The sequence below is a fragment of the Extensimonas vulgaris genome (genome assembly GCF_003337425.1).
Taxonomy (GTDB): Bacteria; Pseudomonadota; Gammaproteobacteria; order Burkholderiales; family Burkholderiaceae_C; genus Extensimonas; species Extensimonas vulgaris.
Genome location: NZ_QPJU01000003.1, coordinates 1 through 55,156 on the forward strand (window position 1 = coordinate 1; position 55,156 = coordinate 55,156).

At 65.4% G+C, this 55,156-nt stretch carries 52 protein-coding genes, 1 rRNA gene and 1 pseudogene (1 of these 54 cut by a window edge); 19 read left to right on the top strand and 35 right to left on the bottom strand.

Annotated elements, in window-relative coordinates; translation table 11 throughout:
• Positions 1-231 precede the first annotated feature (231 nt).
• Both rrf and DFR45_RS05560 read left to right on the top strand, forming a co-directional pair.
• Positions 232-344 (top strand): 5S ribosomal RNA (gene rrf / locus DFR45_RS05555).
• Between the two features lie 328 nt (positions 345-672).
• Positions 673-1,725: a CobW family GTP-binding protein gene (locus DFR45_RS05560; protein WP_114482725.1), complete on the top strand. Its 1,053-nt coding sequence runs from the start codon at positions 673-675 to the stop codon at positions 1,723-1,725.
• A gap of 69 nt (positions 1,726-1,794) precedes the next feature.
• On the opposite strand, the gene DFR45_RS05565 is transcribed toward DFR45_RS05560, so the two are convergent.
• On the bottom strand, positions 1,795-2,166 hold the full coding sequence (locus DFR45_RS05565) for a TraR/DksA family transcriptional regulator (RefSeq protein WP_114482726.1): 372 nt from the start codon (positions 2,164-2,166) through the stop codon (positions 1,795-1,797).
• Between the two features lie 443 nt (positions 2,167-2,609).
• Between DFR45_RS05565 and DFR45_RS05570 the strand changes: the two genes are divergently transcribed.
• Positions 2,610-3,104 carry a copper chaperone PCu(A)C gene (locus tag DFR45_RS05570; RefSeq protein ID WP_241659294.1) on the top strand — a complete coding sequence of 165 codons (495 nt, stop codon included), beginning with the start codon at positions 2,610-2,612 and terminating at the stop codon, positions 3,102-3,104.
• A 96-nt stretch (positions 3,105-3,200) separates the two neighbouring features.
• Positions 3,201-4,052 (top strand): PhaM family polyhydroxyalkanoate granule multifunctional regulatory protein, encoded by an 852-nt coding sequence (locus tag DFR45_RS05575; protein ID WP_144686962.1) that lies wholly within the window; start codon positions 3,201-3,203, stop codon positions 4,050-4,052.
• Between the two features lie 74 nt (positions 4,053-4,126).
• Here DFR45_RS05575 and DFR45_RS05580 read toward each other — a convergent pair whose 3' ends face one another.
• The 8 genes from DFR45_RS05580 to DFR45_RS05615 form a co-directional block, all read right to left on the bottom strand.
• Positions 4,127-5,125, bottom strand: a complete 999-nt coding sequence (locus DFR45_RS05580; RefSeq protein ID WP_114482729.1) for a tripartite tricarboxylate transporter substrate-binding protein — start codon at positions 5,123-5,125, stop codon at positions 4,127-4,129.
• 90 nt (positions 5,126-5,215) lie between these two features.
• Entirely contained in the window at positions 5,216-6,463 is a 1,248-nt protein-coding gene (locus DFR45_RS05585; RefSeq protein ID WP_114482730.1) for a phenylacetate--CoA ligase family protein, read from the bottom strand.
• 82 nt (positions 6,464-6,545) lie between these two features.
• Positions 6,546-7,355 carry an ABC transporter ATP-binding protein gene (locus DFR45_RS05590; RefSeq protein WP_114482731.1) on the bottom strand — a complete coding sequence of 270 codons (810 nt, stop codon included), beginning with the start codon at positions 7,353-7,355 and terminating at the stop codon, positions 6,546-6,548.
• Positions 7,356-7,511: 156 nt separating this feature from the next.
• Positions 7,512-8,852, bottom strand: a complete 1,341-nt coding sequence (locus tag DFR45_RS05595) for an ABC transporter substrate-binding protein (RefSeq protein WP_114483011.1) — start codon at positions 8,850-8,852, stop codon at positions 7,512-7,514.
• 140 nt (positions 8,853-8,992) lie between these two features.
• Positions 8,993-10,069: a branched-chain amino acid ABC transporter permease gene (locus DFR45_RS05600; RefSeq protein WP_114482732.1), complete on the bottom strand. Its 1,077-nt coding sequence runs from the start codon at positions 10,067-10,069 to the stop codon at positions 8,993-8,995.
• A gap of 100 nt (positions 10,070-10,169) precedes the next feature.
• On the bottom strand, positions 10,170-11,099 hold the full coding sequence (locus DFR45_RS05605; protein ID WP_114482733.1) for a branched-chain amino acid ABC transporter permease: 930 nt from the start codon (positions 11,097-11,099) through the stop codon (positions 10,170-10,172).
• Between the two features lie 15 nt (positions 11,100-11,114).
• A complete protein-coding gene (locus tag DFR45_RS05610; protein WP_114482734.1) occupies positions 11,115-11,900 on the bottom strand; it encodes an ABC transporter ATP-binding protein in 786 nt (261 codons plus the stop codon).
• 37 nt (positions 11,901-11,937) lie between these two features.
• A complete protein-coding gene (locus DFR45_RS05615) occupies positions 11,938-13,884 on the bottom strand; it encodes an AMP-dependent synthetase/ligase (RefSeq protein ID WP_114482735.1) in 1,947 nt (648 codons plus the stop codon).
• 175 nt (positions 13,885-14,059) lie between these two features.
• Here DFR45_RS05615 and DFR45_RS05620 point away from each other — a divergent pair, with 175 nt between their 5' ends.
• Complete coding sequence (locus DFR45_RS05620) at positions 14,060-14,788, top strand: Crp/Fnr family transcriptional regulator (protein WP_114482736.1); 729 nt, start codon at positions 14,060-14,062, stop codon at positions 14,786-14,788.
• A gap of 15 nt (positions 14,789-14,803) precedes the next feature.
• On the opposite strand, the gene DFR45_RS05625 is transcribed toward DFR45_RS05620, so the two are convergent.
• The gene (locus DFR45_RS05625; RefSeq protein WP_144686961.1) at positions 14,804-15,511 is read right to left on the bottom strand and encodes a hypothetical protein; all 708 of its coding nucleotides are present in this window, start codon (positions 15,509-15,511) and stop codon (positions 14,804-14,806) included.
• A 251-nt stretch (positions 15,512-15,762) separates the two neighbouring features.
• Between DFR45_RS05625 and DFR45_RS05630 the strand changes: the two genes are divergently transcribed.
• Positions 15,763-16,596 (top strand): pseudouridine synthase, encoded by an 834-nt coding sequence (locus DFR45_RS05630; protein ID WP_114482738.1) that lies wholly within the window; start codon positions 15,763-15,765, stop codon positions 16,594-16,596.
• Positions 16,597-16,742: 146 nt separating this feature from the next.
• On the opposite strand, the gene DFR45_RS05635 is transcribed toward DFR45_RS05630, so the two are convergent.
• The 4 genes from DFR45_RS05635 to DFR45_RS05650 form a co-directional block, all read right to left on the bottom strand.
• Positions 16,743-19,145 carry a glycoside hydrolase family 15 protein gene (locus DFR45_RS05635; protein WP_114482739.1) on the bottom strand — a complete coding sequence of 801 codons (2,403 nt, stop codon included), beginning with the start codon at positions 19,143-19,145 and terminating at the stop codon, positions 16,743-16,745.
• A 96-nt stretch (positions 19,146-19,241) separates the two neighbouring features.
• On the bottom strand, positions 19,242-20,003 hold the full coding sequence (locus tag DFR45_RS05640) for a sulfite exporter TauE/SafE family protein (RefSeq protein ID WP_114482740.1): 762 nt from the start codon (positions 20,001-20,003) through the stop codon (positions 19,242-19,244).
• A gap of 11 nt (positions 20,004-20,014) precedes the next feature.
• Positions 20,015-20,464 (bottom strand): rRNA maturation RNase YbeY, encoded by a 450-nt coding sequence (gene ybeY / locus DFR45_RS05645; protein ID WP_421781413.1) that lies wholly within the window; start codon positions 20,462-20,464, stop codon positions 20,015-20,017.
• Positions 20,465-20,549: 85 nt separating this feature from the next.
• Complete coding sequence (locus DFR45_RS05650; RefSeq protein ID WP_114482742.1) at positions 20,550-21,497, bottom strand: PhoH family protein; 948 nt, start codon at positions 21,495-21,497, stop codon at positions 20,550-20,552.
• 164 nt (positions 21,498-21,661) lie between these two features.
• Between DFR45_RS05650 and ruvA the strand changes: the two genes are divergently transcribed.
• The 3 genes from ruvA to ruvB all read left to right on the top strand — a co-directional run bounded on the left by ruvA (position 21,662) and on the right by ruvB (position 25,280).
• Positions 21,662-22,234, top strand: coding sequence for a Holliday junction branch migration protein RuvA (ruvA, locus tag DFR45_RS05655; RefSeq protein ID WP_114482743.1), 573 nt, complete (start codon positions 21,662-21,664; stop codon positions 22,232-22,234).
• Between the two features lie 129 nt (positions 22,235-22,363).
• Positions 22,364-23,971, top strand: coding sequence for a trypsin-like serine peptidase (locus DFR45_RS05660; RefSeq protein ID WP_158636963.1), 1,608 nt, complete (start codon positions 22,364-22,366; stop codon positions 23,969-23,971).
• Between the two features lie 232 nt (positions 23,972-24,203).
• Entirely contained in the window at positions 24,204-25,280 is a 1,077-nt protein-coding gene (gene ruvB, locus DFR45_RS05665; protein WP_114482745.1) for a Holliday junction branch migration DNA helicase RuvB, read from the top strand.
• A 254-nt stretch (positions 25,281-25,534) separates the two neighbouring features.
• Here the strand turns inward: ruvB and DFR45_RS05670 are convergent, their stop codons facing one another.
• Genes DFR45_RS05670 through DFR45_RS05700 form a run of 7 tightly spaced genes read right to left on the bottom strand, consistent with a single transcriptional unit; the run spans position 25,535 to position 30,176 of the window.
• A complete protein-coding gene (locus DFR45_RS05670) occupies positions 25,535-26,173 on the bottom strand; it encodes a histidine phosphatase family protein (RefSeq protein WP_114482746.1) in 639 nt (212 codons plus the stop codon).
• 29 nt (positions 26,174-26,202) lie between these two features.
• Entirely contained in the window at positions 26,203-26,808 is a 606-nt protein-coding gene (locus DFR45_RS05675; protein WP_114482747.1) for a DUF4136 domain-containing protein, read from the bottom strand.
• A gap of 21 nt (positions 26,809-26,829) precedes the next feature.
• Positions 26,830-27,864 carry a tRNA 2-thiocytidine(32) synthetase TtcA gene (gene ttcA, locus DFR45_RS05680; protein WP_114482748.1) on the bottom strand — a complete coding sequence of 345 codons (1,035 nt, stop codon included), beginning with the start codon at positions 27,862-27,864 and terminating at the stop codon, positions 26,830-26,832.
• Positions 27,865-27,868: 4 nt separating this feature from the next.
• Positions 27,869-28,237 (bottom strand): dihydroneopterin aldolase, encoded by a 369-nt coding sequence (locus DFR45_RS05685; RefSeq protein ID WP_114482749.1) that lies wholly within the window; start codon positions 28,235-28,237, stop codon positions 27,869-27,871.
• On the bottom strand, positions 28,234-28,632 hold the full coding sequence (locus tag DFR45_RS05690; protein ID WP_114482750.1) for a dihydroneopterin aldolase: 399 nt from the start codon (positions 28,630-28,632) through the stop codon (positions 28,234-28,236). Before DFR45_RS05690 ends, DFR45_RS05685 begins: the two co-directional genes overlap by 4 nt.
• Positions 28,625-29,425 carry an SDR family NAD(P)-dependent oxidoreductase gene (locus DFR45_RS05695; RefSeq protein ID WP_114482751.1) on the bottom strand — a complete coding sequence of 267 codons (801 nt, stop codon included), beginning with the start codon at positions 29,423-29,425 and terminating at the stop codon, positions 28,625-28,627. The genes DFR45_RS05690 and DFR45_RS05695 overlap by 8 nt, the downstream gene beginning before the upstream one ends.
• Positions 29,415-30,176 (bottom strand): hypothetical protein, encoded by a 762-nt coding sequence (locus DFR45_RS05700; RefSeq protein ID WP_114482752.1) that lies wholly within the window; start codon positions 30,174-30,176, stop codon positions 29,415-29,417. Before DFR45_RS05700 ends, DFR45_RS05695 begins: the two co-directional genes overlap by 11 nt.
• A 4-nt stretch (positions 30,177-30,180) precedes the next feature.
• Between DFR45_RS05700 and DFR45_RS05705 the strand changes: the two genes are divergently transcribed.
• Both DFR45_RS05705 and fba read left to right on the top strand, forming a co-directional pair.
• Complete coding sequence (locus tag DFR45_RS05705) at positions 30,181-31,296, top strand: class I SAM-dependent methyltransferase (RefSeq protein ID WP_114482753.1); 1,116 nt, start codon at positions 30,181-30,183, stop codon at positions 31,294-31,296.
• 106 nt (positions 31,297-31,402) lie between these two features.
• Positions 31,403-32,467: a class II fructose-bisphosphate aldolase gene (gene fba / locus DFR45_RS05710; protein WP_114482754.1), complete on the top strand. Its 1,065-nt coding sequence runs from the start codon at positions 31,403-31,405 to the stop codon at positions 32,465-32,467.
• Positions 32,468-32,883: 416 nt separating this feature from the next.
• Here the strand turns inward: fba and DFR45_RS05720 are convergent, their stop codons facing one another.
• Positions 32,884-34,245: a D-amino acid dehydrogenase gene (locus DFR45_RS05720; RefSeq protein ID WP_338324280.1), complete on the bottom strand. Its 1,362-nt coding sequence runs from the start codon at positions 34,243-34,245 to the stop codon at positions 32,884-32,886.
• Positions 34,246-34,362: 117 nt separating this feature from the next.
• Between DFR45_RS05720 and DFR45_RS05725 the strand changes: the two genes are divergently transcribed.
• The 6 genes from DFR45_RS05725 (at position 34,363) to DFR45_RS05750 (ending at position 40,408) form a co-directional block, all read left to right on the top strand.
• Positions 34,363-34,839, top strand: a complete 477-nt coding sequence (locus DFR45_RS05725) for a winged helix-turn-helix transcriptional regulator (RefSeq protein ID WP_114482757.1) — start codon at positions 34,363-34,365, stop codon at positions 34,837-34,839.
• Positions 34,840-34,926: 87 nt separating this feature from the next.
• Complete coding sequence (locus DFR45_RS05730) at positions 34,927-36,042, top strand: Re/Si-specific NAD(P)(+) transhydrogenase subunit alpha (protein ID WP_114482758.1); 1,116 nt, start codon at positions 34,927-34,929, stop codon at positions 36,040-36,042.
• 82 nt (positions 36,043-36,124) lie between these two features.
• Positions 36,125-36,442, top strand: a complete 318-nt coding sequence (locus tag DFR45_RS05735; protein ID WP_114482759.1) for a proton-translocating transhydrogenase family protein — start codon at positions 36,125-36,127, stop codon at positions 36,440-36,442.
• 33 nt (positions 36,443-36,475) lie between these two features.
• A complete protein-coding gene (locus tag DFR45_RS05740) occupies positions 36,476-37,903 on the top strand; it encodes an NAD(P)(+) transhydrogenase (Re/Si-specific) subunit beta (protein ID WP_114482760.1) in 1,428 nt (475 codons plus the stop codon).
• A 40-nt stretch (positions 37,904-37,943) separates the two neighbouring features.
• Positions 37,944-39,620 carry a long-chain-fatty-acid--CoA ligase gene (locus DFR45_RS05745; protein ID WP_114482761.1) on the top strand — a complete coding sequence of 559 codons (1,677 nt, stop codon included), beginning with the start codon at positions 37,944-37,946 and terminating at the stop codon, positions 39,618-39,620.
• 38 nt (positions 39,621-39,658) lie between these two features.
• A complete protein-coding gene (locus DFR45_RS05750; protein ID WP_114482762.1) occupies positions 39,659-40,408 on the top strand; it encodes a 5'-methylthioadenosine/adenosylhomocysteine nucleosidase in 750 nt (249 codons plus the stop codon).
• 47 nt (positions 40,409-40,455) lie between these two features.
• Here the strand turns inward: DFR45_RS05750 and DFR45_RS05755 are convergent, their stop codons facing one another.
• On the bottom strand, positions 40,456-41,445 hold the full coding sequence (locus DFR45_RS05755) for a magnesium and cobalt transport protein CorA (protein WP_114482763.1): 990 nt from the start codon (positions 41,443-41,445) through the stop codon (positions 40,456-40,458).
• 395 nt (positions 41,446-41,840) lie between these two features.
• Here DFR45_RS05755 and DFR45_RS05760 point away from each other — a divergent pair, with 395 nt between their 5' ends.
• Positions 41,841-42,212 (top strand): S-adenosylmethionine decarboxylase family protein, encoded by a 372-nt coding sequence (locus tag DFR45_RS05760; RefSeq protein WP_114482764.1) that lies wholly within the window; start codon positions 41,841-41,843, stop codon positions 42,210-42,212.
• Positions 42,213-42,217: 5 nt separating this feature from the next.
• Here the strand turns inward: DFR45_RS05760 and DFR45_RS05765 are convergent, their stop codons facing one another.
• The 8 genes and pseudogenes from DFR45_RS05765 to DFR45_RS05800 all read right to left on the bottom strand — a co-directional run bounded on the left by DFR45_RS05765 (position 42,218) and on the right by DFR45_RS05800 (position 50,033).
• A complete protein-coding gene (locus tag DFR45_RS05765) occupies positions 42,218-43,852 on the bottom strand; it encodes an FAD-dependent oxidoreductase (protein WP_114482765.1) in 1,635 nt (544 codons plus the stop codon).
• Positions 43,853-43,970: 118 nt separating this feature from the next.
• Positions 43,971-44,447 carry a type II toxin-antitoxin system VapC family toxin gene (locus DFR45_RS05770; protein ID WP_114482766.1) on the bottom strand — a complete coding sequence of 159 codons (477 nt, stop codon included), beginning with the start codon at positions 44,445-44,447 and terminating at the stop codon, positions 43,971-43,973.
• Positions 44,444-44,677 carry a hypothetical protein gene (locus DFR45_RS05775; protein WP_114482767.1) on the bottom strand — a complete coding sequence of 78 codons (234 nt, stop codon included), beginning with the start codon at positions 44,675-44,677 and terminating at the stop codon, positions 44,444-44,446. The genes DFR45_RS05770 and DFR45_RS05775 overlap by 4 nt, the downstream gene beginning before the upstream one ends.
• 57 nt (positions 44,678-44,734) lie before the next feature.
• Positions 44,735-46,297 carry a polyamine aminopropyltransferase gene (locus DFR45_RS05780; RefSeq protein WP_114482768.1) on the bottom strand — a complete coding sequence of 521 codons (1,563 nt, stop codon included), beginning with the start codon at positions 46,295-46,297 and terminating at the stop codon, positions 44,735-44,737.
• Positions 46,298-46,388: 91 nt separating this feature from the next.
• Positions 46,389-46,610, bottom strand: a complete 222-nt coding sequence (locus DFR45_RS05785) for a DUF350 domain-containing protein (protein WP_114482769.1) — start codon at positions 46,608-46,610, stop codon at positions 46,389-46,391.
• Positions 46,611-46,734: 124 nt separating this feature from the next.
• Positions 46,735-48,300, bottom strand: a complete 1,566-nt coding sequence (locus DFR45_RS05790) for a DUF4178 domain-containing protein (protein ID WP_114482770.1) — start codon at positions 48,298-48,300, stop codon at positions 46,735-46,737.
• A gap of 84 nt (positions 48,301-48,384) precedes the next feature.
• Positions 48,385-49,426, bottom strand: a pseudogene (locus DFR45_RS05795) (SPFH domain-containing protein).
• A gap of 100 nt (positions 49,427-49,526) precedes the next feature.
• Complete coding sequence (locus DFR45_RS05800; protein WP_114482771.1) at positions 49,527-50,033, bottom strand: HPP family protein; 507 nt, start codon at positions 50,031-50,033, stop codon at positions 49,527-49,529.
• Positions 50,034-50,126: 93 nt separating this feature from the next.
• Between DFR45_RS05800 and DFR45_RS05805 the strand changes: the two genes are divergently transcribed.
• Positions 50,127-50,708 carry a TetR/AcrR family transcriptional regulator gene (locus DFR45_RS05805; protein WP_241659281.1) on the top strand — a complete coding sequence of 194 codons (582 nt, stop codon included), beginning with the start codon at positions 50,127-50,129 and terminating at the stop codon, positions 50,706-50,708.
• Positions 50,709-50,782: 74 nt separating this feature from the next.
• Here the strand turns inward: DFR45_RS05805 and DFR45_RS05810 are convergent, their stop codons facing one another.
• The 4 genes from DFR45_RS05810 to tsaB form a co-directional block, all read right to left on the bottom strand.
• Positions 50,783-52,984, bottom strand: a complete 2,202-nt coding sequence (locus DFR45_RS05810; protein ID WP_114482773.1) for a c-type cytochrome — start codon at positions 52,982-52,984, stop codon at positions 50,783-50,785.
• A 190-nt stretch (positions 52,985-53,174) separates the two neighbouring features.
• Positions 53,175-54,134, bottom strand: a complete 960-nt coding sequence (locus DFR45_RS05815; protein ID WP_114482774.1) for a uracil-DNA glycosylase family protein — start codon at positions 54,132-54,134, stop codon at positions 53,175-53,177.
• Between the two features lie 85 nt (positions 54,135-54,219).
• Entirely contained in the window at positions 54,220-54,720 is a 501-nt protein-coding gene (gene rimI, locus DFR45_RS05820) for a ribosomal protein S18-alanine N-acetyltransferase (RefSeq protein WP_114482775.1), read from the bottom strand.
• Positions 54,717-55,156, bottom strand: the 3' portion of a protein-coding gene (tsaB, locus tag DFR45_RS05825; protein ID WP_114482776.1) for a tRNA (adenosine(37)-N6)-threonylcarbamoyltransferase complex dimerization subunit type 1 TsaB. The gene runs 286 nt beyond the window's last position; 440 of the gene's 726 nt are visible here — the last part of the coding sequence; its start codon lies off the right edge, out of view; it ends in the stop codon at positions 54,717-54,719. Before tsaB ends, rimI begins: the two co-directional genes overlap by 4 nt.

Below are 55,156 nucleotides of genomic sequence, written 5' to 3' on the forward strand. Positions count from 1 at the left end.
GCTAACCAGTACTAATTGCTCGTGCGGCTTGACCCTATAACTTTGACTGACCAAAGCAAAGTTCCAATGCATGCACTCGTATGTAAGTACCCACTACTCATACTTGTCGCAGCGTCGCTCGTAGTCACGCCAAAAAACGCAATCACCAATTCTCCTCGATTCGACTTCTATGATCTTCGCCGCGCTGTCTCCCCCAACATAACAACAACCAACAGCTCGGCATAAGTTTCGCCTGATGACCATAGCAAGCTGGTACCACCCCTTCCCATCCCGAACAGGACCGTGAAACAGCTTCGCGCCGATGATAGTGCGGATCCCCGTGCGAAAGTAGGTCATCGTCAGGCTCCTCATGCAACTCCCCCCTCGCCTTCGGCTTGGGGGGAGTTTTCTTTTGAGGTAGCATCTTCCACCCAAGAAGAACGGACGGTGCGTTCGCTTGATTTTGTTGACTGCGGCTTACATTTAACCCGAATTTTCCATTAGGACGCGGGATGATGGCGAGGCGACTGTCGAGGGAGTTTGGTCGCTGCTGAGAAGTGCATGGTCGGTGCCATGAACGACGAAGCGGCGGCCAAAATGACCGGCAGACGTCCACCAGCACCCGCGTAGGCGCGCAGCGCCGCCGAATGGACAATCTGGGTTTAAGCCTTTATATCATCCTTTGCTTCTATCATGACCCTCATCCCCGCCACTATCCTTACTGGGTTTCTCGGTTCTGGCAAGACGACGCTACTTAAGCGCTTGCTCAGCGAGGCACATGGGCAAAAAATCGCCATTATCGAAAACGAATTTGGCGAGGAAAACATAGATGCCGATATTCTTCTGGCCCAATCTGATGAGCAGATCGTGCAAATGAGCAATGGCTGCATTTGTTGCACCATCCGCGAAGATTTGCGCGCATCTTTGCAATTATTAGCTGCCAAAAGGCGTGAGGGCGAGCTTTATTTCGATCGCGTCGTGATCGAGACAACTGGATTGGCAGATCCTGGACCGGTGGCGCAGACTTTTTTCATGGATGATGAAATAGCTGAAAGCTATCTACTCGATTCAATCATTACGCTGGTGGATGCGAAGCATGCGCAGCAACAACTCGACAGCAGACAGGAGGTGCGGCGTCAAGTGGGTTTTGCAGATCGGATATTCTTGTCCAAAGCCGATCTTGTGAGTGCTGAAGAAATAGATGCGCTGAGCCATAGGCTCAAGCGCATAAATCCTCGTGCGCCCATTATGGCGGCACATTTCGGTCAAGTTCCCATTCATGAAGTGCTTGACTTGCGAGGATTTAATCTGAGCGCAAAGCTAGATATTGAGCCAGATTTCTTGCTCGGCGACACCGATCGAGCTTGCGACCATGACCATGGGCATGGTGTTCAGTGTAATGATCCTTCCCATCGGCATGCTGGACATGGAAGTCACCATCATCATGATGACGACGTCAAAAGCTTCGTCTATTATGCTGAGCGCCCGTTCGATCCTGCAAAACTTGAGGATTTTCTTGGTGCCGTTGTGAACATTTATGGTCCTCGTATGCTGCGCTATAAAGGGGTTTTGCACATGGTGGGCACGGAGCGCAAGGTGATCTTCCAAGGCGTGCATCAACTCATGGGCACGGATCTTGGCCCGGAATGGTCTCCGCAGGAGCGGCGTAACAGCAAAATGGTATTCATTGGCATTGATTTGCCGCAGGACATACTACGGCAAGGGCTGGAGCAAAGCTTGGCATGAGCCAAGAATGAATACAACACATTTTGAATGTGCTGGACGGGGTAGTGCGCCATTGGGGCGCAAGGCAATCTATTGAGGCGGATGGAGCTTTTCGAATGCTTCTTGGCACGCGATACAGCGCAGCGCTTCGGGTGCGGCTTGGAGTCGTGCAATTGGTATCTCGTCGCCACAATCGATGCATTGACCATAAGTGCCAGAGGCAATGCGTTCTAGAGCGGCAGCTATGTTTGCAAGGCGAGCCACTTCATGCTCGTCAATGGAGAGCTCGTCTTCTTTTTTCGCTGCGACCTCAGGTTGCGGATCTTCAAGCTGGGCAAAATGCTCGGCAGTAGCTTCGGCGCGGCTGACGAGTCCGCCACGGTGTAAGGCAATGCTGTCCAAAAGTGACGCTTGCATTTCCAGCAGCTTTTCTTTGAAGGGGGCGGCTTGGGTACTGTCCATAAATAGTGGCTCCAAAAAGAGAGGTGGTTTCTTCAGTCAACAAGGATGCGCTGAGGCTTTTCTCCATGGGAGAGGGGGCTTAGCAAAGGTTGATTGCTAGTGCAGTGTTCGACGCTATCTGCGACATAAAACCGCATCTTTTCGGCCTGGGCCGCGTTGCAAACCCTCGCGATACCACCTGGTATCGCTGCGGTTTGCGCCTTGCCAAGACCAAAAATTTATCGGTTTTATTTGTCGCATCCAGCATCAAACACTACACTAGCATAAGCCATATTTTTGCATTTTGCGTCCATAGCAGCGTATTGGGATTGACTGAAGTCAAGAATGTAGGATGGGTGGAGTGAACTTGTCGTAGTCTCGAGAGACTACCGTGCGCTAGAATGACGCGGTCTGGCTGTTTTCGAGAACAAATGCTTCATCTTTAAAAGGAGTCTCTGATGAAAATGCGATTTCAAGGCGTTGCCGCATCGTTCATGGTTGCGGGCGCTGTTTTTGCGGGTCAGGCGATGGCACAAAGCGCGACCGCGCCTGTAACTGTGGAAAATGCGTGGGTCCGTGCTCCGGTGACGGGACAAAAGGCTACGGGTGCCTTCATGCGGATGACAGCGAAGGAGGACCAGCGCTTGGTTCGTGCCGAGTCGCCCGTGGCGGGCGTGACGGAAGTACACGAAATGGTCATGGAGGGGAACGTCATGCGCATGCATGCGATTTCTGGTTTGGATCTTCCTGCAGGCAAGCCTGTGGAACTCAAGCCCGGAAGCTACCATGTGATGTTGATGGACTTGAAAAAACCATTGGAAAAAGGCTCGAGCATTCCGTTGACCTTGGTGTTCCAGGATCCGAAGGGGGCGCAGAGCCAGCTGCAATTGCAAGTGCCAGTGACGGACCAGCCTGCGACTACAGGAGCGCACAGCATGAAGAGTGGACACTCGCATTGAGTTTTTGCAGGGGTCATGCGGGCTTTGCGGTGTACGCTGCCATGATATTGCGTAATGTTGTGAGTGCGCGTTTTTTGAATACAGCAAGGAGAGAGCATGGGAGATACACCGCAGTGGAGCTTCAGCGCCATGGTGCCTGGATTTGACTTTTTACAAAACTTGGTCAAGGGTGCATCGGGAGGCAGGGGGCAGATGCCGCATCTTGCGAGCTGGGTGGCGCCGACCATCGATGTGCAGGAGTTGCAAAAGCGCATAGATGATCTCAAGGCGGTGCAGTTCTGGCTTGAGCAGAATGCGCGCGCTTTGGCGGCCACCGTCCAGGCGCTCGAGGTGCAAAAAATGACCCTGAGCGCGTTACAGGGCATGAACGTGGGCTTTGCCGACATGGTGCAAAACTTTCAGCAAGGAAAGTCGGCCCCTGCCAACGCACCCGCCACGCCTGCCAAGCCGTCAGAGCCTGCGCAGACGCCCAAAGCAGCGTCGGAAGGAAGCAAGCCGGATGCACCGAGTGCCGATGCGCAGACTGCGCAGGCAGCAAGCATGCTCGACCCTATGCAATGGTGGGGGGCGCTGACCCAGCAATTTCAGAACATTGCGACGCAGGCGCTACAGGAGATGGCCGCGCCTGCGGCGCAAGGAGCGCCCGCGTCAGTCCAGGAGGCGCTGCAATCTGCCGCGGGTGCTGCGAGCCAGATGGGTCAAATGGCTGCGCAAAGTTGGCAGGGCATGCAGGAGGCCGCGCAAAAAATGGCGCAGGCCGCGACGGTGCAAAAGACAGCACCCGGTGTGCAGGAAAATGCGACCGCAAGCCGCAAGTCCCCTGCATCGAAGGGCGTGGCGCGCAAGGGCGCTGCGCCGGCACCAGCGCCAGCGCAGGCCCGTCGCCCAGCCAGCAAAAAGGCGGCAGCACCAGCGCGCAAGTCAGCCACAGGCAAGAGCGCGCGCTGAGACCGGCGCGCTCTGCGGTGGCGGCGGCTTAGAGGCGGAGAATTTTCGGCCGCGGCGGAAAAGCTCTCAGTCTCTCAGTCAGCGTAGCTGCCCGCAGCCTTGATGATTGCGCCCCATTTGTCGATTTCGGCGAGCACGAACTTCTTGTGCCCTGCCGGGTCGATGCGCCCGTCGGTCACGACGACGGCGCCCAGGCCTTCCTGTTTTTTCACGAATTCCGGGTCTTTGAGCGCCTGCTTGAGTGCGTCGTTGAGCTTTTTCTGCACGGCTGCAGGCGTGCCCTTGGGTGCGTACAGGCCGTGCCAGATCGTGACCTGGAAGTTCTTCAGGCCGGATTCGTCCAGCGTTGGCAGGTCTTTGAGGGCGGGGGTGCGTAGGCGCTGGAGCGTGGTGACGGCGTAGGCCTTGACCTTTTTCGCTTCGATCTGGCCCGTGGTGTTGGTGGTTTGGTCGCACAGCAGGTCGATCTGGCCGCCGATGAGATCGGTCATCGCCGGGGCCGTGCCTTTGTAGGGCACGGAGGTCATCTCGACCTTGATTGCGGACTGGTACAGCAGGCCGCACAGGTGCGAGGCCGATCCCAGGCCGGCGTGGCCAAGGGTGATGTTGCCTTTGTTCTGCGCGATCCAGGTGCTGAGCTCTTTATAGTTGTTCGGCGGCAGCGTGGGGCGGCCGATCAGTGTCATGGGCACGTCGTTGACCATGCCGAGGAATTCGAAATCACTGGACACGCTGAACGGCAGCTTGCGGTACATGGTCGGCATGGTGGCCATGCTGATGTGGTTGAGCAGCAGGGTGTAGCCGTCGGGCGTAGCGCGTGCCACGCGCGCCGTGCCTATGGTGCTGCCGGCGCCTGCGGTGTTGTCCACCACCACGCTCACGTCGCCCAGGGGTTTGCGCAGGGCTTCGGCGAGGTCGCGAGCGACGCGGTCGGTGGGGCCGCCGGCGGCGTAGGGCACGACGATGGTGATGGTCTTGTTCTTGACCGGGAAGTCCTCGGCATGTGCGCCAGCGGGGATGAGGGCGACAGCGAGGGCGAGGGCCGGCAGGGTGTGGTGCAGCAGGGAACGCATGGATTCTCCTTCAAATATGGTGTTTGTGCCCGTTTATGAAGTGTGGATAGCTATCAAAATGAGATCTTCGGCGGCAGGAGCAGCAGTGGTTCAGCGGTAGCTGCGCGCATCTTCGATGACGATGCCGTCGTTGGGCAGCGAGCCGGGCGGCAGCATTTCGACTTCACAGCGCAGCTTGGTCACTTCGCGCATGGTTTCGCTGAGCAACTGGGCGAGGCCCGCGGCGGTTTCGCGGGTTTCCACTTTCAGCACCATCTGGTCGTTGCCCATTTCGCCGCTGACCACGAGGCGCGCGCGCAACACCTGCGGAAAGCGGCGCACCACGTCGGCCACCTGGCCGGGATGTACGAACATGCCGCGCACCTTGGTGGTTTGGTCGGCGCGCCCGAGCCAGCCGCGGATGCGCGTGTTGGTGCGGCCCGTGGGGCAGGTGCCGGGCAGGATGGCGGAGAGGTCGCCGGTGCCGAAGCGGATCAGCGGGTACGCAGGGTTGAGCGTGGTGACCACGAGCTCGCCGACTTCGCCTTCGGGCAGCGGCTCGCCGGTGCCGGGGCGCACGATTTCGACGATCACGCCTTCATCCAGTACCAGCCCTTCGCGTGCGCTGGTTTCGTAGGCGATCAGGCCCAGGTCGGCCGTGGCGTAGCACTGGTAGGCCGCGATGCCGCGTGCCGTGAGCCAGTCGCGCAGCGAGGGCGGGAAGGCCTCGCCCGAAACCAGCGCTTTGCGCACGCTGAGCAGGGGCACCTGCATTTCGGCGGCTTTTTCGAGAATGATCTTGAGAAAGCTCGGCGTGCCCACGTAGCCCGCCGGGCGCAGTTCGGCCATGGCTTGCACCTGCTGTTCGGTCTGGCCTGTGCCGCCGGGAAAGACGGTACAGCCGAGCGCGTGCGCGCCGCTTTCCATCATGGCGCCGGCGGGCACGAAGTGGTAGCTGAAGCAGTTGTGGATCAGCTCACCCGCACGAAAGCCTGCGGCGTAGAGCGCACGCGCAGTGCGCCACTGGTCGCGCGCCGTGCCTTCGGGTTCGTAGATGGGGCCGGGGCTTGCGAACACGCGCGGCATGGCGGGGCCGAAACGCAGCGTGCTGAAGCCGCCCAGCGGATCCATCGCGCGCTGCGCCTTTTGACGCTCGAGCAGTTCGTGCTTGCGCGTGACAGGCAGCTGGGCGAGCGCGGCGCGGCTGGTGACCTGGGCGGGATCGACGTGCGCGAGGATGTCGGCAAAAGCCGGCGCCGCGGCGCGCGCGTGCGCAATCTGCGCGGGCAGCGCGGCGAGCAGTGCGGCCTCGCGTGCGGCGGGGTCGCGGGTTTCGAGGGAGTCGAAGAATTCGGTCATGGCGTTTGCTATTTTAAAAGGAGCTGCTGGCGCTTGTGTATCAAGAGCTAGTGGCCAAAAATACTCTGAATCGAGTGAGGCTTCACGCGAGCCAGCGCTTGCGCCGTCGGTAGCTTTTGACGTCCTTGAAGCTCTTGCGCTCGCTGCCGCCCATGCCAAGGTAAAACTCCTTGACGTCCTCATTATTCGCCAAGTCGGCAGCGGGCCCGTCCATGACCACGCGCCCGCTCTCCATGATGTAGCCGTAATCGGCGTATTGCAGCGCCATGTGGGTGTTTTGTTCGGCCAGCAGGAAGGTGACTTTTTCTTTCTCGTTGAGGTCTTTGACGATGTGGAACACCTCTTCGACGATCTGCGGCGCCAGGCCCATCGAGGGCTCGTCGAGCAGCACCACGCTGGGCTGGGTCATGAGGGCGCGGCCGATCGCGCACATTTGCTGCTCGCCGCCCGAGGTGTAGGCGGCCTGCGAGTGGCGGCGCGTCTTGAGGCGCGGGAAGTAGGTATAGACCTTGTCGAGGTTGGCCGCGATCTCGCCTTTGTTCTTGCGCGTGTAGGCGCCCGTGAGCAGGTTTTCCTCGATCGTGAGGTGCGCGAAGCAGTGCCGGCCCTCCATGACCTGCACCACGCCGCGCTGCACGAGCTCGGCGGGCGTGAGGTTGTCGATGCGCTCGCCGCGCAGCGTGATCGCGCCCTTGGTGACTTCGCCGCGCTCGCCCTGCAGCAGGTTGGAGATCGCGCGCAGCGTGGTGGTCTTGCCCGCGCCATTGCCGCCCAGCAGCGCAACGATGCCGCCTTCGGGCACGCTGAGCGACACGCCCTTGAGCACGAGGATCACGTGGTTGTAGATGACCTCGATGCCGTTGACGTTGAGGACGATGTTTTTCGAATCCATGGGGTGCTCTCGAGGGGGTGTCCGGCGCAAGGGCCGCAGGCAAGGGCGAAAAAAGCCCTTGCGCGGGATGGCCTTGCGCGCGGTGGTCAGGACAGGCGCATCAGGACTGGTGCATCAGGACTGGTGCATCAGGACAGGCGCATCAGGACTGGTGCATCAGGACTGGCAATCGGCAGCAGAGCGGCGCGTGATCTTCTTCTCGGCGGCGTACTTGTCGGCCACGCTCTTGACCAGCGGCTTGAGGATCTGCTCGTCGGCCTGCAGCCAGTCGCTCGAGAACTGCCACTTGCTGCCGTCCCAGGTGTGGATGCGCGCCCAGTTGCCGCCCATGTGGTCGAAGCAGCTCGTGGAGACGGGCTTGAGCACGCCCTTGAAGCCCAGCGCGTCGAGCTTGGCCTGCGTGAGGTTGAGGTTTTCGAGGCCCCAGCGCGCCTGCTCGGAGGTGATGACCTTGCCCTTGCCGAAGCGCTCCTGCGCGGCGCGCACGGCCTCGACGGCGTACATGGCGCTGACCACGCCGCGCATGTACATCACCTGCCCGACTTCTTCCTTGGGCCCCGTGCCCTGGCCGTTGGCGTGGATTTTGTCGAGGATTTCCTTGACCACAGCGGAGCCGGGTTCGGCGCCGTGCTGCATCGCAGCGGCGTTGTAGCCCTTGGCGCCCATGCCCACGTCCTTCACGTCGGGCTCGGCGCCCGACCACCAGGCGCCGTACATTTTTTCGCGCGGGTAGCCCGTGGCCTGCGCCTCTTTGAGCGAGGTGGAGTTCATGATGCCGTAGCCCCACAGCAGTACGTAGTCGGGGCGCTGCTGGCGGATCTGCAGCCAGGTGGATTTTTGCTCCACGCCGGGCGCGGTGACGGGCAGCGCGTTGAACTGAAAGCCCAGCATTGCGGCGCGCTCGGTCAGCAGCGGGATGGGTTCCTTGCCGTAGGGGCTGTCGAGATAGACGAGCGTGATCTTCTTGCCCTTGAGCTTGTCGAGCCCGCCTTCCTTCTTGCCGATCTGCTGCAGCAGCACGTCGGCCGCGACCCAGTAGGTGCCGCCTATGGGGAAGTTCCACTTGAACACGCCGCCGTCCTGCGACTCGCTGCGGCCGTAGCCAACGGTGAGCAGCGGGATCTTGTCGATGGGCGCCTTTTCGGTGAGCGCGAAGGTGATGCCCGTGGCCAGCGGCTGGATCAGCGTGGCGCCGCCGTTCTTGCCCTTGAGGCGCTCGTAACATTCCACGCCGCGGTCGGTGGCGTAGGCGGTTTCGCACTCTTCGACCAGCACCTTCACGCCGTTGATGCCGCCGCGCGCGTTGGTCAGCTTCATGTAGTCGGCGTAGCCGTTGGCCCAGGGGATGCCGTTGGGCGCGTAGGGGCCGGTGCGATAGACCAGCGCGGGCAGGTATTGCTCCTTGGTCTGCTGGGCCAGGGCGGCCGGTGCCACCAGGGCGCCGGAGAGGGCCGCGCCCAGGGCGGACGCGGAAAGGACGAGGTTGCGCAGCTTCATCACGAGGTCTCCTTGGTAAAAATCGGTCAGCACGAACGAGGGTGGGAAAAGTCACGACTTACGCAAATCGGGGTGAGGCAAGGCACTCGCCCCATGGCAAAACACTCTGCTGCTTCCTTGTTTGCGTAAGTCCAGAAGTGTCAGTGCGGGAAGGGCCACAGGCGCATTTTTTGCCGGCCAATGCTCCAGAGCTTGGCCAAGCCGTGCGGCTCCACGATCAGGAACCACACGATGAGCACGCCGAACACCATGGATTCGGTGTGCGACAGCAGCGCCGTCGATACCTCGGCGCCGAACAGCGCACCGAGCACGGGCAGGAAGCGGCTCAGAAAGATGGGCAGCACGACGATGAAGGCCGCGCCGAAAAAGCTCCCCATGACGGAGCCCAGGCCGCCGATGATGACCATGAACAGCAGCTGGAACGAGCGCTCGACGGAAAAGGCCGCGGGCTCCCACGAGCCCAGGTGCACGAAGGCCCAGAGCGCGCCCGCCACGCCGATGATGAACGAGCTCACGGCAAAGGCGCTGAGCTTGGCGTACATCGGGCGGATGCCGATCACCGCGGCGGCCACGTCCATGTCGCGGATGGCCATCCACTCGCGCCCGATCGCGCCGCGCACCAGGTTTTTCGCGAGCAGCGCGAACAGCGCGAGCAGGGCCAGGCAAAACAGGTACTTTTGCAGTGGCGTGGCGATGGGCCAGCCAAAGACTTGCAGGTTGGCCACCGACACCGAGCCCGAGGGGCTGTTGTCGGTGAACCATGGGATGCGCAAAAAAGCCCAGTCGCAGAAGAACTGCGCCGCGAGCGTCGCCACGGCCAGGTACAGGCCCTTGACGCGCAGGCTGGGCACGCCGAACACCATGCCCACGAGTGTGGCAAAAAAACCGCCCGCGAGCAGCGCCACGAGCAGCGGCATGCCGTCGATGCGCACGAAGCAGTTGTAGGCCATGTACGCGCCCACGGCCATGAACGCGCCCGAGCCCATGGAAATCTGCCCGCAGTAGCCCACGAGGATGTTCACCCCGAGCGCGGCGAGCGCGAGGATCAGGAACGGGATCAGGATCGCGCGCAGCAGGTACTCGTCGGCCAGCAGCGGCACGCCCACGAAGGCAAACGCCAGCAGCGCCACGATGGCCCAGCGGTCTTGCGCCACGGGGAAGATCTGCTGGTCGGCCTGGTAGCTGGTTTTGAACTGGCCGTTCTCGCGGTAAAACATGGGTCAGCCTTTGGAAATAAGAGTCAAAATGGCCGTTTGTGCAGGTGTATCAAGCGCTGGCAGCTATTGAATTTGAAGTTCATCGGGCGCGAGCGAGAAATCAGACGCGATCAATGATTTTTTCCCCAAACAACCCTTGCGGGCGGAACAGCAGAAACACCAACGCGAGCACGTAAGCAAACCAGATTTCGATGCCGCCGCCGACGAAGGGGCCGAGATAGACCTCGGAGAGCTTTTCGCCCACGCCGATGATGAGCCCGCCGATGATCGCGCCGGGCACCGAGGTCAGGCCGCCGAGGATGATCACCGGCAGCGCGCGCAGCGCCACGGTGGCGAGCGAAAACTGCACGCCCAGCTTGCTGCCCCAGATCACCCCGGCCACCAGCGCCGTGATGCCCGCGACGCACCAGACGATGACCCAGATGCGCGCGAGCGGAATGCCGATCGACTGCGCAGCCTGGTGGTCGTCGGCCACGGCGCGCAGCGCGCGGCCGGTGCTGGTCTTCTGGAAAAACAGCGACAGCAGTGACACCAATAGTGCCGCCACCACGGTGGCGATCAGGTCTTCCTGGTTCACCATGATGCCGCCAGGGAAGGTGTTTTCGAACAGCAGCAGCGGGTCTTTGGGCATGCCCACGTCGATCGGGTAGATGTCGCTGCCGAACAGCGTCTGCCCCAGGCCGTCGAGAAAGTAGGTGATGCCCAGCGTGGCCATGAGCAGCGTCACGCCCTCCTGGTTCACGAGGTGGCGCAGCACCAGGCGCTCCACCGCCCAGGCAAGCACGAACATGCAGGCTGCGGCGAGCGCGAAGGCGATGGTGTTGGCGAGGAACTTGCTTTGCAGCCCGAGCCAGTGCGGCACCCACTCCGAAAAGCGCGCCATCGCGAGCGCGGCGAACAGCACCATCGCGCCCTGCGCGAAGTTGAACACGCCGCTGGCCTTGAAGATCAGCACGAAGCCCAGCGCCACGAGCGAATACAGCATGCCGGCCATGAGGCCGCCGAACAGGGTTTCAAGAAAAAATCCCATGTGATTGGTCTCCCATCAGTGCCCGGTGCCGAGGTAGGCGCGAATGACCTCCTCGTTGTTGCGCACCTCGTCGGGCGTGCCGTCGCCGATTTTTTTGCCGTAGTCGAGCACCACCACGCGGTCGGAGATGTCCATCACCACGCCCATGTCGTGCTCGATGAGCACGATGGTGGTGCCGAATTCGTCGTTCACGTCGAGGATGAAGCGGCACATGTCCTGCTTTTCCTCGACGTTCATGCCGGCCATGGGCTCGTCGAGCAGCAGCACCTGCGGCTCCATGGCGAGCGCGCGCCCCAAATCCACGCGCTTTTGCAGGCCGTAGGGCAGCTGGCCCACGGGCGTCTTGCGGTACGCCTGGATTTCGAGGAAGTCGATGATGCGCTCGACGAAGGCGCGGTGCTGGACTTCTTCGCGCGCCGCCGGGCCGATGCGCAAAGCCTGCAGAAACAGGTTGCTCTTGATTTTGAGGTTGCGCCCGGCCATGAGGTTGTCGATCACGCTCATGCCCTTGAACAGCGCCAGGTTCTGGAAGGTGCGCGCCACGCCCATCTCGGCCACCTGGCGGCTGTTCATGTGGCTGAAGGTCTGGCCGCGGAAGGTGATCGAGCCTTCGGAGGGCGTATAGACGCCGTTGATGCAGTTGAGCATCGACGACTTGCCCGCGCCGTTGGGGCCGATGATGGCGCGGATCTCGTGCTCGCGCACGTTGAAACTGATGTCGGTGAGCGCGTTCACGCCGCCAAAGCGCAGGCTGATGTTGCGCACGTCGAGGATGACTTCGCCGATCTTCTTTTTGCTCATGGGGCTTCCTGGACTTGGGCAGGGCATGTGGGCAAGCTCAGGCCGCGGCCTGCACGGGGGCGAAGGTCTTGGCGTCCACGATCTTGAGCGTGGCGCTGACGCTGCCCGTGCGGCCGTCCTCGAACTTGACCTGCGTTTCGATGAATTGCTCCGCCCGGCCGCCGTACAGCGCATCGACGAGCACGCGGTACTTGTCGGCAATGAAGCCGCGGCGTACCTTGTTCGTGCGCGTGAGCTCGCCGTCGTCGGCATCGAGCTCCTTGTGCAGCACCAGAAAGCGGCTGATCTGGCTGCCCGCGAGCAGCTGGTCTTCCGCGAGGTCGGCGTTGACCTTTTCCACACAATCCTGGATCAGCGCATACACCTCGGGCTTTTGCGCGAGGTCGGTGTAGCCCGCGTAGGGCAGGTTGCGGCGCTCGGCCCAGTTGCCCACGGCGTCGAAGTCGATGTTGATCATGGCGCAGACCTTTTCGCGCCCGTCGCCCAGCGCCACGGCCTCCTTGATGTAGGGGAAGAACTTGAGCTTGTTCTCCACGTACTTGGGCGCGAACATGGCGCCATCGAACGGGCCGCCGCGCAGTCGCCCCACGTCTTTTACGCGGTCGATGATCTTGAGGTGGCCGTGCGCGTCGATGAAGCCCGCGTCGCTCGTGTGGTACCAGCCGTCGGGGGTGAGCACCTCGGCCGTGGCCTGCGGATTTTTGTAGTATTCCTTGAGCAGGCCGGGCGATTTGACGAGGATCTCGCCATCGTCGGCCACGCGGATCTGCACGTCGCGCACGGGCACGCCCACGGTGTCGGCGCGCGCTTCGTGGTCGGGCTGCAGGCACACGAACACCGCGGTTTCGGTCGAGCCGTAGAGCTGCTTGAGGTTGATGCCTATGGCGCGGTAGAAGTTGAACAGGTCGGGCCCGATCGCCTCGCCCGCGGTGTAGGCCACGCGCACGCGCGAAAAGCCCAGGTTGTTGCGCAGCGGGCCATAGACCAGCAGATTGCCGAGCGCGTACTGCAGCCGCGCCAGCAGGCCCACGGGCTGCCCGTCCATGAGCGCGGGGCCCACACGGCGCGCCACGTTCATGCAGGCGTCGAACATCTTGCGCTTGAGGGCACTGGCGTCTTCCATGCGGATCATCACGCTGGTGAGCATGCCCTCGAAGACACGCGGCGGCGCGAAGTAGTACGTCGGCCCGACTTCCTTGAGGTCTATGGACACGGTGCTGGCCGACTCCGGGCAGTTCACCACGTAGCCGCACGCGAGCCACTGCGCGTAGCTGAAGATGTTTTGCCCGATCCAGGCCGGCGGCAGGTAGGCCAGCACCTCTTCGGCGTTGCCCAGGCGGTCGAATTCGGCGCCGGCCAGCGCGCGGTCGAGCAGCGCGGCGTAGGTGTGCACCACGCCCTTGGGGTTGCCCGTGGTGCCCGAGGTGAAGAACATTGCCGCCACGTCCTCGGGCCGGCCCTGCGCCACCACGGTGCGAAACCACTCGGGCTGCTGCGCCACGAACGCCTGGCCCGTAGCCATCAGGGCGGTAAGCGGTTGCAGGCCCGGCGCATCGTAGTTGCGCAGGCCGCGCGGGTCGTCGTAGTAGAGCTGTGCGAGCGTGGGGCACTGCGCGCGGATTTCGAGCAGCTTGTCCACCTGCTCCTGGTTTTCGAGCACGCAAAAGCGCACCTCGGCGTTGTTGAGCGGAAACACGCATTCGGCCGCGACCGCGTCCTGGTACAGCGGCACCGGAATCGCCCCCAGCGCCTGCGCCGCGAGCATTGCGGCATAGAGGCGCGGGCGGTTGTCGCCGATCACGACCAGGTGCTCGTGGCGCTGCAGCCCGGCCTGGTGCAGCCCTGCGGCGAGGTGTTCGACCAGCTGCGCGAAATCGGCCCAGCGGTAGGTCTGCCAGATGCCGTATTCCTTCTCGCGCATGGCCGCGGCCTGGGGGCGCTCGGCCGCGTGGCGCAGCAGCAGTTGGGGAAAGGTGGTGAGCATGCAGCTTCCTGAAAATTCCAGAAGTCGGGTCGGCGTATGGCAGACCCGCCTTGTAACGGTGTGCGCATGCTAGGGCAAGCTTTGACGTCATATTGTCTTTGCGACGACAATTTAAGGGAAATTACTGACAATATTGACGCCCTGCGCCGTTGGTGCGGCCAGGATTCAGCATCCTATGCCCCCCGATCTTTCCCTGCACCAGCGCCGCCGCCCGCTCACCGAGGCAGAGCTGCGCACCATCCCCTGGCTCGCCCGGATTGCGCCCGACGAGCGCGCGCGGGCCGTCGAAGCGCTGCGCGTGGTCGAGGCGCGCGCGGGCGACCTCGTGTGCCGCGTCGGGCGGCCCGTGACGTACTGGTTCGGCGTGCTCTCGGGCCTGCTCAAGATGAGCAGCGACACGCCGCAGGGCCAGACCATGACCTTCACAGGCCTGCCGCCGGGCGGCTGGTTCGGCGAGGGCACGGCGATCAAGCGCGAGCCCTACCGCTACAACGTGCAGGCGCTGCGCACCAGCCTGGTTGCGGGCTTGCCGGTCGATACCTTCCACTGGCTGCTCGACCATTCGATAGGCTTCAACCGCTTCGTGATGAACCAGCTCAACGAGCGCCTCGGGCAGTTCATCGCCGCGCGCGAGATCGACCGCATCGGCAACCCCGAACTGCGCGTGGCGCGCAGCCTCGCCATTTTGTTCAACCCCGTGCTCTACCCCGGCGTGGGCGAGGTGCTGCGCACCACGCAGCAGGAGCTCGCCTACCTCGTCGGCCTGTCGCGCCAGCGCGTCAACGAGGCACTCGCCACGCTGCAGGCGCAGGGCGTGATCCGCGTCGAATACGGCGGCGTGCGCGTGCTCGACCTGGAGGCGCTGCGCAGCGGGGCGCTGGGCAGCGTGCGTGTCATGGTTTGAAGATCAGAGAGAAAGTCAGGCCAGGGTGCTCAGCATGTTGCCTGTGCTGCTCAGGCTCGCCGTGTCATAGCCCAGATTTTGCTGTAATTTAGTGAGCAAGGTCTGCAGATTCAGTGCGCTGGTGGAGCCCGTCGTGCTTGCATCTGCGGTCGTGCTGCCACTCGAGGAACTGCTGGAGCTGCCGCTGCCTTGCAGGTCGGAAACCAGCTTGTTGAAGGCGTTTTGCAGATCGGAAGGCGCATTGCCGCTGCTGACGTCGCTGATCAAGGCTGACAGCTTCGACGAAAGTGTGGACTTGAAATCGCTGGCACCTTGCGTCTGCGTCGTGCTGGAGCTGCCGTCGGTAGATGCGGTGGTGCTGCTGGTGGACTCGCTTTTCAGGGCTTCGAACATTGCATGCATGAGCTGGCCCATGTCCTGGCCGAGGGTGTCGCCCGTCTTTTGCGTGGATGAATCGCTGGAGCTGTTGTTCGAGGATGCGTCCGAGGTGGTGTTGGCCGAGGCCGAAGGCGGAGGCCCTGGCGGCATGGTCAGGCCCATACTCTGCAGCGCTTGCATCATGGCCTGCTCCATACGACCGCCGCGGTGTGGACGGGCGCTGCCGATGTTGCCAGAGCTGCCATCACCGTCACCGTCCTGATCGCTCGCGCCCGGCGCCTGGACGGATGAGAGGTTTTGAAGGTTCGCAATCGAACCCAAAGAAGAAGTGGCAGAAACATTCATGGTGAAGATCCTTTCGGAGAATGGGCTGGGGAGACACCATTAGACTTCGGCAATTTTGAGCGTCATTGCAGGATAAAGAACCCCTTCGTTGGCCTATTTACCTGCGCTTTACCAGGTCTATGTAAAGGGCTCACGTGCCTTGTGGGATGTGAAATTTGCACCGTGCTGGTGCGGTGCAGATGCCGCTCGAACCACGGAAAATTTCCAGAAAAACCGTTCCCGCCAGCGGGCGCGAGAAAGAAAATAGGGCCATGTCATCCCCTCGTGATTTTTCGCCGTCCGGCGCACCCCATCCTCATCGAGAGCACTCCGCGCAGACTTCGGCTTGCGCCGCCACCGTGCGCCTGAACAAGCGCATGGCCGAGCTCGGTTTGTGCTCGCGCCGCGAGGCCGACGCGTGGATCGCGCAGGGCTGGGTGCGCGTCAATGGGCGCGTGGCCGCCGTGGGGCAGCAGGTGGGGCTGCAGGATCGCATCGAGCTGGATGCGCGTGCGCAGGGCCAGCAGCAGCGGCTGGTGACGTTCCTGCTGCACAAGCCCATGGGCTACGTGAGCGGGCAGGCCGAAGACGGGCACACGCCTGCGGTGGCGCTGATCCAGCCGCGCAACCACTGGCGCGAAGACCCGAGCCGCATGCGCTTTGACGCGCAGCAGCTGCGCGGCCTGGCGCCGGCGGGGCGGCTCGACAGCGACTCGGTCGGCCTGCTCGTGCTCACGCAGGACGGGCGCGTGGCGCGGAGAATCATCGGTGAAGACTCGGTCATGGAAAAGGAATACCTCGTGCGCGTGCAGTACGGTGCGGTGAGCAGCAACGTGCAGGCGGCCTTTCCTGCGGCGCAGCTCGCGCGCCTGCGCCACGGCCTGGCGCTCGACGGCCAGCCGCTGCAGCCCGCGCTCGTCGAATGGCAAAACCCCGAGCAGCTGCGCTTCGTGCTCACCGAGGGCAAGAAGCGCCAGATCCGCCGCATGTGCGAGCTCGTGGGCCTGCGCGTCGTCGGGCTCAAGCGCATCCGCATCGGGCGCGTGACCCTGGGCGCGCTGCCGCCCGGGCAGTGGCGTTATCTGCTGCCACATGAGCAGTTTTGAGGGAGCCGCAAAATTTTTGGTCAAATCGGCCAAAAGCCAAGGTGCATCAAGCGCTGGCAGCTATCAAAACAGTAATTTTTGAGGGTCGCCCGCAAGCCCCAGGGCGCGGCGACAGCGGCTTTTGGGGTGGGTGAGAGCCCCCAGGCTCAAGATATATCTATCGCATAGTCCACGCCGCGCCAGCCGCCATCGTCCTGCCAGCGCCAGGTGAAGTCGATGCGCGTGGCGTGGGTGAGGGCGGCGGCTTCGATCTCCAGCACCTGCAGGCCTATGGGCAGCGCGCGGCTGTCCTGCTCGCGCACCTCCTGCCAGCCGTCGCGCCCCCAGTGCAGGCGCGCGGGGCGCGGCAGCAGCAGCAACAGGCCCTGGCCGCGCGCGATCTGCGTGATCGGCGCGGCCTCGCTCCAGCACGCGAGCGCAGCCTCGGGGCGGCGGCCCTGGTAGCGTGCGGCCACGGCGGGCGGCTGGTCGATCACGCGGCCGAACTGGCGCGAGAGCACGAGCTTGATGAACTCGGCATGCGCCCAGGCCAGCGGCATCGCGCCGCCCGTGGGCCGGCCGGGGAACAAAAAGCGCTCGGGGATGGGCTGCGGCTCGTCCCACACCTGCTCGGGCAGCAGGCCCAGCGGGCTGGCCATGCGCGTCATGGCTTCGAGGTAGGGCAGCGGGTCGCGCCCGGCGGCAAGCTCGTAGTGGCCGCGCTCGCCCGTGAGCAGCGGCCAGCCGCGGCCGATGCCACTGCCGTCGAAGGGGCGCCCGTCGGCGTGTTCGCCGTAGCCGTCGCCAAGGTAGCGGCGCCACACCGGGCCGCTGGGCGTGTCGCGGCGCAGCAGCGCGTCGGCAAGCACCAGCGTGTCGCGCACCAGCGGGTCGTCGGGCGCGCGCAGGCCAAAGCGCACGAGCTGCAGAAAATCCACGCCCACCGTTTCGTCCGCGCGCTGGCCGGGGTCGTGGCGGTGGTTTTTGATCGGCAACACCTGCTGCAATGCCGCCGGCCCTTGCCAGAGCACCTGCGGCGGCGCGATGCGCGTGTAGTACGCGGCCACGCCGTGGCGCTGCGCGAGCGGCGTGCCGCGTGCCGCGGTCCAGTCCTCGATGCGGCTGTTCCAGTAGTCGGCCAGCGCGAGCAGCACGCGCGCCGATGCGGCGTCGACGAAGCGGCTGCCCGCCACGAGCGCAGCGATCAGCGTGGCGAGCGTGAAGGCGTTGAGGCCGGCGTTTTCCTCCCAGCGGTCTTGCGGACTGCTCGGGCCGTTGAGCGCAAGATGGCGCAGCGCCGCGGCCGCCATGGGCGCGGCGTGCAGGCCGTGCAGCGCGTCGCGCTCGGCCAGGCTCGCGGCAAGCAGCACGGGCAGGGCGGTTTCGTCGAGCTGGATGCCGGCCCAGTACGCGCGCCCGCCCAGCCACTGGTTCTGGTACCAGCGGCCGTCGGCCTGCTGCGTGGCGATCAGGTAGGCCAGCGTGTTGCGGCAGGCGTGGTGGTCGCCGAGCGCGAGCAGCGCGCCCGCGCATTCGACCAGGTCGCGTGGCCACACCAGGTGGTAGCCGCCCGGCGAGTCGGAGCTGCTGCCCCACGGAATGCTCAGGCTCGCGACGGCGGCGCCGGGGTAGGTGCGGTCGAGGTGGCTGCGCAGCACCAGCGCCGAGACGGCGAATTCGCGCTTCACCGCGGACGTGAGGCCGGCCGCGCTCGGCGCCTTGCGGTGCGGCGACAGCCCGCGCCGGCGCCAGTCGCGCCAGCCGCGCACGTAGGCGTCGAGGCGCTTGGCAAACGGCGCCGCGAGCGCGCTCGCCGCGAGTGTGGCCGCGGCCACCGGGCTGCTGGCCAGGCCCAGCGCAAGCACCGCATGCCGGCTGCGCAGCGCGCCCGTGAGCGCCACGTTGCCGGGGCCGGCCTCGGCATACGCCCAGGTCATGGCGCCGTGGCGCGCAAAGTCCTGCCAGCCGTCGGAGTAGCCCACGTAGCCGGCGCTGGCCTGCGCGAAGGCGTCCTGCCCGTTGGCGTCGCAGGCGAGCAGCGCGAGGCCGAACGGCCCCTGCTCGGCCCAGAGCACGCGCCGCCCGCCATGGCGCGCGACCGCGGCGCGGTTGTGCTGGCCGGTGCTGCCCAGGTGCGGCGCGAGCAGCACGTAGGGGCGCAAGCTTGCATCGCCGCTCAGCACGACTTCGATCAGCAGCACCTCGCGCTCCACGTCGCTGCAGATGCGCAATTGCAGCGTGAAGCGCGGATGGCGGTGCACGATCACGGGCGCGGGCACGCCGGGGCGCACCAGGTGCAGCTGACGGTCTGTGAGGCGCTTGACCTCGACCCAGAAGCCCGCGCCGTCGGCAACGATGAAGCCCAGGTCGCGCGTTTGCGGGATGTCGATGCGCGGGCCATAGACCTCGTTGACGATGCCGTGGCCGCAGGTGAACCACAGGCGCGAACCTTCGGCGGCCGTGCCGACCAGGTCTTTGTCGCTGCTGCTCCAGGTGGGCGCGATGCCGGGTGCGCCGGGCGCCGTGCCCTGAGGCTCGGCGGCGAAGGAGGGGCGGTCTGGTGGGGCCATGCACGGTTTATACCGCCGCAGCGCCGTGCGTGCTTGGTGCGGCGAAAAGAGAAATGAGGGGGATGAAAGGGCGCTTTGGCGCTCAGAAGCTGAGCCTCAGCCGCGCCAGAAAAACAACCCCGCCATCACGAGCCCCGTGGCCACGATGCCGGCGCGCAGCCAGGGCGCAGGAATGCGCCGCGCCAGGCGCGCGCCGCCGTAGCCGCCCGCCGTGGCCGCGAGCATCATGGCCAGCGCCTGCGGCCAGGCGACGAGGCCGCCAGCCGCGTAGATCAGCACGGCAATCGCCGTGAGCAGGGCCGAGACCAGGTTCTTGAGGCCGTTGGCCGCGTGCAGCCGCGTCTGCCCGAGCAGGCCGAACAGCGCGAGCAGCAAAATCCCCAGCCCGCCATTGAAGTAGCCGCCATACGCCGCCACGGCGAGCACACCGGCCTGCGCGCGCAGGCGTGCCGCGGGCGTTACGGCGTGCGCCGGCGCATCGGGCCGCGCCGCCGGGCGCAGGCGCGGGCCGAGCGCGAACAGCGCCGTCGCGGCGAGCAGCAGCCAGGGCACGACGCGGCGAAAGGTGGCGTCGGGCGTGGCCAGCAGCAGGAGCGCACCCAGCGCCCCGCCCACGAGCGACAGCCCCATGACGGCGCGCAGCGTGAGCCCCGGTGGCGGCGCCAGGTCTTCGCGGAAACCCCAGGCGCTCGCGATGTAGCCGGGAAACAGCGCCACGGTGCCGGTGGCGTTGGCCATCACGGGCGGCACGCCGCTGAAGACCAGCGCCGGCAGCGTCAAAAAGCTGCCGCCACCGGCCACGGCGTTGAGGGCGCCGGCAGCGCAGGCCGCGGCGAGCAAAAGCAGGGTTTCGAACATGGGGTGGATGCTCAGGCGTAGGGATCGGCCAGACCCAGGCCGCGCAGGATGTCGGATTCGTGCGCTTCCATGGCCTTGGCGTCGGCCTCGCTGGTTTCGTGATCCCAGCCCTGCGCGTGCAGCGTGCCATGCACGATCAGGTGCGCGTAGTGTTCGGCGAGCGGCTTGCCCAGCGCGCGCGCCTCGCTCTCGACCACGGGCGCGCACAGCACCAGGTCGGCCAGCACCACGGGCTCCTGCGCGTAGTCGAAGGTGAGCACGTTGGTCGCGTAGTCCTTGTGGCGGTAGTCGCGGTTCAGCGCGCGGCCTTCTTCGCTACCGACGATGCGCACGGTGATCTCGGCGTCGCGCGCGAGCGCATGGCGAATCCAGCGCTGCACGCGGTGGCGCGCCAGCGCGGCGCGGTGCGCGGCCACGCCGGGAAAGCGTGCGAACTGCAGGGACAGGGTCAGGTTTTTCATGGTCAAAATGGCCTCTAGCGCAGGTAGGACGTGCGCAAGCAGCTATCGAAAGGAGAGTTTCATGGAGCGTGCGCAACGGCCCCGCTCATGCCGGCGCACCGCGGCTGCGTGGGGCGTTGTAGGCATCGACGATGCGCGCGACCAGCGGGTGGCGCACCACGTCGGCGCTCGTGAAGTGCGTGAACGCGATGCCCTGCACGCGCTTGAGCACGTGTTCGGCGTCGATCAGGCCGCTGGGCGCACCCTTGGGCAGGTCGATCTGGCTCACGTCGCCGGTCACCACGGCCTTGGCGCCGAAGCCCAGGCGCGTGAGGAACATCTTCATCTGCTCGGGCGTGGTGTTTTGCGCCTCGTCGAGGATCACGAAGGCGTTGTTCAGCGTGCGCCCGCGCATGAAGGCCAGCGGCGCGATCTCGAGCGCGTTGCGCTCGAACGCCTTTTGCACCTTGTCAAAGCCCATGAGCTCGTAGAGCGCGTCGTACAGCGGGCGCAGGTAGGGATCGACCTTTTGCGTCAGGTCGCCGGGCAGAAAGCCCAGGCGCTCGCCTGCCTCCACGGCCGGGCGCGTGAGCACGATGCGCTGCACCGCGCTGCGCTCGAGCGCATCGACCGCGCAGGCCACGGCCAGGTAGGTCTTGCCCGTGCCGGCCGGGCCTATGCCGAAGGTGATGTCGTGCTGCGCGATGTTGTCGAGGTACAGGCCCTGGCGCGGCGTGCGCGCGCGCAGGTCGGCGCGGCGCGTGTTGAGCACGATGGCGTCCGGCGGCGGCTCGATCAGGCGGCTGTCGCCCGCGAGCATGAGCTGCAGCAGGTCTTCGCCGAGCGGGTGCTCGGCCTGCTCGTACAGCGCCTGCAAAAGCTCCATCGCCTGCGTGGCCTGGGCCTTGGGGCCATCGACCTTGAACTGCTCGTGGCGGTGCGCTATGCGCACCTGCAGCGCCGCTTCGATGGTGCGCAGGTGCGCGTCGGCCGGCCCGCACAGGTGCGTGAGCCGGGTGTTGTTGTGGGGGGTGAAGGTATGGCGCAGGATCACGCGGATAATTTGGGACGCATGCCCGGCCATTGCAAGGCTTTGGGGGCCGCGATGGGCGCCGGGCCGTGGACGGAATGGCGCTCTGGCTCCCAGCTTGGAATGGACAGGGTCGGGACGAAAAATGGTGGCAGCACGCCGTGTGCCGTCACCGGCAAAGGATCGCAATGATAGGCAAATTGACCGGCACCCTGCTCGAAAAGAACCCGCCCGAGGTGCTGCTGGACTGCCAGGGCGTGGGCTACGAGGTGCTCGTGCCCATGAGCACCTTCTACCACCTGCCCGGCGTGGGCGAGCGCGTGAGCCTGCTCACGCAGTTCATCGTGCGCGAAGACGCGCAGCTGCTCTACGGCTTTGCCACGGCGACGGAACGCGCGGCCTTTCGCGAGCTCATCAAGGTCGCGGGCGTGGGCCCGCGCACGGCGCTTTCGGTGCTCAGCGGCCTGAGCGTGGCCGAGCTCGCGCAGGCGATCGCACAGCAGGAGCCGGGCCGGCTCGTCAAAGTGCCCGGCATCGGCAAGAAAACCGCCGAGCGCCTGCTGCTCGAACTCAAGGGCAAGCTCGCGCCCGATCTGGGCTTGGCGCCCGCGCAGGCGCGCAGCGATGCGCACACCGACATCCTGCAGGCGCTGCTCGCGCTCGGCTACAACGAAAGGGAAGCGAACGCCGCGCTCAAGGCCCTGCCGCCCGAGGTGGGTGTGAGCGAGGGCATCAAGCTCGCGCTCAAGGCGCTGGCGTGAGGGCTTTGCAGCCTTGCGCAGCCTGCAATCGGCTCCTTGCGTCATCGCACCGCAGTACGATTGCCTGCTCCTTGCATCCCCCTTCGTCGGAGACTCCCCATGCCCAGCCGCGCTGCTTTGCTTCGCACGATGAAAGTTGCCGCTTTTCGCTCCATCCATAGCGCGTCGCAGGCGTGGCGCACCGGGGGGAGGGCCGCAGGCGGCATCGCACTCGCCGCACTCGTGGCAGCCTGCGGCGGCGGGGGCTCGGATACGGCCTCCAGCGCTCCCAGCGTGGATGCCACCTGCAAGGCCACGGCGGTGGCGCCGCTGCGGGTGGAGGCGTACCGCCCCAGCACGGTCCAAGCCAAGGCGGCCAGCGCCGCCGCACGAGCGCGCATGCCCGCCGGTGCGGCGCTGCGCACGGTGCGGCTGGAGGCGCTCGGTGCCAGCGAGGGCGGTGCCGCCGACCTGCCCGGCGTGCAGACCATAGGCCCGGCGCGCAGCCTGCCGCAAAGCGCGAGCGCGCCGGCGATGGCGGCGCTGCTCGCGTGGCAGACGCTCGAGGGCGGCAGCCAGGTCGCGGCGCTGCGCTTTCAGTCAGCGGGCGCGCAGGGCCTGCGCCTGGGCATCGTGGTGGAGCAATTGCCCGCCGCAGCCCAGCTGCGGTTTTACCCGCCCGATGGGGCGGTGGTGCATGGCGTCGCGGGCAGCGAAATCCTCGCCGCGATCGCGCGCAACCAGCAGGCGGGCGACACCAGCAGCGCCGCGCGCACCTACTGGAGCCCCGACGTCGGCGGCGACACGGTGGTGCTCGAAATCGAGCTGCCCGCGGGCACCGACCCGTCCGCGCTGCGCATCGCGGTGCCGCAGCTGTCGCACTTTCGCGTCGCGCCGCAAGCGCTGGCGGGCGCCGCTGCGGGCGCGGCATCGCCTGCGGCCGGATCGAGCGGCGCAGCCGCCATCGTGCCCAAGGCCGGCACGGCCGACTTCTGCGAGGTCGATTCCGCCTGCAACCCCGACTACGCCAATGAGAGCAACGCCGTCGCGCGTATGCTGTTCGTCGACCAGGGCACGAGCTACCTGTGCACGGGCACCTTGCTCAACGACACGGCGTCGAGCGGCACGCCGTACTTCCTCAGCGCGCGGCACTGCATTCCCTCGCAGACCGTGGCATCGACGCTCACCACGTACTGGTTCTTCCGTGCGGCGGCCTGCAACGGCGCCAGCCTGGACACGCGCGCGAGCACCCTCAAGGGCGGCGCGACCCTGCTCGCCACCGACAGCGCAACCGACACGGCCTTGATGCGCCTCAATGATGCCCCGCCCAGCGGCGTCGTGTTTGCGGGCTGGGATGCGAACACGCCTGCGCTGGGCCAGGCGGCAGCGCTGCTGCACCACCCGAACGGCGACTGGCAAAAGCTGAGCCTGGGCAGCCTGCGCCAGTTCAGCAGCTGCACGCTCTCGGCCGATGGCAGCAGCTACAACTGCAATGCTGCGGCAGCGGCCAGCGGCAACTACCTCGGCGTACAGTGGAGCAGCGGCGCCACGGCGCCGGGCAGCAGCGGTGGCGGCCTGTTTGCGAGCCAAAACGGCGCGCGCTATCTGGTCGCGCACCTCACGGCGGGCAGCGCGAGCTGCACGGTCAGCGGCGGCATGGACTTTCTCGGGCGCTTCGACCTGGCTTTTGCGGCGGGGCTCAAGCAATGGCTCGCGCCCACGAGCAGCGCCTGCGTCAGCGGCGCGAAGGCGCCCTGAGTCCCATTGCCAGGGCATCAGGGCGCCGAATGCTGGTGGGCGTTTGCGCGTTGCTGAGACACCCGTCATTGCGAGCCCCGCAGGGGCGCGGCAATCCAGTCCTGCCTTTGCCAAGAGTGCAGGGGCCGAATCCAAGGCCGCATGGATTGCCGCGGGCCTTGCGGCCCTCGCAATGACGGCGCACGGGCAACGCCGCGTCGAGTCCATTGCGTCCCGTGGCATGCTTGCGGTTATGAGCATCCATACCGACGACTTCAGTTCCGCGCCATCCCCTTCCGCCACGCGGCGCGTGGTTTCGGCGGCTCCGGCCTCGCCGCAGGAAGAGGCGCTCGAGCGCGCGCTGCGGCCCAAGCTGCTGCAGGAATACGTGGGCCAGGCCAAGGCGCGCGAGCAGCTCGAGATTTTCATCGGCGCGGCGCGCCAGCGCGGCGAGGCGCTGGACCACGTGCTGCTGTTCGGCCCGCCGGGGCTGGGCAAGACCACGCTCTCGCACATCATCGCGGCCGAGCTCGGCGTTCAGCTACGCCAGACCAGCGGCCCCGTGCTCGAAAAGCCCAAGGACCTCGCGGCGCTGCTCACCAACCTCGAAAAGAACGACGTGCTCTTCATCGACGAGATCCACCGCCTCTCGCCCGTGGTCGAAGAAATCCTCTACCCCGCGCTCGAGGACTACCAGATCGACATCATGATCGGCGAAGGCCCTGCGGCACGCTCGATCAAGCTCGACCTGCAGCCCTTCACGCTGGTGGGCGCGACCACGCGCGCGGGCATGCTCACGAACCCGCTGCGCGACCGCTTCGGCATCGTTGCGCGCCTGGAGTTTTATACGCCCGAGGAGCTCGCGCTGATCGTGCAGCGCAGCGCGGGCCTGCTGCGCGTGCCCATGGATGCGGCCGGGGGCCTGGAGATCGCGCGGCGCTCGCGCGGCACGCCGCGCATCGCCAACCGCCTGCTGCGCCGGGTGCGCGACTACGCCGAGGTCAAGGGCGACGGCCGCATCAGCGCCGAGATCGCAAACCGCGCGCTGGCCCTGCTCGACGTCGATCCGCTGGGCTTCGACGTGATGGACCGCAAACTGCTCGAGGCCGTGATCCACCGCTTCGACGGCGGCCCCGTGGGCCTGGACAACATCGCCGCGAGCATAGGCGAGGAGCCCGGCACGATCGAGGACGTGATCGAGCCCTACCTGATCCAGCAAGGCTACCTGCAGCGCACGCCGCGCGGCCGCACCGCCACGCTCGCGGCGTACCGCCACCTGGGCGTGGCGCCGCCGCAGGCGGGGGGTGGCTTGTTTGCAGATTCAGTATGAAATTGGCCTTTTGTCCTTATGGGGATTGCGCTGATAGCTAATTATTCAATAGCACTTTGCAGTGCAGGCCAAGGGTTCAACCCAGATGGTTCATGCGGACGCGGGACGATGGCGCGGCGGCTGGCGTGGCAGTTTGGTTGCGGCTGAGGAGTTCGTGGTGGTGCCACGAACGACGAAGCCGTGGCCAAAATGACCCGCAGGCGCCCGCCAGCGCCCGCGTAGGTGCGCAGCACCGCCGAATGGACAACCTGGGCTCAACCCACGCTCTCGTCGCGCGCTGCGCCCTCGAGGTGCTGCGTGTCGGCCCAGCCCACGAGCGCCAGGCCCTGCGGCGTCCAGAGCAGGCGGTTGATCGCGGCGTTGGCGAGCTGCCAGGTACGCGGTGCCTGCAAATCCTGCCCGGTGGCGGCGCGGTAGAGCACGTCGAGTGTGCCGCCGTGCGCGACCAGGACGATCAGCTCGCCCGCATGGCGCGCAGCCAGGCGGTGCACGGCTTCGGTCACGCGCAGGCGCAGCGTGTGCAGCGACTCACCGCCTGCGGGGGCGTAGTGCGGGTCGCGCTCGCGCCAGCGGCGTGCCTGCTCGGGCCAGGCGGCTGCGACCTCGGCAAAGGTACGGCCTTCGAAAGTGCCGAAGCCGCGTTCGCGCAGCCCCGGCTCGGCATGGAGCGGCGCGCCCGTCGCCTCGGCCACGGCCTGCGCGGTGCGGTAGGCGCGCTGCAGGTCGCTCGCGTAGATGGCGCGTATGGGTTCGGCCGCCAGCGCTTGCGCGAGCCGCTGCGCCTGCCACTGGCCGGTGGCGTTGAGCGCGATGTCCTGGTGGCCCTGGATGCGTGCCTCGGCGTTCCAGGCGGTTTCGCCGTGGCGGATGGCGAGGATGCGGGTGGCTTGCATGGCAGCGGTGTGTGGCGATCTACGGGCGTTCAGCGCGGAATCTCGACGTTGACGCGACGCGGGCCTGCGGGCGGGTTCGGAAAGCCCTGCAGCGCGGCGTCGAACATCGCGGCAAAGACGGGCAGGTCATCGCTCCACACGCCGTCGTGCTGGGCGTGGGTTTCATAGACCACGCGGCCGCTCGCGAGTTCGCGCAGGATCAGGCCAACTTCGCGCCGGTATTCAGTCGGCGGCGGAAAGCGCATCGACAGGCCGCCATAAAAGCCATGCCCGCCCCAGGCACCCCAGCCGCCCCAGCCACCCCAGAACGGGTCGTACCAGTAATAGTCGGGCGAGAGCAGCCGGTCGGTGCGCGCATAGACCTGCGCGGCGAAATAAGGCGCGCGCGGGTCTTCGATGAGGCCAACCTTGGCGAGCGCTTGGCGCGCCACGGCTTCGATCTTTTCCTGCTGGCTGCTGTAGGCCTGCTGCGAGGGCAGGCGTTCGAAGCGGTAGGTGGCCGGCACGGGCAGCGCCTGCAGCTGCGAGAAGGCCTGTACGTTCGAATCGACGAGGCGCGTGCTCGCGCAGCCACCCAGCAGCAAGCCGATGAAGCCAAGGCACAGCAGCAAGAAGAAAGAGCGTAGCGGGCGCATGGAAACTCCTCGGGGCGGCCGTCAACCGAGCTGCACCACCTGCACGCCGGGCAGACCGGAAGCGCTGGGCATGGCGGGCAGCTCCTCGGCGTCGAAGGCCTTGTCGCCTTCGGCATCGGCCACGCCGGTGGCGCGCACGTTCTGAAAGTCGAACAATGCCCCGTCGAGCAGGTGCGAGGGCACGACATGCTGCAGCGAGCGGAACATGCTCTCGAGCCGGCCGGGGAATTTTTTGTCCCACTCGCGCAGCATGTCGCCGATCTGCTTGCGCTGCAGGTTCTCCTGGCTGCCGCAGAGGTTGCACGGGATGATGGGAAAGGCGCGGTACGCGGCCCAGCGCGCCGTGTCTTTTTCGGGCACGTAGGCGAGCGGGCGGATGACCACATGCTCGCCGTCGTCGCTCGCGAGCTTCGGGGGCATGGCCTTCATGCGGCCGCCGAAGAACATGTTGAGCAGCAGCGTCTGCAGGATGTCGTCGCGGTGGTGGCCGAGCGCGATCTTGGTCGCGCCAAGCTCGTTCGCCACGCGGTACAGGATGCCGCGGCGCAGCCGGCTGCACAGGCTGCAGGTGGTCTTGCCCGGCGGCACGAGCTTTTGCACGATGCTGTAGGTGTCCTCGGTTTCGATGTGAAAGGGCACGCCGGTGCTGCGCAGGTATTCGGGCAGCACGTGCGCAGGAAAGCCCGGCTGCTTCTGGTCGAGGTTCACCGCGACGAGCTCGAAGCGCACGGGCGCGCGCGCCTGCAGCTTGCGCAGGATGTCGAGCAGCGTGTAGCTGTCTTTGCCGCCCGAGAGGCAGACCATGACCTTGTCGCCTTCTTCGATCATGCGAAAGTCGCTGATCGCGCGGCCGACCTCGCGGCACAGGCGCTTTTCGAGCTTGCGCGCCTCGCGCTCGATCTTCAGGCGCGGCGCGCCGTGCGCGGCGCTGCCCCCGGCGTTTTGGGCCGCGGTGTCGGCGCTGGCGGTGACGGTGTCGTTGGAAGTGTCGTTGGGGCTGTCGGTGAGGATGTCGTCCGCGACCTCGCCCCAGGCGCTGTTGTGTGCTGTGTGCATGGGTTTACCACTGTCCGGTTTCGACGCGAATGGCCACTTCGCAGTCGGCAAAAATTTCGAGTTTGGCGATTTTCACGCGCACGCCGAGCACGCCGGGCAACTGCAGCAGGCGCCGCGCGAGCTTGCCGATCAGGCTCTCGAGCAGGTTCACGTGCTCGGCCGTGCACTCGTCGATGATGATCTGGCGCACGCGCCGGTAGTCGAGCACGTTGTGGATATGGTCGTCGCGCGGCGCAAGCGGCTGCAGGCCCAGGTGCAGCTCGGCATCGACCTGGATGGGCTGTGGCGCGTTCTTCTCGTGCGCGAGGATGCCCAGGTTGGCGTCGAAGCGCAAGCCCGTGAGGCTGAGGACTTGGGTGCCGGCCACCGTCATGCCATCTCCTGTTTGATGCGCAGCACCTCCACGCCCACCGCTTCAGTGTCTGGATAGACATCGGGCTTGCAGGTGGATAGCCGAACGGCTTGGACTTGCGGGTGATCGATCAATTCGGTGGCAATGTCATCGCACAGCGTTTCCTGCAATTCGATGTGACCCTTTCGCACGCGTCGGGCGATGACCTGCCGCACAAAGTCGTAGTCCACCACTTCCGCCAGGCGATCCGTGCGGGGCGTCGAGTGCGCATAAGGTACGAACAGTTCCACGTTGAAAATCACACGTTGGCTTTGGCTTTTCTCGAAGTCATGGGCCCCAATGCGCACGTCGACGACATGGTTGGTCAAAAAAATGCGGCGGCAGCGCAAGGCGAGCTGTGCCAAGGGATCAAACATCGGCGCCCCTTTTCGCTTTCAGTATGTCTTCCACGACAAACATCACATCGCGCGGTAGCGGGATCAGGTGTTGACCGTTGTCCACGGCGACCGTGGTGCCGGTAATGCAGGGGTTTTCCGCCAGGAACAAGCAGGTGGCTGCGACTTGCAGCGGGTCTGTGGGCCGGCGTAGAAGGTTGACGCGGCTCGCGACGTCGAAATTTTCCCGTGTTTGCGGGCCGCTGAGATACATCAGGCCAGGAGCGACGCCGCACACTCGTATCGAAGGTGCCAAAGCCTGTGCTTGAAGTGCGACGGCGCGCTCAAGGGCGAGTTTGGAGAGGGTGTAGGAAAAATAGTCCGGGTTCAGGTTGAATACCTTTTGATCGAGTACGTGGATGATGCTGCGCTCGCCGCTCGATGAAGACGGGTACGGCTGTTGGGCCATGAGGCTGGACAAAGACAAGGGCGCGAGCAGGTTCACCTCGAGTTGGTGGCGCGTCGTTGCGACGTTCAGTTGATCTGCGCTGTCGGGTTCAAAAGTAGAAGCGTTATGGATGATGCAGCGCAGTGCGCCAGTTTGCGTGGTAATTTGCTGCACCATTTGCTGGCGCTGTGCTTCATCCGCGAGATCGGCTCGAATGGGGTGAGCATGCGCGCCAGCAGCACGAAGCTCGGCGCAGAGGTGTTGGGCCGCTTCCTCGGAGTGCTGGAAATGGCACCAGACCTCCCAACCGGCCTGCGCGAACTGACGGCAAAGAAGGGCGCCGAGACGTTGAGCGCCTCCGGTAATGAGGACGCTTTTAGCTGCCATCGGCCACCTCGGCGTCCAGCAAACCGCGAATGAAGAAAGCAAAGTCTTGAACGAAGTAAAGCCGCTCGGCCGGGTTCAGCAAAAAGTCATCACCCAGCGCCTTGATGAAAACGATGCCGACAAAGCCGGGCTTTTCACCGCACAGCGGCTCACTGTTGCGGAAATAGCCCTCTTTTTCAGCGCCGAAGAAACATGACTTGTAGCGCGCAATCAATTCAGCGAAACCGTCGGCTTGATGGGCTGTTTGGGGTAGCCAGACGACGAAATTAACCTTTTTAACATTCAACTCTAGTTTGAAGTCCAGTTTGCGCTCTAACTGCACATTTGGGGAAAGATGCGAGTCGGCAACATGCAATGTGAAGTCGGCAATGCAACCCCGAATTTTTGCAGTGACGTGCGCCTTTGTATATCGGCCACCCATGCCATTGGCCGATAGATTTTCCAATAAAGCCGCAGGTATCTCCTCGCGGAGCAGTTGTTCCGTGAGTGCTTTGAGTTTTTGCGCCCCTCCATCGCCAAAGACCAGCGCAACCACGACCAGCCCCACCGGGATGCCCACCGTCAGCATCGTAACGGCCGAGGCGATGGAGTCTTTGTCCCGCTGGTAGAGCCCAGCGCCCAGCAGACCCAGGGCACTGAGCAAGATCAACAACATAATCACGGCCAGCCCCAGCCTGGCCCAGGCGGGCAATGCCAACATTTTGAGCCAGCGGATCAAATCGCTGGACGTTTTAAGAGACTCGTCAGTCATCTGTATGCCTCATATTCCGACCGAGAGCGCCCCGACCGAATTGGTGCAAATTATCGTGCAGGCCATCACCGCCGCCGCCGGCGGCTGGTTGCCGTTCGACCGCTTCATGGCGCTGGCGCTGTACGCACCGGGGCTGGGTTACTACGCGGGCGCGGCGCCCAAGTTTGGCTTGCTGCCAGATTCGGGCAGCGACTTCGTCACGGCGCCCGAGCTCTCGCCAGCGTTCGGGCAGACCCTGGCCGTGCAGGTGGCTGAGGCGCTCGAGCAGACGGGCACGCAGGAGTTGTGGGAATTCGGCGCGGGCTCGGGCGCGCTGGCCTTGCAGCTGCTCGATGCGCTGGAGGTGCTGGGCGTGTGCGTGCAGCGCTACCACATCGTCGAGCTTTCGGCCAGCCTGCGCGCGCGCCAGCAGGCTTTGCTCGCGCGCCATGCGCACAAGCTGCAGTGGCACGACACGCTGCCCGAGCGCTTCGAGGGCGTGGTGCTGGGCAACGAGGTACTTGACGCCATGCCCGTCAAGCTGCTGCAGCGCAGCGACGGCGTGTGGCACGAGCGCGGCGTGGGCTGGGACGCTGAGGCCACGCGCTTCGTCTGGCGCGATCGGCCCACCGACTTGCGCCCGCCGCTCGAGATTGCGGGCGTGCACGATTATTCGACCGAAATCCACCCCCAAGCCGAAGCCTTCGTGCGCACGCTGGGCGAGCGGCTCGTGCGCGGCGCGGTGTTGTTGCTCGACTATGGCTTTGGCGAGAGCGAGTATTACCACCCGCAGCGCCACATGGGCACGTTGGTGTGCCACCGCGCGCACCAGGTCGATGCCGACCCGTTGGCCGACGTAGGCGCCAAGGACATCACGGCGCACGTGAACTTCACGGGGATCGCGCTCGCGGCGCAGGAAGCGGGCTTTGCGGTGCTGGGCTACACCACGCAGGCGCACTTTCTGATCAATTGCGGCTTGGTATCAAAAATGGAGCAGCTCACGCAGGCGGGGCGTGCGCAAGCGGCCAAATTGATCCTGGAGCACGAAATGGGCGAGCTGTTCAAGGTGCTGGCGCTGGCCAAGGGCGCGCCCTGGGATGCGCGAGGCTTTGTGCACGGCGACCGCACGCACAGGTTGTGAGCATGGGCCATTCGAGCCGTTTCCCCACACTGGTGCGCGCGGCTACACTCGAAAACCGCAGCACTTTCTTCTCATATTCGATCCACTAGATTCAGGGAGCACCACCATGCCACTCGTTTCCATGCGCGAACTGCTGGACCACGCCGCCGAAAACGGCTATGGCATTCCAGCCTTCAATGTCAACAACCTCGAACAGGTCCAGGCCGTGATGGCCGCGGCCGACGAGGTGGGGGCGCCCGTGATCCTGCAGGCCAGCGCCGGCGCGCGCAAGTACGCGGGTGAGAGCTTCATCAAGCACCTGATCCAGGCCGCCGCCGAGGCGTACCCGCACATCCCGCTCGTGATGCACCAGGACCACGGCACGAGCCCGGCCGTGTGTGAGGGCGCGATCAAGCTCGGCTTCGGCTCGGTGATGATGGACGGCTCGCTGCTCGAAGACGGCAAGACGCCCGCGCCGTTCGACTACAACGTGCGCGTCACGCGCCAGGTGGTCGAAATGGCGCACAAGGTGGGCGTGACCGTGGAGGGCGAACTCGGCTGCCTGGGCTCGCTCGAAACCGGCAAGGCCGGGGAGGAAGACGGCATTGGTGCCGCGGGCAAGCTGGAGCACAGCCAGATGCTGACCGACCCCGAGGAGGCCGCCGCGTTCGTCAAGGCTACGCAGGTCGATGCGCTTGCGATCGCCATAGGCACCAGCCACGGCGCGTACAAATTCACGCGCAAGCCCACAGGGGATATTCTCGCGATCGACCGTGTCAAGCAAATCCACGAGCGCATTCCGAACACGCACTTGGTGATGCACGGCTCGAGCAGCGTGCCGCAGGAGCTGCTCGCCATCATCAACCAGTATGGCGGCAGGATCAAAGAGACGTATGGCGTGCCGATCGAGGAAATCCAGCGCGCGATCCGCTACGGCGTGCGCAAGATCAACATCGACACCGACATCCGCCTCGCGATGACCGGCGCAGTGCGTAAATTCATGCATGAAAACCCCGACAAGTTCGACATGCGCGAATGGATGAAGCCCGCACGCGAGGCCGCCAAAGCCGTGTGCAAACAGCGCTACCTCGAATTCGGCTGCGCAGGACAGGGCTCCAAAATCAAAGGGTTGCCGCTTTCCGTGATGGCCGAGCGCTATGCGCGCGGCGAGCTCGCGCCGCTCGTGCGCTGAGCCTTGCGCAACCAAAACGACTCACTCGGCGGTGGCACCTAGTGTAGTGTTCGACGCTATCTGCGACATAAGACCGCGTCTTTTCGGCCTGGGCCGCGTTGCAAATCCTCGCGATACCACCCGGTATCGCTGCGGTTTGCGCCTTGCCCAGACCAAAAATCCATCGGTTTTATTTGTCGCATCAAGCATCAAACACTACACTAGAGTGCGTGACGCTCATTCCCGTCATTGCGAGGGCCGTCAGGCCCGTGGCAATCCACGGGGCCTTGGGATCAGTGCCTGCGTCCCTTGGCAAGGCGGGACTGGATTGCCGCGCCCCTGCGGGGCTCGCAATGACGGGCTGCCCCTCGGCTAAGGTCAAATCGAGCGCCAGCCGCCGCTTGCCGCCATTGCGCGCCGGACGGAGAAAGCGGTGTTCACGCAGGCGCTGAGCGCTGCTCCTGCGCGGCGGAGGATGCAGCCTGCGGAATGCGGCCGTAGCGCTGCGGCCCGAGGTCGTCGGTGCGAATGTCGGGCTGGCGGCCGAGCGTGAGGTCGGCGAGCAGCTTGCCCGAGCCGGCGGCCATGGTCCAGCCCAGCGTGCCGTGGCCGGTGTTGAGCAGCAGGTTGTCCCAGCCCGGCGCGCGGCCCAGGATAGGCGTGCCGTCGGGCGTCATGGGGCGCAGGCCCGTCCAGAAGCTCGCGGCGGGCAGATCGGCCGCGCCCGCGAACAGGCTTTGCGTGACCATCTCGAGCGTGGCGCGCCGGCGTGGGTTCAGACGCAGATCATAGCCGGCGAGTTCGGCCATGCCACCCACGCGGATGCGCGCGCCCAGGCGTGTGACGGCGATCTTGTAGCTCTCGTCGAGCACCGTGGAGCGCGGTGCACGCTCGGTGTCGACGATGGGCGCCGTGAGCGAGTAGCCCTTGACCGGGTACACCGGCAGGTCGAGCCCGAGCGCCTGCAGCAATTCGCGCGAGGCGCAGCCCAGCGCGACGATGACCTGGTCGGCGTGCAGGCTGCGTACATCGCCCTGCGCGCTCGTCTGCACTTCGACGCCCGTGATGCGGGTGCCTGTGCAGAGCAAGCGCCGCACCGTGGTGTCGAACGAGAACTGCACGCCCAGCCCGCGCGCGATCTCGGCCAGGCGTGTGGTGAAGAGGTGGCAGTCGCCGGTTTCGTCGCCCGGCAGGTGCAGGCCGCCGGTGAGGCCGCGCGCGTGTGCGAGCGCGGGCTCGATCTGCGGCAGCGCGTCGGCGGCGAGCAGGCGGTACGGCACGTGGCAAGCCTCGAGCACTGCGATGTCGCGCTGTGCGGCCTGCAGCTGCTGGGCGGTGCGAAACACCTGCAGCGTGCCCAACGTGCGCTGGTCGTACGCGATGCCGGTGTCCGCGCGCAGCTGGCGCAGGCAGTCGCGGCTGTATTCGGCCACGCGCATCATGCGCTCCTTGTTGACGGCATAGCGTGCGCTGGTGCAGTTGCGCAGCATCATCGCCATCCAGCGCAGCTGGAACAGCGAGCCGTCGGGGCGAAAGCGAAACGGCGCGTGGCGCTGCAGCATCCACTTGAGCGCTTTGAGCGGGATGCCCGGTGCGGCCCAAGGCGTGGAGTAGCCGGGCGAGATCTGCCCCGCGTTGGCAAAGCTGGTTTCGAGCGCCGGGCCGCTCTGGCGCTCGACCACGGTGACTTCGGCGCCGCCGCGGGCCAGATAGTAGGCCGTGGTGACGCCTATCACCCCGCCGCCGAGAACGATGACTTTCATTGCTGTCTCCCAAAGGTGCTGGGGGTGCTCCCCGATTGCAGTGGTGGAGCGACTATAGGAAGATGTGTGCCGCAAACTTCACTGAAATGAGGGCTGGTGGCAGCAAAAAACAGTGCTTAATGTGCCCTTGCAGCGGTTTCGACCGAAAAAACCATGGCTACCCCCGAACTCGACCGTATCGATCGCAAAATTCTCGACGTGCTGCAGCGCAACGCCCGCGTGCCGCTGACTGAGCTTGCGCAGGAGGTGGGGCTCTCGGCCTCGCCGGTGAGCGAGCGTGTGCGCCGGCTCGAGCGCAGCGGCGTCATCACCGGCTACCACGCGCACGTCAACCCGCAGGCGCTGGGGCGGCCGCTGCTGGTGTTCGTGGAGCTCACGCTCTCGTCCAAGTCGGGCGAGCTGTTTCAAAAGCTGCGCGATGAGTTGCTGCACGAGCCGCGTGTGCTCGAATGCCACCTGGTGTCGGGGCATTTCGACTACCTCATCAAGGCGCGCCTGTCGGCCATGAGCGAGTACCGCGAGCTGCTCGCGCAAATCCTGCGCAAAATCCCCGTGCCCGCGCAGAGCAACAGCTACGTGGTGATGGAGGAGATCAAAGAGGGGCTCGCGCTGCCGCTGGACTTGTCATAGCGAAAAAAGGCGCTGCCTCGTTGGGGGATCATGTAAGCTCCTGTGTCGTTTCGTCCATCCACGAACCACGTTCAGCAAGGAGACAAGATGCGCATCGGTGTGCCTGCGGAAACCATGCCGGGGGAGACCAGGGTCGCGGCGACCCCCGAGACGGTGAAAAAACTCTGTGCCCAGGGGCACCAGCTCTGCGTGCAGGCCGGCGCCGGCATCGCGGCGAGTGTGCCCGACGCGGCGTACCAGGCGGCGGGCGCCGAGATCGTCGACGCCGCCACGGCTTTTGGCGCCGACGTGGTGCTCAAGGTGCGCGCGCCGAGCGCAGCCGAGCTCGCCTTGCTGCGCCCGGACGCCGTGCTCGTGGGCATGCTCGATCCGTTCGACCGCGCGGGGCTCGAGCGCCTCGCGCAGGCGGGCGTGAGCGCCTTTGCGCTCGAGGCCGCGCCGCGCACCACGCGCGCGCAGAGCATGGACGTGCTCTCCAGCCAGGCCAACGTCGCGGGCTACAAGGCCGTGCTGCTCGCAGCCAATGCCTACCAGCGCTTCTTTCCCATGCTCATGACGGCGGCGGGTACCGTGAAGGCCGCGCGCGTGCTCGTGCTTGGCGCGGGCGTGGCCGGCCTGCAGGCCATCGCCACGGCCAAGCGCCTGGGCGCGGTGATCGAGGCCTCGGACGTGCGCCCCAGCGTCAAGGAGCAAGTCGAGTCGCTGGGCGCGAAGTTCATCGACGTGCCTTACGAAACCGCGGAAGAAAAGGAAGCCGCCGAAGGCGTGGGCGGCTACGCGCGCCCCATGCCGGCAAGCTGGCTCGAGCGCCAAAAGGCCGAAGTGGCCAAGCGCGCGGCGCTCGCCGACGTGCTCATCACCACGGCCCTGATCCCGGGCCGGCCCGCGCCCGTGCTCGTGACCGAGGACATGGTGCGCGCGATGAAGCCGGGCTCGGTGATCGTCGATCTCGCGGCGCACCAGGGCGGCAACTGCCCGCTCACCGAACCTGGGCGCACGGTGCTCAAGCACGGCGTGACGCTGATCGGCGAAACCAACCTGCCCGCGCTCGTCGCGGCCGACGCCTCGGCGCTGTATGCGCGCAACGTGCTCGACTTTCTGAAGCTGGTGCTGCCCAAGGAGGGCGGCGTGCAGATCGATCTGCAGGAGGACATCGTCGCCGCCTGCCTGGTGGCGCACCAAGGCGCGGTGACGCGCAAGTAGTCCGCTGCCGGGCGCTGCGCGCGCTTGGCGTTGCTACCGCCCGGCGCAGCCCTGATTCGTTTCTTTTTGCTGGAGACACCCCATGGAAGCCGTTTCGCCCACCCTCATCAACCTGACCATCTTCGTGCTCGCGATCTACGTGGGCTACCACGTGGTGTGGACCGTCACGCCCGCGCTGCACACGCCGCTGATGGCGGTGACCAACGCCATCTCGGCCATCGTCATCGTCGGCGCGATGCTCGCGGCCGCGCTCACGCAGGGCGGCTTTGCCAAGTTCCTCGGCGTGGCCGCGGTGGCGCTCGCGGCGGTCAACATCTTCGGCGGCTTTCTGGTCACGCGGCGCATGCTCGAAATGTTCAAGAAAAAAGAGAAGAAATCGGCCTCTAAGGCTCATGAATAAAGCGCCAACAGCTACCAATAAAGGAGAAATCCGATGAGCATGAACCTCGTCACGCTGCTGTACCTCGTCGCCAGCGTGTGCTTCATCCAGGCGCTCAAGGGCTTGAGCCACCCGACCACCTCGATCCGCGGCAACATTTTCGGCATGACGGGCATGGCCATCGCCGTGCTGACCACGGCGGCGCTGATCCTGCGGCTCGCCGGCTCGGCCCAGGGCCTGGGCTGGGTGCTGCTGGGGCTGGTCGTGGGTGGCGGCTACGGCGCCTGGCGCGCCAAGACCGTCGAGATGACCAAGATGCCCGAGCTCGTGGCGTTCTTCCACAGCATGATCGGCCTGGCTGCCGTGTGCATCGCCGCCGCCACGGTGGCCGAGCCCGCAGCCTTCAGCGTGATGGAAGGTGCGGGCGAGCAGGGCGGCATTCCGCCGGGCAACCGCATCGAGCTGGCGCTGGGCGCGTTCATCGGCGCCGTGACCTTCAGCGGCTCGGTGATCGCCTGGGGCAAGCTCTCGGGCAAGTCGAAGTTCCGGCTGTTCCAGGGCGCGCCCGTGGTGTTTGCGGGCCAGCACTGGCTCAACCTGTTGCTGGGCGTGCTGGCCCTCGTGGGCGTGGCGCTGTTTTGGCAGACGCAGGGCGCCATTGCGTTTGCCGCGGTGTGCGTGCTGGGTTTCGTGATCGGCGTGACGCTGATCATCCCGATCGGCGGGGCCGACATGCCGGTGGTCGTGTCCATGCTCAACAGCTATTCGGGCTGGGCCGCGGCGGGCATTGGCTTTTCGCTCAACAACAGCATGCTGATCATTGCCGGCTCGCTCGTGGGCAGTTCGGGCGCGATCCTGAGCTACATCATGTGCAAGGCCATGAACCGCTCGTTCTTCAGCGTGATTCTGGGTGGCTTTGGCGGCGAGGCCGCAGCGGGCGCGGCGACCCAGGTGCAGCGCCAGGTCAAGACGGGCAGCGCCGAGGATGCGGCTTTCGTGCTCAGCAATGCCGAGCGCGTGATCATCGTGCCGGGCTACGGTCTGGCGGTGGCGCGCGCGCAGCATGCCGTGAAGGAGCTCGCGCAAAAGCTCAGCGAAAAAGGCATAGCCGTGAAGTTCGCGATCCACCCCGTGGCCGGGCGCATGCCGGGCCACATGAACGTGCTGCTGGCCGAGGCCGAGGTGCCCTACGACCAGGTGTTCGAGATGGAGGACATCAACAACGAATTCGGCCAGGCCGACGTGGCCATCGTTCTGGGCGCGAACGACGTGGTCAACCCCGCCGCGCTGCAAAAGGGCAGCCCGATCTACGGCATGCCCATCCTCGAGGCCTACAAGGCCAAGACCGTGATCGTCAACAAGCGCTCCATGGCCGCGGGCTACGCGGGGCTGGACAACGAGCTCTTTTACATGGACAAGACCATGATGGTGTTCGGCGACGCGAAGAAGGTGGTCGAGGACATCGTCAAGGCGCTCGAATGAGCCGCAAACGAAAACCCAAAGACAAAGGAGGCAAAACACCATGACCGACCGCCCCTGGCTCGCCGCCTACCCCGAAGGCGTGCCCGCCGACATCGACCCGCTGCGCTTTCCCACGCTCGTGCATTTGTTCGACGAGGCCTTTGCGCGCTACGCCGAGCGCCCGGCCTACAGCTTCATGGGCAAGGAGCTCAGCTATGCGCATGCCGGCGCGCTCGGACAGGCGCTCGCGGCCTATTTGCAAGGCTTGGGCCTGGTCAAAGGCGACCGGGTGGCGCTCATGATGCCCAACATGCCGCAGTACGCGGTGGCCGTGGCGGCGGTGCTGCGCGCGGGCTGCGTGGTCGTGAACGTGAACCCGCTCTACACCCCACGCGAGCTCGAACACCAGCTCAAGGACTCGGGCGCCAAGGCCATCATCCTGCTCGAAAACTTTGCCCACACCCTGCAGCAGTGCATCGCGCAGACCGCGGTCCAGCACGTCGTGCTGTGCGCGCTCGGCGATCTGCTCGGCTGGCCCAAGGGCGCGGTGGTGAATTTCGTGGTGCGGCACTTGAAAAAGCTCGTTCCTGCCTTCAGCCTGCCTGCAGCCGTGCGCTTCAACGAGGCGATCCGTGCGGGCCGGCGCGCGCGCCTGCAGCCGCCGCCACTGGCCCCTGAAGACCTGGCCGTGCTGCAATACACGGGCGGCACCACGGGCACGCCCAAAGGCGCGATGCTGCTGCACCGCAACCTCGTCGCCAACACCTTGCAATCCGAAGCCTGGAACGCCCCCGCGATGGCGCAAATCCCGCCCGGCGAGCAGCCCGCAACGGCCTGCGTGCTGCCGCTGTACCACATCTTCGGCTTCACGCTGAACCTGCTGTTGCCGCTGCGCACGGGCAACAAGGTCATCATGGTGCCGAACGCGCGCGACCTGCCTGCCGTGCTCAAGGAGCTGTCGCAGCACCGCTTTCACATCTTTGCCGCCGTCAACACCTTGTTCAACGGGCTGCTGCACCACCCCGACTTCGACACCGTCGATTGGCGTCACCTCAAGGTCAGCGTGGGCGGTGGCATGGCCGTGCAAAGGGCGGTGGCGCAGCGCTGGCTCGAAAAAACCGGCTGCCCGATCTGCGAAGGCTACGGCCTGTCCGAAACCAGCCCTTCGGTGAGTTGCAACCCCGTGACCACGCGCGAGTTCACCGGCACCATCGGCGTGCCGCTGCCCAGCACCTGGATGAAGCTGCTCGACGAAGACGGCCACGACGTCACCACGCTGGGCCAGCCCGGCGAGATCGCGATCCGCGGCCCGCAGGTCATGGCCGGCTACTGGCAGCGTCCCGACGAAACCGCCAAGGTCATGACGGCGGACGGCTGGTTCAAGTCGGGCGACATCGGCACCATGGACGCACGCGGCTACTTCAAGATCGTCGATCGCAAGAAGGACATGATCCTCGTGAGCGGCTTCAACGTCTATCCGAACGAGGTCGAAGACGTGATCGCGAGCTGCCCCGGCGTGCTCGAATGCGGCGTGGTCGGCATTCCCGACGAAAAATCGGGCGAGGCCGTCAAGGTCGTGATCGTGCGCAGCGATCCCAACCTCACCGAAGCACAGGTGCGCGCCTTCTGCCACGAAAACCTCACGGGCTACAAGCGACCCAAGGTGATCGAATTCCGCAACGAGCTGCCCAAGACGACGGTGGGCAAGGTGCTGCGGCGCGAGCTGCACCAGAAGTGAGCGTCCGCTTTCGGTCTGCTTAGGGATTTGACCCCTCCATGCCCACCGCCATCCTCAGCGCCCTGCCGCAGGAGCAAAGCGGCCTGCTCGCGCAGCTGCAGCAGCCGCAGCACCTGCAGCACGCGGGGCGCAGCGTCTGGCGCGGCACGCTGCACGGCCAGAGCGTGGTGCTCGCGCTCTCGGGCATAGGCAAGGTGGCCGCGGCGACCACGGCCACGGCGCTGATCGAGCGCTTCGGCGTCGCGCGCATCGTGTTCACCGGCGTGGCCGGTGGCGTGGGCACGGGCGTGCAGGTGGGCGACGTGGTCGTGGCGCAGGACTACGTGCAGCACGACATGGACGCCTCACCGCTCTTCGCGCGCTGGGAGCTGCCCGGCTATGGCCGCCAGCGCCTGGCCTGCGATGCGGCGCTATCTGCTCTGCTATTGGAAGCTGCTCGTGCTTGTGTATCAAGCGCTGAAGGCCATTTTGGCTTGAAATACCAGGCCGGGCACCCGCGCGTGCACTACGGCCTGGTGGCCAGCGGCGACCGTTTCGTCGCGAGCGCACACGAGGCGCACCGCCTGCGCACCGCGCTGCTCACTGGCGGCCACGAGGTGCTGGCCGTAGAGATGGAAGGCGCCGCCGTGGCCCAGGTCTGCCACGACTATGGCCTGCCTTTTGCGGCAGTGCGCACCATCTCCGACCGCGCCGACGACAGCGCGCACATCGACTTTCCGCAGTTCGTGCGCACGGTGGCCAGCCGCTATGCCGAGCGCATCGTGCAGGACTTGCTGCAAAAGCTATGAAATGAATATCTGTTTGCGCTTATTCCATAAGCGCAAACGGCCAATTTCTACATCAACCACCCGCGCTTGCGGAAGTACCACATCGGGCCGATGGCCGACACCACCATCAGCGCGAGCACGTAGGGGTACATGGCGGGCCCGAGCAGTTCGAGCTCGGGAAACTGCAGGTTCATGCCGTAGATGCTTGCGATCAGCGTGGGCGGCAGCAGCGCCACGCTGGCCACCGAGAAGATCTTGATGATCTTGTTCTGGTTGATGTTGATGAAGCCCACCGTGGCGTCCATCAGGAAGTTGATCTTGTCGAACAAAAACGCCGTGTGGTTGTCCAGCGACTCGATGTCGCGCAGGATCTGGCGCGCGTCCTCGAACTGGCTCGCGTTGAGCATCTTGCTGCGCATCATGAAGCTCACGGCGCGGCGCGTGTCCATGACGTTGCGGCGGATGCGTCCGTTCAAGTCCTCCTGGCGCGCGATGGCCGAAAGCACCTCGCCCGCACGCGCGTCGGTCACGTCGCCCGCGAGCACCTGCCGGCTGACCTTTTCGAGCTCGTCGTAGATGTTTTCGAGCGTGTCGGCCGAGTATTCGGCGTCGCCATCGAAGAGCTTGAGCAGCACGTCCTTGGCGTCCTCGATCAGCCCCGGCGCACGGCGCGCGCGCAAGCGCAGCAGACGAAACACCGGCACGTCCTCGTCGTGGATCGAAAACAGCACGCCGCGGCTCTTCAGGTTGGTGTTGTGCTGGTTCAGGATGAAGGCCGTGCGCACCGAGCGCGGGTTTTCGTCGTCGTCGATCAGAAAGTCGCTGCGGATGTGCAACTCGCCGTTGTCTTCCTCGTAAAAGCGCGCGGACTCTTCGATGTCGTCGTCCATCGCATCCTCGGGGATGGACAGGCCGTAGTGCTGTTTGATCCAGCGCTTTTCTTCGAGCGTGGGCGCTTCCAGATCGACCCAGATCGGCTGGAATTTGGCGAGCTCCTCGAGCGATTCGATCTCTTCCTGGAACAGGCGGCCGTTGACGAGCGTGAAAATGTTGAGCATGGGCTCACTCCCGGGGTGCGTGGCGTCTGAGAAAACGGGCGAAGGGGGATGCGGTGCTTTCAACCCCCATGCTTTTTGCAGTCCGGGAGTTGAAAGCTACCGACTAGGGTAGGTTTCCATGGGATGTCTCCGTTAAACCCAGATTGTCCATTAGGCGGCGCTGCGCGCCTACGCGGGCGCTGGCGGACGGCTGACGGTCATTTTGCCCGCTGCTTCGGCGTCAATGGCGCCGGCCATGGGCTTCTCAGCCGCTGACCAAACTGCTGCGCCAGCCGCCTCGCCATCATCCCGCGTCCTAATGAACAATCTGGGTTAAAGCGGCGGATTATGGCATTGCAGCCGGCGGCTTTCGTGACAGGCGGCTTTCGTGGCGGCCGATCCGCTACAGTGCGCGCATGCACGGCCTGCACCTGACCGCCGACCTTCACGACTGCCGCTGCGCCGCGCGCTGGCTCGTCGATGCAAGCCTGCTCGGGGCGGCCTGCCGTGATGCGGCCCAGGCCGCGGGGCTGCAGGTGGTGGGCGAGCTGCTGCACACCTTTGCAGCAACCCGCCACGGCCCCGGCGGGGTGACTGCGGCCCTGCTGCTTGCCGAAAGCCATGTCTGCGTGCACACCTGGCCCGAGCGCAAGGCCGTGACGCTGGATGTGTACGTGTGCAATTTCGGCGCTGACCACAGCGCCAAGGCGCAGGCGCTCATGGCGGAATTGCTCGCGCTGTTCGAGCCGCGGCACGCCGAGCGCCACGCGCTGCAGCGCGGCGGATGACGCCCTTACACCGCGCCGCCCGCCGCATGGCCGCGCGTGAAGGCTTCCTCGAAGATCGAATAGCCGGACCAGTCCGCGTGGGCGAAGTGCAGGCGGCCACTGCGCACATTTGCGGTTTGCGCGCCACGTGCGTCCGTGATGGCGGTTGAGAGTTGACGCAGCCGGCGCAGCGTGCCGGGCTGCGGGATGGCCATGGCGTGGCCGTAGCGGGTGATGTCCATGCGCGTGAGGCGCTGCGCCAAATCGGGGTGGGGCGCGGCCAGTGCGGCCAGGATGGCGTCGCGCCAGTGGCCCCAGGGCTGCGTCAGGAGCTGCTGGCGCGCGCCGGGCAGGTCACCGAGCGCGCGGTAGTAGCTGAGCACCGTGGGGCCGGGGCGCGGGTCCAGGCTCTGGTGGCGCGCATCGACGTAGCCCAGCCCCCCGCCGGGCTCGCCATAGACCACGTTGTCCCAGGCCGGCGCGGCGCCGGGGCGGTCTTGCAGCGGCGCCGCCAGGTGCAGGTTGGCCACCAGCCACGGGGCGTAGGCCAGGTTTCGCGCAATGTCCACGAGCCAGGCCGGCGGCTGCTCGATCACGCGCGCGGCGACGAACGCCGGCAGCGCGACGATGCACTGCGCGGCCTGCCAGCGCACGACGCTGCCGTCGGCATGGCGCAGCGTATCGACGGCCACGCCGTGGCGCTCCGTGCGGATGCGCAGCACGCTGTGGCCGGTGTGCAGGCGCTCGCCCAAGGGCGCGGCAAGCCGGCGCGTGAGCCAGGCGTTGCCCTCGGGCCAGGTGAGCACGGCGTCGTTCTCGGTATCGGCGCCGCCTTGGGCGCCCAGGTCTTCGGGGGTCGCGCTGGCCTGCGGGGCGCGAAAGCCGTGGCGGCTCGCGAAATAGTGGATGCAGGCCCAGGCGGACACGCGCTGCAGCCCCGCACCGTAGTCGTCGCGGCAGCAGTAGTCGAGGTACCAGCGCAGATGCACATCGGTCAGGCCCTGGGCGCGCAGCCAGGCGTCGGCCGTTTGCGCATCGAGCGCCGCATGCTGCGCAGTGAAGGGCGCGCGCAGTGCCGGAATGCAAAAACGGCTCGCGTGCGCAAGCGCATCCACCTGCGCGGCAAAGCGCCGGTACTGCGCGAGCGTGTCGGCGCCTACGCCGGCCAGTGGCAGCAGGCCCTCTTGCCACGCGCCGCGAAAGAAAAGCCGCTCCTGCGGGCTGTGGCACAAGGAGAGTTCGTCGTACTGCCAGCGCCCGGACACACGCCGGCGCAGGCCGAATTCTTCGAGCAGGTCTTGCACTTCGTGTGCGTCCGCACCGGGCAGCGGCAGGTAATGTGCCCCCTGCGGGCAGGCGATGCCGCCCACCGCAGCGCCGCGCGCGTTGCCGCCGGCATCGTCCTCCAGCTCCAGCAGCACGAAGTCCTCGATGCCGCGCAGGCGCAGCGCCCGCGCCGCCGCGAGCCCGGCCACGCCCGCACCCGCGATGACGACCTGCGTGCGCCGTGTGGCCCGCGGCGCGGGCGGCGTGCCTAGATCGCGCAGCGCATGGCCGCGCGCGACGTTGATGCCGGTAAAGCCGCCGGTGATGGCGGGTGCGGGTTCGCAGCCGAGCAAGGGCAGGGCACTGGCGGCAAGAAGGTGGCGACGCCGGATCATGCGGCAAAGTCAGCGAGCCAGACCATGCGCCCAGGAGCCTGTCGGACTTTGGGCGTCGATAGCGAGAATGCGCCCCAGCGAGACCAATTTTTGCCGGATTCGCAGCCCCATAGTGGTGCTATGGGGCAAGAAGACGGTGAAAAATGGGCCGCTGCGGCGCATTCGCAGCCGACGACTCCAAAGTTCGACAGGCTCCCAGATGATGGGCTTTGTCGAAATAGCGGTGGTCGGCCGTCACCAGCACCGCTGTGGGGGTGTGCAAGGCCAGCGCGTGGTACAGCGTGTCGAAGAGGTGGTGGTCGAGCGTGGTCGCCAATTTCACGGCGGTCGCATAGATCGCGGCGTCTTGTGTGGCGTCGCGTTCCATGTCGAGCAGATCGAGCAGGTCCAGGATGTTTTCACTGGCGGATTGGGGCAGCAGGCGTGCCAACACTGCGGCCACTTCCGCGACAAAGTGTGGCGGTTGCAGCAGCGCCAGATGACCCTGCACGGCACTTGCGAGCAGGCGCAGCGCGGTGTCTGAATGGGCTTCCTGCGCAGGGTCAGAAACGAACCATTTGACGGCCACGCTGGCATCGACCACGACGGGGTTCACGGACGCCCTTCTTCGCGGGCCGCGCGCAACTGTGTTTCGGTGAAGGCGGGGGCGCTTTCTCTGCGCGCCAGGATGCGCGCATAGGCTTGTTGTCTGCGCCGCCGCTGGTGTTCGCGCTCCACGGCTTCGCGCATCAGTTCGGCAATGATCGCGCTCTTGTTCTGCCCTTCAAACGTGGCGTTGAACAGGGCTTTGACATCGTCGGGGACGCTGAAATTGACGGTGCTCATGATGGGGTCAGGTTGTTGAAAATTTCAACAACATTGTGGCTTCGCCGGCGCGCAGGGTCAATGCGCAGCCACCTTCCCCCACTCTTGCTCATAGCGCGTCACCAGCACCTGATTCGACAGGCGGTTGACCTCGGCGGGCACGCGCGCCATGTCGAGCGGGAAGTCGAACAGCAGCGGCAGCGTCGCCACGCTCAGAAAACGCAGGCCTGCGGGCAGGGCTTCGGGCGGGCGCCAGGGACGGTGGCTGGCGAGGATGAAGCCCCATTCGCCAAAGCTGGGCACGTGCGCATGGTAGGGCATGGCGCGCAGGCCGACCGATTCGACGGTCTGCACCACGGTCCAGAAGCTCTGGCGTGCCACCAGCGGCGAGGTGGTCTGGATCACGGCGTAGCCGCTCGCGGCCAGGCGCTGCTCGAGCAGGGCGTAGAAACTGTGGGTGTAGAGCTTGCCGATGGCGAAGTTCGTCGGGTCGGGAAAGTCCACCACGATCACGTCAAAGGTGTCTTTCCCGTCTTGCAGCCATTGGAAGGCGTCGGTGTTGATGATTTTGACCTTGGGCGAGCGCAGCGCGTAGTGGTTGAGCGCGGCCAGCGCCTCGTGCGTGGAAAAGAGCTGCGTCATGCGCGGGTCGAGCTCCACCAGCACGACTTCCTGCACTGAAGGGTACTTGAGGATTTCGCGCACCGCCATGCCGTCGCCGCCGCCGAGCACGGCCACGCGCCGCGGGGCGCCGTGGGCGGCCATCGCGGGGTGTACCAGGGCTTCGTGGTAGCGGTATTCGTCCTGCTGCGCGAACTGCAGGTTGCCATTGAGAAACAGGCGGTAGCCGGCGCGCCCGTGTGTGACCACGATGCGCTGGTAGGGCGAAGAGGCGGCAAAGACAATGGGGGCCTGGTAGAACCTGTCTTCGGCCAGGGTGCTGATGCGCTCGGCACCGAACAGGGCCGCGCCCAGCGCCGCGCAGGTCAGCAGGCCGGCCAGCGCATGCGCGCGCAGCTGGCGCAGCTCGTGGCGGAACATCCACAGCGTCCACAGCGCCACGCCGGCGTTCATGAGCCCGAACAGCAGCCCCGTGCGCACCAGCCCGAGCCGCGGCACCAGCAGCAGCGGAAACGCGAGCGACACCGCGAGCGCGCCCAGATAGTCGAAGGTGAGCACCTGCGAGACCAGGTCCCGCAGCGCCACATGGCGCCGCAGCATGCGCATGACGAGCGGAATCTCCAGCCCCACGAGCATGCCCACGAGCAGCACCAGCGTGTAGAGCACAAAGCGGAACGCGCCCGGCACGTAGGCATTGGCCAGGAACAGCAGCGCCGGCAGCATGCCGCCCGCGAGCGCCACGAGCAGTTCGATGCGCAGGAAATGCGCGGGCAGCTGGCGCTCGAAAAAGCGCGACAGGTACGAGCCCAGGCCCATCGCGAACAGGTAGCTGCCGATGATGGTGGAAAACTGCAGCACCGAGTCGCCCAGCAGGTAGGACGCGAGCGTGCCCGCCACGAGCTCGTACAGCAGCCCGCACGCCGCCACCACGAAGACGCTCGCGAGCAGGGCGATTTCGACGGGGCGCGGGGCGGGCAAGGCGCTTGGAGGGGGAGCGGTAGCGCTGATGTCGGGGCTCATGTCAGAAAGAAGAAAGAGCGGGCAGGCCGGGCACAGCCCACGCTGGCGCGGCGGGGCGTGCGTCCGCGTCTGCGCAGTCGGAGCAAAACCATCACCCGTGGATCGCCGCCGCCACGATGATCGATATGCCCAGGCACATTGCGGCCACGACCAGGGCCAGCGCGCGGTTTTGCTTTTCGACGATTTCGGCCCACAGGTCGTAGGGCGTGATCTTGTCGATGACGACGAAGCCGAGCCAGAAAACGACGACGCCGATCAGCGCGTACACCACCGAGCCGAAGAATGCCGCAGGCTTGAGCCATTCAAGTTCCATGGAAACCTCCTGGGAAAAGGGACACGACTTACGCAAATCGGGGTCAGGCAAAGCGAGCGCCCCATGGCAAAACACTTTGCTGCATCCTTGTTTGCGTAAGTCCAGAGGGAAAAAATGGGTGCGCTCACTTGTGCCCGCCCCCGCTCGAATAGCCGCCATACGAGCCGCCCGCGCTGCGCATGCCGCTGCCCACGAACGCGGGGCCGCACGACCTCAGGAGGATGAGCAGCACGATGAGCAGCAGCACCACGATCACGATGGTGCGCAGGCTGAGCTGGGGCGCGGCGGAAAAGGGCTTGACATCGTTGCGCCGGAACATGGCGGCCTGGCCCTGCAGACCGAAGGCCTGGGCCACGGTGTCGCTGCTGAGCCTGCTGCCGGCCGACCAGGTGACCTCGGTCGCGGTCTGCTCCATGTTTAGCAGGCCCTTGGCGCTGGCGAAGTCGCGGTTGAAGGTTTTTTGGCCGCGCGCCACGGGCCAGTAAAACTCGCCCGCGACGTAGGTGGTTTCGGCCTCGTAGCTGTATTGCAGGGTGTAGGTGCTGCCCAAATACGTGGCGGTGCGGGCATTGCTGCCCGCGAGCGTGGGGGCGCCCGTAGTGGGTCGCACCAGGCTCCAGCCCTCGGTGGAGTCCACCAGAAAGCCAAACCCGCGCTGGCGGTGGTAGAGCAGGTATTCGTCCCAGCCGAACAGCTCGTCCTCGCCGGGCACCTGCCCCATGCGGTGCTGAAATCCCACCACCTGCCATGGAACGCCCTGCAGCTGGCCGGTCGCGCCCAGGGGGATGAGCGGCTGCACGGGCTCGTCCTGCTGGGCGTGGCGCAGCTCGCCGCCCAGGCCCTGGTTCAGGTCGATGATGCTGTGGCAGGCGCTGCAGGTGACGCTTTTGCTGCGTTCGAGCTGCACCTGCACCGGCGCGCCGCAGTGCGGGCAGTTGAACTGGCGCGCCTTTTCTTCGCGCGCGGATTCGTCCTTGAGACCTTGCAGTTGCAGCTCTTCCAGCAGGACGGCGCGCCCGCGCGAGACGCTGGGTGCGACAGGTTGCGGGGGCGCCGGGGCGGCCGGGTCTGGCGCCGCCGTACTGGCGGGCGGCACGCCCGCGCTTGCCGGGTTGTATTCGAGGCTCAGCACCTCGCCGTCGGCGCTGCGCAGTTCGACCACGGCAAAGGGCACGCCCAGCGGCGGCAGCTTGGGCAGCTCGCCCTGCGCCGCGATCAGCGCGACCAGCTCGCTGAAGGTGACGCTGAATGGCTTGCCCTCGATCGCCGTGCCCGTGCCCACGCGAAACCGTGCCGCGTCGGGCAGGGGCCGCGTGGGCGCCAGCGGCCGCGTGAAGACGTAGGCGCCGTTGTCTTCGGCCAGCCAGGCGATGTTGCCGTCTTCCAGCAGCGCGTACCACTCGCTCCACACGCCCGTGGAGGACTTGTATTGCAGCCGTCCGACGAGGGTGAAGGCCAGCGCCTTGCCGCCCTCCTGAAAGCGCCCGCTCGCGCCCAGCTGCAGCGGGCTGTGGTCGTCGAACAGCTCGGCCATCCTGCCCAGACGCGCCAGCACCTCGCCGCTGCGCACCACCGTGCTCTGGCAATAGGCGCAGACCGCATGCGTGCTTTGCGCGCTGCGAAACTCCACCGGCGCGCCGCAGCCAGGGCAGGGCGCGCGGTAGTGGCGCTGGGTGGCGTCAAGGGCCATCGGCGATGTGTGAGCGTTTTGGGGCTTTAGGCACCAAGGGGCAAGCGCTGGAAGCTATTTAAACAATAGCGCAACGGTGGACCCTCAGACGAGCTTTTTCAGCAGCTCGGCCTTCTTCGCGTCGAACTCCTGCTGCGTCAGGATGCCCTTGGATTGGAGTTCGGCGAGCTTTTCCAGCGTGGCCATCACCTCTTCGGGCTTTACGCCGACAGGCGCCGCAGCCGGGGTGGTGGCGGCCGCAGCGCCTCCTTGCAGCCCGGCCTGCAGGTTTTGCGCCAGCACCTGGCCCAGCGCCACGCCGGCACCCAGGCCCATCGCATCGCCCGCAATGCCGCCGCCCGCGCCTGCGGTTTCGGCCAGTTTGGGGATGGCCTGCGCGGTCTGGTACTGCATGAATTTGCCCATGTCGTTGCCGACCATGCCCATGCCGATTTTCTGGTCGAGGATTTTTTGCAGCTCTTCAGGCAGCGACACGCTTTGCACCGTAAAGCCGTCGAGCTGCAGCCCGAGCTTGGCAAATTCAGGCTGCAACTGCCGCGCGAGCGCCTCGGCAAACATGCTCTGGTTGGCCGCCAGGTCCAAAAAGGGCAGGCCGCTTGCGGCAATGGCGTTGCTGATGTTTTGCAGCACCAGCCCGCGCAGCTGCCCGTCCAGGTCGGCCGTGGTGTAGCTGTCGCGCGTGCCCGAGACGTTGATGTGGAAGGCCTTGGGGTCGGCAATGCGGTACGCATAGTTGCCAAAGGCGCGCAGGCGCACGGCGCCGAAGTCCTGGTCGCGGATGCTGATGGGCTGCGGCGTGCCCCATTTCTGGTCGAGCTGCTGGCGCGTGCTGAAAAAAATACACGTCGCTCTTGAAGGGCGACTCGAAGAGCTTGTCCCAGTTCTTCAGGTAGGTCAGCACCGGCAGCGTCTGGGTGCCGAGCTTGTGCATGCCGGGGTCAAACACGTCGGCCACCTGCCCCTCGTTGACGAACACCGCCACCTGCGATTCGCGCACCGTGAGCATGGCACCGTTCTGAATCTCCATGCCCGCCATCGGAAAGCGCCAGGCCAGCGTGCCGTCGCCCGACTCGGTCCATTGGATGACATCGATGAACTGTTTCTTGATGAAGTCCATGAGGGCCATGCGAGCGCTCCTGAAAAGTGAGATCGCGGCATGATAACTGCGCACCGGGGAGCAGGATTCGCAGGAGTGACTACCGTGTCATACCCCGTCCGGGGTATGGTCACCAGTATTTGGGATATTTCGTCCCTCGGGTGACGTTGTTGTAAGCCAGGGCAACGACCACAAGGAGGAGTGCCCCTGTCAGCGTCGGGAACCATAAAAAGCTCCAGGAGGGCTGCGACAGAAATACGATGACCGGATTGGAGCCCGCTGGGGGGTGCACGGTGCGCGTCCACATCATGGCAGAGATCGCTGTGCCAACGGCAAGCGCCAATGCCCACCAGTGTGCGCCGAGCAGCTTCAGGAACACCAAGCCGATGAAAGAGCTCAAAAGATGCCCGATCAGCACATTGCGGGGTTGCGAAAATGGCAAGTCTGGAAAGCCGAACACCAACACGCAGGACGCGCCGAAGGAGCCGAGGATCAATGGCAGGGACGCCCATTCCCCCGTCTTGGCGATGACCGCAATGGCGAGCGCGCCGCCTAGCCATGCCAGCGCAATGTTTTTCCAACTGGGTGCCGCTGCAGTTGCCGCGCTGCCCCCTTTTTTGAATTCGATGAACGACATGAACCACCTCCTGCATGAGTTTGATGTAGACGAATCTGTCTACATTACGGAGGATAGAAGATGTGGACAGGTCTGTCTACATGGGAGGTAGCAGTGCAGCAAGAAAAACCATCCGTGGCAGGACTGCCCGCACGTGAGCGCATTCTTCTGGCTGCGCATGATCTGTTTTACCGGGAAGGCATACGCGCAACCGGGGTGGATCGCGTCATCCAGCAGGCCGGGGTCACCAAAGTGACCTTTTATCGGCACTTCCCAGGCAAGAACGACTTGGTGGCTGCCTTTCTCGAGTATCGGCACCAAAAATGGCTTGCATGGTTCAAGGGGGCGTTGGAGCGCGCGCCCACAAATCGGCAATATCTTCTCGAGCCCGTCGTTTTTGCGCTGACCGAATGGTTTGGCGATCCCCACTATCGAGGTTGCGCGTTCATCAACAGCGCAGTCGAACTCGGCAGCACGCAACCATGGGTGACGGCTATCGTTTTACGCCACAAAAAAGACATGGAGGACGCCATCGCCGCCCTGCTTCCTGCCAATGCAGCACGTGCCGAACTTGCGCAGGCCGCAGCGATTGCAGTGGATGGCGCCATCGTGCGCGCGCAGATCGAGAAAAATCCGAAAGCTGCATTAGCGCCGCTTGAAAAAATATTGCGTGTCCTGTGTGAGAAAGGGGCATGATCTTTCCCCACTTGCGCAAGTCGGATAGGTGCAAGCAAGCGCCAATTCAAACGTCCATATCTCAATAGCGGGTCTCAATATCGAGCGTCGAAAGGTTTTTTGTCCTTTGGCCAATCTTTTGCCTTGGCGGCAAAGTCTGGCCGCGGCATGTGGGTGAAGTATTCGGCCACATCAACGGCCTCTTGGTCTGTCAGTCCACCTTGCCCTAATGGGAAATTGTCATGGAACGCAATGGGCATGTTGCGTTTGACGAAGGCAGCGGCCGTATAGGTGCGCGCCATTCCAGCGCCGATGTTGAAAGACTGGTCGCCCCACAGCGGCGGATAGATCCAGCGCCCTGCATTTTGGATGCCCTCGCCGTCCTTGCCGTGGCATAGCGCGCATTGATTTGTGTAAATTTGCTTGCCATTGGCAACGTTGGGAACGAGTTTCGTGTCAATCTTCCCCACTCCACGGCCTTCGACTTTGTCTTCTGGTTTGGTTTCGCGTTTCATCCAGTCGAAATAGGCGATCATGGCTTTCATTTCTGCGGAATCCACGGGCAAAGCCTTGCCATTCATAGAACGCAGGAAGCAACCATTGATGCGATCGGCCAGAGTAATCACCCGGCCAGAACGTGGTGCATAACTCGGAAAGAAGGCAGAGACGCCGACGTAGGGCGAGCCGTCAGCCACCGTGCCAGCGTTCAAATGGCAACTGGTGCAATTGAGCGCATTGCCGACGTTGTGAGGCAGCAGATCGCGCGTTTCGAGATTCAGGCGCGCGCCCTGCACCAGTTGCGGTGCATTGGATTCCTTGAGCATGTTGGCAAGCCGCGGCGTTTCGAACTTGCGGTTGTCGATTTTTTTGACATCCAGCTCTTTGCGCATATCGGCCACGACTTCTGTCGTGATCGGCTTGGATTCGGAGCGCCCCCAGCTCTTGCGAACAAAATTGCCGATCTCGGCAATTTCCTCGTTGCTCAGGCGGGAGAAAGAGGGCATGGTCAATACACGCGCATAAGTTTGAGTTTGTGCCGATTTCGACCCTGTGAGCATGATGTGCACGAAGGTTGCGGGATTGTCTTGCTGCAACGCAGGATTGTCGCTGAGCGGTGGAAATACTCCTGCCACCCCTGCGCCGTCGCTGCGATGACAATCGTTGCAGAACTGCAGATAACCCAGGCCACCGCGGCTGGTATAAAGATCAACGGGCACGTTCGCGGCCCGCGCTATAGGGCCCTGAGGGGCTGGAGGCGCAATGGCTAAAGTGGGATTTGGCGCCACCTGCATGGGCTTGTCATATTCGCTGGGCGGCAGCGACTTGAGGTAGATGCCTATCGCCAGCAGATCACTATCAGTAAAGTATTGTGTGCTGTGCTGCACCACGTCAACCATGTTGCCTGCGACGGCGCCGTGGCGATTGCGCCCCGTTTTGAGCATTTCGGCCGTTTCTTCCGGGGTCCACAATCCGCGCAGACTCAGGGCGCGCCAGTTTTCCACTGTCTCGCCAGCCAGATAGTAAATGCCCTTGGGGCCGGCTTCGGACATGGCCTTTTCTTGAAAACCTATGCCCCGCGGCGTGTGGCAGGCGCCGCAATGGCCTGCGCCCTGAACGATGTAAGCCCCGCGATTCCATTGCGCGCTTTGCTGCGGGTTGGGCTCGAAGGGCTTTCCTTCGAGAAATGCCCAGTTCCACAAAGCAAGTCCCCAGCGCTGGTTGAAAGGGAACGACATACCCAAAGGCAGGTTGGCTTGTTCGACTGGCTTGACGCCTTTCATGAGGTAGGCGTAGAGCGCTTTGAGATCATCCGTCGACATCTTGGCATACGACGGATAGGGCATGGCTGGATAGAGGTTGTGGCCGTCCGACGCAACACCTTTGCGCATCACGCGCTCGAATTGCTCGAAGCTGTAGCGGCCGATGCCGGTTTTCGGGTCGGGCGTGATGTTGGTCGAATACAACTTGCCAAAAGGTGTGGTCAGCGCCAGTCCGCCCGCCAAAGGCTTGCTTTTGTCTCCCGTATGACAAGCCACGCAGTCGCCCAGGCGTGCAACGTAACGGCCTTTATCGACCAAAGCCTTGGTTGGAGCATCCAGGCCCGCGGCGTAGCTTGCGGGTAAGTCGTCAATGACCTGCGGCGCGGAGGCGTTGGGCGAGGCCTGCGGGCCGAGCGTTGGTCGGGGCTGCGGCTGCTCCTGTGCAAATAGGTTGCCATAACCAATGGTCCATAACAGCACAAGAGGGATGGCTCCGAGGATCTTTGTGACAGCTGAAGGGGTAAGTGATTGGGGCATCGTGGTCTTTCCAGGCAATGGACAACACGGAGCGAAGACCGTTCACGGCGTACCACTGGGTATTTGGGAGGAATCTGGACTCGATGGTAAGGCTGGAAAAAGAGCAGACGATGAAAAGCAAGCGCTGCCATGCATGGCGCTTGACATAGCTCAAAAATGGGCCGCGCGAGTGGAAAAGCGAAGCCTGGCGTTATGTGCAACGCCTACGCACCAAGGCCAGCGCGTGGCACAGGTCGGCCCAGGCGGCGGCCTTGCTGGCCTGGGAGCGCAGCAGGAAGTCCGGCGCGTAGCTGACGACCGCGGGCGCGGGGCCTATCTGGTGCGCGCCGGCGCGCAGCGCGCCCAAGGGGTCGGTGCGCCCCAGCGCCGCGCGCGCGGGCAGCAGGCCCAGCAGCAGCACCATCGACGGCTGCAATTCAGCCACGGCGGCGCCGAGTGTGGCGGGGATGTCGGCGCTGGCGACGAGGCTGGGCACGGATGTGGTGACCGGGGCGCCGTTGCCAGGCAACGCGGGGGATAGATCGGCACCTGCAGCGGCGGATGCAGGTGCGGCGCCGGCGTGCGGCGCGGGGCGTTCGAGCGCGAGCAGGAACACACGCGGGTGCAGGTGCAGGCGCAGCGCGCGCAGCATGTTGTCGAGCAGCTTGCGCGCGGCTGCGGCGTGTGGGTTGGTGGGCGGCAGTGTTTCGGTCACGATGAGCCAGCCGGTGCCGAGTTCGGGTGGCGTCTGCTGTGCGTCGGCCTGCGGATATAGTGCCTGCAGCGCGTGCACGTACAGGGCCGCAGGCAGCTTGTCGGCGGCTGCGCCAGTGCGGGAAGTGACGGGCGTGATGGGCGAGACCGCCTGGCTGCGTGGCGAGGCAGGGCGCGTTGCGGCCGGAGCGGCGGTGGGAATGGCGTCCGCCGTCTGGGGTGGCGCAGGGGTGTGTGGCGCCGTGGCGCCCTCGGGTTGGATGCCGACGTCGGCTTCGGCCGCAGCCAGGGCTGCGTCTGCCGCGGCATTGGGCTGGGGGGCGCCGGCCAGGACTGGGCGGGCTGGACGGGGCGTTTGTGCAGGCTGCGGGGGCCGGGCCGCGGGCTGCGGCAGCCACAGGGCGATGCCCATTTCTTGCAGCATGGCGCGCTGGCGCGCATCGAGGTGCAGGCTCATGGGGCGATGGTAAACGTGCGGGAGCGAGAAAGAGGGCGAAGTGGTGGGCGAGGTGGCGGGCGCAGCAAGAGGCGACGCAGCGGGCCTACAAGCGCAGGCTCATCACGATGGCATCCTCGCGCGTGCCGGCGGCAGCGGGGTAGTAGCGCTTGCGCACGCCCACGCGCTGAAAGCCGTGCGCGGCATAGATTTTTTGGGCGCGCAGGTTGCTCACGCGCACTTCGAGCCACAGCCACTGCGCGCCGCGCCCGCGCGCCCACAGGCCGAGTGCGTCGAGCAGCACACGCGCCCAGCCTTGCCGCTGGAATGCAGGCGCCACGGTGAGGTTGAGCAGATGCGCCTCATCGACGCCGAGCATGGCGACGTAATAGCCTATGACTTCATCGCCGCCGAGTAACACCTGCGCCTGGTAGCCGGCCGCGAGCGTGTCGATGAAGTTGCCGCGGCTCCAAGGGTGGGAGTAGGCGACTTTTTCGATGCCGAGCACGGCGTCGAGCCGCTCGAGCGAGAGCGGCGCTAGGCGCACCTCGGGTGGCAGCGCGTGCGGCGCTTGTGGTGCGGCAGGGTCTTGGAGCCGGGCGTTCATGGCGTAGTGGCAGCAGCGTGGCGCGCGGCGGCGCGCTCTGCCGTGGTCTGCGCGACCTTGTCGCGGATGTAGAGCGGCAGCGCGGCGCGCGCGGGCACGGCCTGCCCGGCAGCGAGCAGCGCCGGGGCCAGGCGCAGCAGCGCCGTGGCCGTGGGCAGCGCCGCAAACACGGGTGCAGCCAGGCTCTCGGGGCAGCTGTGGGCTGCAAGGCGGGCGCCATACACGACGGCGGCATTGCCCGCGAGCGTCCAGCCGGGCGGCAGTGGCACGGCTTCGGGTGCGCTCAGGTGGGTCGGCAGCGTGCATTCCCAGTGGCCCGCGCTCCAGCGGTACTGTGCGACATAGACCTCGTCCATGCGCGCGTCGAGCGCTGCGACGACCTGCGTGCAGCCGTGCTGGTGGCGTGCCTCTTCGGCCACGGCGAGCAAGGTGTCTA

Excerpts from the sequence above, each read along its gene's own strand:
- DFR45_RS05560 (WP_114482725.1), top strand. The coding sequence starts at position 673 with ATGACCCTCATCCCCGCCACTATCCTTACTGGGTTTCTCGGTTCTGGC.
- DFR45_RS05565 (WP_114482726.1), bottom strand. The coding sequence starts at position 2,166 with ATGGACAGTACCCAAGCCGCCCCCTTCAAAGAAAAGCTGCTGGAAATG.
- DFR45_RS05570 (WP_241659294.1), top strand. The coding sequence starts at position 2,610 with ATGCGATTTCAAGGCGTTGCCGCATCGTTCATGGTTGCGGGCGCTGTT.
- DFR45_RS05575 (WP_144686962.1), top strand. The coding sequence starts at position 3,201 with ATGGGAGATACACCGCAGTGGAGCTTCAGCGCCATGGTGCCTGGATTT.
- DFR45_RS05580 (WP_114482729.1), bottom strand. The coding sequence starts at position 5,125 with ATGCGTTCCCTGCTGCACCACACCCTGCCGGCCCTCGCCCTCGCTGTC.
- DFR45_RS05585 (WP_114482730.1), bottom strand. The coding sequence starts at position 6,463 with ATGACCGAATTCTTCGACTCCCTCGAAACCCGCGACCCCGCCGCACGC.
- DFR45_RS05590 (WP_114482731.1), bottom strand. The coding sequence starts at position 7,355 with ATGGATTCGAAAAACATCGTCCTCAACGTCAACGGCATCGAGGTCATC.
- DFR45_RS05595 (WP_114483011.1), bottom strand. The coding sequence starts at position 8,852 with ATGAAGCTGCGCAACCTCGTCCTTTCCGCGTCCGCCCTGGGCGCGGCC.
- DFR45_RS05600 (WP_114482732.1), bottom strand. The coding sequence starts at position 10,069 with ATGTTTTACCGCGAGAACGGCCAGTTCAAAACCAGCTACCAGGCCGAC.
- DFR45_RS05605 (WP_114482733.1), bottom strand. The coding sequence starts at position 11,099 with ATGGGATTTTTTCTTGAAACCCTGTTCGGCGGCCTCATGGCCGGCATG.
- DFR45_RS05610 (WP_114482734.1), bottom strand. The coding sequence starts at position 11,900 with ATGAGCAAAAAGAAGATCGGCGAAGTCATCCTCGACGTGCGCAACATC.
- DFR45_RS05615 (WP_114482735.1), bottom strand. The coding sequence starts at position 13,884 with ATGCTCACCACCTTTCCCCAACTGCTGCTGCGCCACGCGGCCGAGCGC.
- DFR45_RS05620 (WP_114482736.1), top strand. The coding sequence starts at position 14,060 with ATGCCCCCCGATCTTTCCCTGCACCAGCGCCGCCGCCCGCTCACCGAG.
- DFR45_RS05625 (WP_144686961.1), bottom strand. The coding sequence starts at position 15,511 with ATGAATGTTTCTGCCACTTCTTCTTTGGGTTCGATTGCGAACCTTCAA.
- DFR45_RS05630 (WP_114482738.1), top strand. The coding sequence starts at position 15,763 with ATGTCATCCCCTCGTGATTTTTCGCCGTCCGGCGCACCCCATCCTCAT.
- DFR45_RS05635 (WP_114482739.1), bottom strand. The coding sequence starts at position 19,145 with ATGGCCCCACCAGACCGCCCCTCCTTCGCCGCCGAGCCTCAGGGCACG.
- DFR45_RS05640 (WP_114482740.1), bottom strand. The coding sequence starts at position 20,003 with ATGTTCGAAACCCTGCTTTTGCTCGCCGCGGCCTGCGCTGCCGGCGCC.
- ybeY (WP_421781413.1), bottom strand. The coding sequence starts at position 20,464 with ATGAAAAACCTGACCCTGTCCCTGCAGTTCGCACGCTTTCCCGGCGTG.
- ruvA (WP_114482743.1), top strand. The coding sequence starts at position 21,662 with ATGATAGGCAAATTGACCGGCACCCTGCTCGAAAAGAACCCGCCCGAG.
- DFR45_RS05660 (WP_158636963.1), top strand. The coding sequence starts at position 22,364 with ATGAAAGTTGCCGCTTTTCGCTCCATCCATAGCGCGTCGCAGGCGTGG.
- ruvB (WP_114482745.1), top strand. The coding sequence starts at position 24,204 with ATGAGCATCCATACCGACGACTTCAGTTCCGCGCCATCCCCTTCCGCC.
- DFR45_RS05670 (WP_114482746.1), bottom strand. The coding sequence starts at position 26,173 with ATGCAAGCCACCCGCATCCTCGCCATCCGCCACGGCGAAACCGCCTGG.
- DFR45_RS05675 (WP_114482747.1), bottom strand. The coding sequence starts at position 26,808 with ATGCGCCCGCTACGCTCTTTCTTCTTGCTGCTGTGCCTTGGCTTCATC.
- ttcA (WP_114482748.1), bottom strand. The coding sequence starts at position 27,864 with ATGCACACAGCACACAACAGCGCCTGGGGCGAGGTCGCGGACGACATC.
- DFR45_RS05685 (WP_114482749.1), bottom strand. The coding sequence starts at position 28,237 with ATGACGGTGGCCGGCACCCAAGTCCTCAGCCTCACGGGCTTGCGCTTC.
- DFR45_RS05690 (WP_114482750.1), bottom strand. The coding sequence starts at position 28,632 with ATGTTTGATCCCTTGGCACAGCTCGCCTTGCGCTGCCGCCGCATTTTT.
- DFR45_RS05695 (WP_114482751.1), bottom strand. The coding sequence starts at position 29,425 with ATGGCAGCTAAAAGCGTCCTCATTACCGGAGGCGCTCAACGTCTCGGC.
- DFR45_RS05700 (WP_114482752.1), bottom strand. The coding sequence starts at position 30,176 with ATGACTGACGAGTCTCTTAAAACGTCCAGCGATTTGATCCGCTGGCTC.
- DFR45_RS05705 (WP_114482753.1), top strand. The coding sequence starts at position 30,181 with ATGCCTCATATTCCGACCGAGAGCGCCCCGACCGAATTGGTGCAAATT.
- fba (WP_114482754.1), top strand. The coding sequence starts at position 31,403 with ATGCCACTCGTTTCCATGCGCGAACTGCTGGACCACGCCGCCGAAAAC.
- DFR45_RS05725 (WP_114482757.1), top strand. The coding sequence starts at position 34,363 with ATGGCTACCCCCGAACTCGACCGTATCGATCGCAAAATTCTCGACGTG.
- DFR45_RS05730 (WP_114482758.1), top strand. The coding sequence starts at position 34,927 with ATGCGCATCGGTGTGCCTGCGGAAACCATGCCGGGGGAGACCAGGGTC.
- DFR45_RS05735 (WP_114482759.1), top strand. The coding sequence starts at position 36,125 with ATGGAAGCCGTTTCGCCCACCCTCATCAACCTGACCATCTTCGTGCTC.
- DFR45_RS05740 (WP_114482760.1), top strand. The coding sequence starts at position 36,476 with ATGAGCATGAACCTCGTCACGCTGCTGTACCTCGTCGCCAGCGTGTGC.
- DFR45_RS05745 (WP_114482761.1), top strand. The coding sequence starts at position 37,944 with ATGACCGACCGCCCCTGGCTCGCCGCCTACCCCGAAGGCGTGCCCGCC.
- DFR45_RS05750 (WP_114482762.1), top strand. The coding sequence starts at position 39,659 with ATGCCCACCGCCATCCTCAGCGCCCTGCCGCAGGAGCAAAGCGGCCTG.
- DFR45_RS05755 (WP_114482763.1), bottom strand. The coding sequence starts at position 41,445 with ATGCTCAACATTTTCACGCTCGTCAACGGCCGCCTGTTCCAGGAAGAG.
- DFR45_RS05760 (WP_114482764.1), top strand. The coding sequence starts at position 41,841 with ATGCACGGCCTGCACCTGACCGCCGACCTTCACGACTGCCGCTGCGCC.
- DFR45_RS05765 (WP_114482765.1), bottom strand. The coding sequence starts at position 43,852 with ATGATCCGGCGTCGCCACCTTCTTGCCGCCAGTGCCCTGCCCTTGCTC.
- DFR45_RS05775 (WP_114482767.1), bottom strand. The coding sequence starts at position 44,677 with ATGAGCACCGTCAATTTCAGCGTCCCCGACGATGTCAAAGCCCTGTTC.
- DFR45_RS05780 (WP_114482768.1), bottom strand. The coding sequence starts at position 46,297 with ATGAGCCCCGACATCAGCGCTACCGCTCCCCCTCCAAGCGCCTTGCCC.
- DFR45_RS05785 (WP_114482769.1), bottom strand. The coding sequence starts at position 46,610 with ATGGAACTTGAATGGCTCAAGCCTGCGGCATTCTTCGGCTCGGTGGTG.
- DFR45_RS05790 (WP_114482770.1), bottom strand. The coding sequence starts at position 48,300 with ATGGCCCTTGACGCCACCCAGCGCCACTACCGCGCGCCCTGCCCTGGC.
- DFR45_RS05800 (WP_114482771.1), bottom strand. The coding sequence starts at position 50,033 with ATGTCGTTCATCGAATTCAAAAAAGGGGGCAGCGCGGCAACTGCAGCG.
- DFR45_RS05810 (WP_114482773.1), bottom strand. The coding sequence starts at position 52,984 with ATGCCCCAATCACTTACCCCTTCAGCTGTCACAAAGATCCTCGGAGCC.
- DFR45_RS05815 (WP_114482774.1), bottom strand. The coding sequence starts at position 54,134 with ATGAGCCTGCACCTCGATGCGCGCCAGCGCGCCATGCTGCAAGAAATG.
- rimI (WP_114482775.1), bottom strand. The coding sequence starts at position 54,720 with ATGAACGCCCGGCTCCAAGACCCTGCCGCACCACAAGCGCCGCACGCG.